The 57,370-nt window shown below is 55.4% G+C and carries 53 protein-coding genes, 1 other RNA gene and 1 pseudogene (2 of these 55 cut by a window edge); 20 read left to right on the top strand and 35 right to left on the bottom strand.

Features of this window, described 5'->3' with window-relative positions:
* The 5 genes from acrB to V6944_RS11510 form a co-directional block, all read left to right on the top strand.
* A protein-coding gene (gene acrB, locus V6944_RS11530; protein WP_333499040.1) for a multidrug efflux RND transporter permease subunit AcrB crosses the window boundary here: on the top strand, positions 1-3,097 show its 3' portion. 50 nt of this gene lie to the left of the window's left edge; only the last 3,097 of its 3,147 coding nucleotides appear in the window; its start codon lies beyond the left edge, outside the window; the stop codon is at positions 3,095-3,097.
* Between the two features lie 520 nt (positions 3,098-3,617).
* The gene (tomB, locus tag V6944_RS11525; RefSeq protein ID WP_333499039.1) at positions 3,618-3,992 is read left to right on the top strand and encodes an Hha toxicity modulator TomB; all 375 of its coding nucleotides are present in this window, start codon (positions 3,618-3,620) and stop codon (positions 3,990-3,992) included.
* A gap of 25 nt (positions 3,993-4,017) precedes the next feature.
* Positions 4,018-4,236, top strand: coding sequence for an HHA domain-containing protein (locus V6944_RS11520; RefSeq protein ID WP_333499038.1), 219 nt, complete (start codon positions 4,018-4,020; stop codon positions 4,234-4,236).
* Positions 4,237-4,375: 139 nt separating this feature from the next.
* On the top strand, positions 4,376-4,930 hold the full coding sequence (gene maa / locus V6944_RS11515) for a maltose O-acetyltransferase (RefSeq protein ID WP_333499037.1): 555 nt from the start codon (positions 4,376-4,378) through the stop codon (positions 4,928-4,930).
* A gap of 105 nt (positions 4,931-5,035) precedes the next feature.
* On the top strand, positions 5,036-5,506 hold the full coding sequence (locus V6944_RS11510) for a YlaC family protein (RefSeq protein WP_333499036.1): 471 nt from the start codon (positions 5,036-5,038) through the stop codon (positions 5,504-5,506).
* Here V6944_RS11510 and pdxR read toward each other — a convergent pair.
* Positions 5,481-6,932, bottom strand: coding sequence for a MocR-like pyridoxine biosynthesis transcription factor PdxR (gene pdxR, locus V6944_RS11505; RefSeq protein ID WP_333499035.1), 1,452 nt, complete (start codon positions 6,930-6,932; stop codon positions 5,481-5,483). The genes V6944_RS11510 and pdxR overlap by 26 nt on opposite strands.
* 104 nt (positions 6,933-7,036) lie before the next feature.
* On the opposite strand from pdxR, the gene V6944_RS11500 reads away from it, so the two are divergent.
* Positions 7,037-7,747 carry a GNAT family N-acetyltransferase gene (locus V6944_RS11500; RefSeq protein ID WP_333499034.1) on the top strand — a complete coding sequence of 237 codons (711 nt, stop codon included), beginning with the start codon at positions 7,037-7,039 and terminating at the stop codon, positions 7,745-7,747.
* Here V6944_RS11500 and ykgO read toward each other — a convergent pair.
* The 3 genes from ykgO to V6944_RS11485 all read right to left on the bottom strand — a co-directional run bounded on the left by ykgO (position 7,744) and on the right by V6944_RS11485 (position 9,341).
* Entirely contained in the window at positions 7,744-7,884 is a 141-nt protein-coding gene (ykgO, locus tag V6944_RS11495; RefSeq protein ID WP_003859006.1) for a type B 50S ribosomal protein L36, read from the bottom strand. The two genes, V6944_RS11500 and ykgO, sit on opposite strands and share 4 nt — an antisense overlap.
* Positions 7,884-8,147 carry a type B 50S ribosomal protein L31 gene (locus tag V6944_RS11490; protein ID WP_333499033.1) on the bottom strand — a complete coding sequence of 88 codons (264 nt, stop codon included), beginning with the start codon at positions 8,145-8,147 and terminating at the stop codon, positions 7,884-7,886. The genes ykgO and V6944_RS11490 overlap by 1 nt, the downstream gene beginning before the upstream one ends.
* 120 nt (positions 8,148-8,267) lie before the next feature.
* Complete coding sequence (locus V6944_RS11485) at positions 8,268-9,341, bottom strand: LacI family DNA-binding transcriptional regulator (protein WP_333499032.1); 1,074 nt, start codon at positions 9,339-9,341, stop codon at positions 8,268-8,270.
* 270 nt (positions 9,342-9,611) lie between these two features.
* On the opposite strand from V6944_RS11485, the gene V6944_RS11480 reads away from it, so the two are divergent.
* The gene (locus tag V6944_RS11480; RefSeq protein ID WP_333499031.1) at positions 9,612-10,877 is read left to right on the top strand and encodes a maltoporin; all 1,266 of its coding nucleotides are present in this window, start codon (positions 9,612-9,614) and stop codon (positions 10,875-10,877) included.
* A gap of 204 nt (positions 10,878-11,081) precedes the next feature.
* On the opposite strand, the gene V6944_RS11475 is transcribed toward V6944_RS11480, so the two are convergent.
* From V6944_RS11475 to V6944_RS11450, 6 genes are all read right to left on the bottom strand, one after another.
* Positions 11,082-11,396 (bottom strand): glucose PTS transporter subunit EIIB, encoded by a 315-nt coding sequence (locus V6944_RS11475; protein WP_333499056.1) that lies wholly within the window; start codon positions 11,394-11,396, stop codon positions 11,082-11,084.
* Positions 11,397-11,468: 72 nt separating this feature from the next.
* Positions 11,469-13,526 carry a beta-galactosidase gene (locus V6944_RS11470; protein WP_333499030.1) on the bottom strand — a complete coding sequence of 686 codons (2,058 nt, stop codon included), beginning with the start codon at positions 13,524-13,526 and terminating at the stop codon, positions 11,469-11,471.
* A 29-nt stretch (positions 13,527-13,555) separates the two neighbouring features.
* Positions 13,556-14,758, bottom strand: a complete 1,203-nt coding sequence (locus tag V6944_RS11465) for a glycoside hydrolase family 53 protein (protein WP_333499029.1) — start codon at positions 14,756-14,758, stop codon at positions 13,556-13,558.
* A gap of 4 nt (positions 14,759-14,762) precedes the next feature.
* Positions 14,763-15,614, bottom strand: a complete 852-nt coding sequence (locus V6944_RS11460; RefSeq protein ID WP_035891868.1) for a sugar ABC transporter permease — start codon at positions 15,612-15,614, stop codon at positions 14,763-14,765.
* Positions 15,615-15,623: 9 nt separating this feature from the next.
* Positions 15,624-16,931 carry a carbohydrate ABC transporter permease gene (locus tag V6944_RS11455; RefSeq protein WP_185667118.1) on the bottom strand — a complete coding sequence of 436 codons (1,308 nt, stop codon included), beginning with the start codon at positions 16,929-16,931 and terminating at the stop codon, positions 15,624-15,626.
* A gap of 53 nt (positions 16,932-16,984) precedes the next feature.
* A complete protein-coding gene (locus tag V6944_RS11450; protein WP_185667119.1) occupies positions 16,985-18,217 on the bottom strand; it encodes an extracellular solute-binding protein in 1,233 nt (410 codons plus the stop codon).
* Between the two features lie 347 nt (positions 18,218-18,564).
* Here V6944_RS11450 and V6944_RS11445 point away from each other — a divergent pair, with 347 nt between their 5' ends.
* Entirely contained in the window at positions 18,565-19,674 is a 1,110-nt protein-coding gene (locus tag V6944_RS11445; protein WP_333499028.1) for an ABC transporter ATP-binding protein, read from the top strand.
* A gap of 81 nt (positions 19,675-19,755) precedes the next feature.
* Here the strand turns inward: V6944_RS11445 and V6944_RS11440 are convergent, their stop codons facing one another.
* Positions 19,756-19,902: a hypothetical protein gene (locus tag V6944_RS11440; RefSeq protein WP_333499027.1), complete on the bottom strand. Its 147-nt coding sequence runs from the start codon at positions 19,900-19,902 to the stop codon at positions 19,756-19,758.
* 3 nt (positions 19,903-19,905) lie between these two features.
* Between V6944_RS11440 and V6944_RS11435 the strand changes: the two genes are divergently transcribed.
* The 5 genes and pseudogenes from V6944_RS11435 (at position 19,906) to V6944_RS11415 (ending at position 24,886) form a co-directional block, all read left to right on the top strand.
* The gene (locus V6944_RS11435) at positions 19,906-20,937 is read left to right on the top strand and encodes an isopenicillin N synthase family dioxygenase (protein WP_185667121.1); all 1,032 of its coding nucleotides are present in this window, start codon (positions 19,906-19,908) and stop codon (positions 20,935-20,937) included.
* Between the two features lie 25 nt (positions 20,938-20,962).
* On the top strand, positions 20,963-21,769 hold the full coding sequence (locus tag V6944_RS11430; RefSeq protein WP_333499026.1) for a MetQ/NlpA family ABC transporter substrate-binding protein: 807 nt from the start codon (positions 20,963-20,965) through the stop codon (positions 21,767-21,769).
* The gene (locus V6944_RS11425) at positions 21,766-22,557 is read left to right on the top strand and encodes a methionine ABC transporter ATP-binding protein (protein WP_333499025.1); all 792 of its coding nucleotides are present in this window, start codon (positions 21,766-21,768) and stop codon (positions 22,555-22,557) included. The genes V6944_RS11430 and V6944_RS11425 overlap by 4 nt, the downstream gene beginning before the upstream one ends.
* The gene (locus V6944_RS11420; RefSeq protein ID WP_333495321.1) at positions 22,554-23,213 is read left to right on the top strand and encodes a methionine ABC transporter permease; all 660 of its coding nucleotides are present in this window, start codon (positions 22,554-22,556) and stop codon (positions 23,211-23,213) included. The genes V6944_RS11425 and V6944_RS11420 overlap by 4 nt, the downstream gene beginning before the upstream one ends.
* A gap of 95 nt (positions 23,214-23,308) precedes the next feature.
* A pseudogene (locus tag V6944_RS11415) lies at positions 23,309-24,886 on the top strand (EAL domain-containing protein).
* On the opposite strand, the gene V6944_RS11410 reads toward V6944_RS11415, so the two are convergent.
* On the bottom strand, positions 24,867-25,139 hold the full coding sequence (locus V6944_RS11410; protein WP_185667125.1) for a metal-sensing transcriptional repressor: 273 nt from the start codon (positions 25,137-25,139) through the stop codon (positions 24,867-24,869). The pseudogene V6944_RS11415 and the gene V6944_RS11410 overlap by 20 nt on opposite strands.
* 135 nt (positions 25,140-25,274) lie before the next feature.
* Between V6944_RS11410 and V6944_RS11405 the strand changes: the two genes are divergently transcribed.
* Positions 25,275-26,099: a nickel/cobalt efflux protein RcnA gene (locus V6944_RS11405; protein WP_333499024.1), complete on the top strand. Its 825-nt coding sequence runs from the start codon at positions 25,275-25,277 to the stop codon at positions 26,097-26,099.
* 15 nt (positions 26,100-26,114) lie between these two features.
* Here V6944_RS11405 and V6944_RS11400 read toward each other — a convergent pair whose 3' ends face one another.
* The 3 genes from V6944_RS11400 to yczE form a co-directional block, all read right to left on the bottom strand.
* Positions 26,115-29,198: a beta-galactosidase gene (locus V6944_RS11400; RefSeq protein WP_333499023.1), complete on the bottom strand. Its 3,084-nt coding sequence runs from the start codon at positions 29,196-29,198 to the stop codon at positions 26,115-26,117.
* A gap of 93 nt (positions 29,199-29,291) precedes the next feature.
* Positions 29,292-30,371: a LacI family DNA-binding transcriptional regulator gene (locus tag V6944_RS11395; RefSeq protein WP_333499022.1), complete on the bottom strand. Its 1,080-nt coding sequence runs from the start codon at positions 30,369-30,371 to the stop codon at positions 29,292-29,294.
* Positions 30,372-30,446: 75 nt separating this feature from the next.
* Entirely contained in the window at positions 30,447-31,061 is a 615-nt protein-coding gene (gene yczE, locus V6944_RS11390) for a membrane protein YczE (RefSeq protein WP_333495145.1), read from the bottom strand.
* An 89-nt stretch (positions 31,062-31,150) separates the two neighbouring features.
* On the opposite strand from yczE, the gene yczR reads away from it, so the two are divergent.
* Positions 31,151-32,575 (top strand): MocR-like transcription factor YczR, encoded by a 1,425-nt coding sequence (gene yczR / locus V6944_RS11385; protein ID WP_333499021.1) that lies wholly within the window; start codon positions 31,151-31,153, stop codon positions 32,573-32,575.
* Between the two features lie 88 nt (positions 32,576-32,663).
* On the opposite strand, the gene V6944_RS11380 is transcribed toward yczR, so the two are convergent.
* From V6944_RS11380 to ffs, 3 genes are all read right to left on the bottom strand, one after another.
* Entirely contained in the window at positions 32,664-32,879 is a 216-nt protein-coding gene (locus V6944_RS11380; protein ID WP_035895186.1) for a hypothetical protein, read from the bottom strand.
* Entirely contained in the window at positions 32,876-33,124 is a 249-nt protein-coding gene (locus tag V6944_RS11375; protein ID WP_333499020.1) for a hypothetical protein, read from the bottom strand. Before V6944_RS11375 ends, V6944_RS11380 begins: the two co-directional genes overlap by 4 nt.
* Before the next feature lie 337 nt (positions 33,125-33,461).
* An RNA gene (ffs, locus tag V6944_RS11370) (signal recognition particle sRNA small type) lies at positions 33,462-33,558 on the bottom strand.
* Positions 33,559-33,723: 165 nt separating this feature from the next.
* Between ffs and V6944_RS11365 the strand changes: the two genes are divergently transcribed.
* On the top strand, positions 33,724-34,035 hold the full coding sequence (locus V6944_RS11365; protein ID WP_185667132.1) for an MGMT family protein: 312 nt from the start codon (positions 33,724-33,726) through the stop codon (positions 34,033-34,035).
* 122 nt (positions 34,036-34,157) lie between these two features.
* Here the strand turns inward: V6944_RS11365 and V6944_RS11360 are convergent, their stop codons facing one another.
* Positions 34,158-34,658: a YbaY family lipoprotein gene (locus tag V6944_RS11360; protein WP_333499019.1), complete on the bottom strand. Its 501-nt coding sequence runs from the start codon at positions 34,656-34,658 to the stop codon at positions 34,158-34,160.
* Positions 34,659-34,877: 219 nt separating this feature from the next.
* Between V6944_RS11360 and tesB the strand changes: the two genes are divergently transcribed.
* Positions 34,878-35,738, top strand: coding sequence for an acyl-CoA thioesterase II (gene tesB / locus V6944_RS11355; protein ID WP_333499018.1), 861 nt, complete (start codon positions 34,878-34,880; stop codon positions 35,736-35,738).
* Between the two features lie 54 nt (positions 35,739-35,792).
* Here the strand turns inward: tesB and V6944_RS11350 are convergent, their stop codons facing one another.
* The 6 genes from V6944_RS11350 to V6944_RS11325 form a co-directional block, all read right to left on the bottom strand.
* Positions 35,793-36,053, bottom strand: a complete 261-nt coding sequence (locus V6944_RS11350) for a type II toxin-antitoxin system HicB family antitoxin (RefSeq protein ID WP_333499017.1) — start codon at positions 36,051-36,053, stop codon at positions 35,793-35,795.
* 358 nt (positions 36,054-36,411) lie between these two features.
* Entirely contained in the window at positions 36,412-37,698 is a 1,287-nt protein-coding gene (gene amtB, locus V6944_RS11345) for an ammonium transporter AmtB (RefSeq protein WP_035895173.1), read from the bottom strand.
* 33 nt (positions 37,699-37,731) lie between these two features.
* Positions 37,732-38,070, bottom strand: coding sequence for a P-II family nitrogen regulator (glnK, locus tag V6944_RS11340; protein ID WP_004858743.1), 339 nt, complete (start codon positions 38,068-38,070; stop codon positions 37,732-37,734).
* Positions 38,071-38,279: 209 nt separating this feature from the next.
* Positions 38,280-40,058, bottom strand: a complete 1,779-nt coding sequence (locus V6944_RS11335) for a SmdB family multidrug efflux ABC transporter permease/ATP-binding protein (protein WP_333499016.1) — start codon at positions 40,056-40,058, stop codon at positions 38,280-38,282.
* Positions 40,051-41,826, bottom strand: a complete 1,776-nt coding sequence (locus V6944_RS11330; protein ID WP_333499015.1) for a SmdA family multidrug ABC transporter permease/ATP-binding protein — start codon at positions 41,824-41,826, stop codon at positions 40,051-40,053. Before V6944_RS11330 ends, V6944_RS11335 begins: the two co-directional genes overlap by 8 nt.
* 87 nt (positions 41,827-41,913) lie before the next feature.
* A complete protein-coding gene (locus V6944_RS11325; RefSeq protein ID WP_185667138.1) occupies positions 41,914-42,372 on the bottom strand; it encodes an Lrp/AsnC family transcriptional regulator in 459 nt (152 codons plus the stop codon).
* A 115-nt stretch (positions 42,373-42,487) separates the two neighbouring features.
* Between V6944_RS11325 and V6944_RS11320 the strand changes: the two genes are divergently transcribed.
* A complete protein-coding gene (locus tag V6944_RS11320) occupies positions 42,488-43,537 on the top strand; it encodes a PLP-dependent cysteine synthase family protein (RefSeq protein ID WP_333499055.1) in 1,050 nt (349 codons plus the stop codon).
* 44 nt (positions 43,538-43,581) lie between these two features.
* Here the strand turns inward: V6944_RS11320 and cof are convergent, their stop codons facing one another.
* A complete protein-coding gene (cof, locus tag V6944_RS11315) occupies positions 43,582-44,400 on the bottom strand; it encodes an HMP-PP phosphatase (protein ID WP_333499014.1) in 819 nt (272 codons plus the stop codon).
* Positions 44,401-44,499: 99 nt separating this feature from the next.
* On the opposite strand from cof, the gene V6944_RS11310 reads away from it, so the two are divergent.
* Both V6944_RS11310 and queC read left to right on the top strand, forming a co-directional pair.
* The gene (locus tag V6944_RS11310; protein WP_333499013.1) at positions 44,500-46,200 is read left to right on the top strand and encodes an SgrR family transcriptional regulator; all 1,701 of its coding nucleotides are present in this window, start codon (positions 44,500-44,502) and stop codon (positions 46,198-46,200) included.
* A gap of 67 nt (positions 46,201-46,267) precedes the next feature.
* Positions 46,268-46,963, top strand: coding sequence for a 7-cyano-7-deazaguanine synthase QueC (gene queC / locus V6944_RS11305; RefSeq protein ID WP_333499012.1), 696 nt, complete (start codon positions 46,268-46,270; stop codon positions 46,961-46,963).
* Positions 46,964-47,060: 97 nt separating this feature from the next.
* Here queC and V6944_RS11300 read toward each other — a convergent pair whose 3' ends face one another.
* The 9 genes from V6944_RS11300 to bolA all read right to left on the bottom strand — a co-directional run.
* Complete coding sequence (locus V6944_RS11300) at positions 47,061-47,459, bottom strand: YbgC/FadM family acyl-CoA thioesterase (RefSeq protein WP_333499011.1); 399 nt, start codon at positions 47,457-47,459, stop codon at positions 47,061-47,063.
* Between the two features lie 109 nt (positions 47,460-47,568).
* Positions 47,569-47,946, bottom strand: coding sequence for a helix-hairpin-helix domain-containing protein (locus V6944_RS11295; RefSeq protein ID WP_333499010.1), 378 nt, complete (start codon positions 47,944-47,946; stop codon positions 47,569-47,571).
* Between the two features lie 148 nt (positions 47,947-48,094).
* Positions 48,095-49,969, bottom strand: a complete 1,875-nt coding sequence (gene ppiD / locus V6944_RS11290; protein WP_333499009.1) for a peptidylprolyl isomerase — start codon at positions 49,967-49,969, stop codon at positions 48,095-48,097.
* A gap of 198 nt (positions 49,970-50,167) precedes the next feature.
* Positions 50,168-50,440: a nucleoid-associated protein HU-beta gene (hupB, locus tag V6944_RS11285; RefSeq protein WP_035895161.1), complete on the bottom strand. Its 273-nt coding sequence runs from the start codon at positions 50,438-50,440 to the stop codon at positions 50,168-50,170.
* Between the two features lie 209 nt (positions 50,441-50,649).
* Entirely contained in the window at positions 50,650-53,004 is a 2,355-nt protein-coding gene (gene lon, locus V6944_RS11280; RefSeq protein ID WP_185667145.1) for an endopeptidase La, read from the bottom strand.
* 183 nt (positions 53,005-53,187) lie between these two features.
* Positions 53,188-54,462 (bottom strand): ATP-dependent protease ATP-binding subunit ClpX, encoded by a 1,275-nt coding sequence (gene clpX, locus V6944_RS11275; protein WP_220439719.1) that lies wholly within the window; start codon positions 54,460-54,462, stop codon positions 53,188-53,190.
* A 134-nt stretch (positions 54,463-54,596) separates the two neighbouring features.
* A complete protein-coding gene (gene clpP, locus V6944_RS11270; protein ID WP_185667147.1) occupies positions 54,597-55,220 on the bottom strand; it encodes an ATP-dependent Clp endopeptidase proteolytic subunit ClpP in 624 nt (207 codons plus the stop codon).
* Between the two features lie 240 nt (positions 55,221-55,460).
* Complete coding sequence (gene tig, locus V6944_RS11265; protein ID WP_185667148.1) at positions 55,461-56,759, bottom strand: trigger factor; 1,299 nt, start codon at positions 56,757-56,759, stop codon at positions 55,461-55,463.
* A 346-nt stretch (positions 56,760-57,105) separates the two neighbouring features.
* On the bottom strand, positions 57,106-57,370 hold the 3' portion of the coding sequence (gene bolA / locus V6944_RS11260; RefSeq protein WP_035894301.1) for a transcriptional regulator BolA. Its footprint extends 53 nt past the window's final position; 265 of the gene's 318 nt are visible here — the last part of the coding sequence; the start codon falls outside the window, past its right edge; its stop codon occupies positions 57,106-57,108.

The following is a 57,370-nucleotide window of genomic DNA, read 5'->3' as shown; positions in this document are numbered from 1 at the left end:
TATTATCATGCTGGCTGGGGGGCTATCGATCCTCAAATTGCCGGTAGCGCAATATCCAACGATTGCGCCGCCTGCGATTTCGATCACGGCCATGTATCCCGGTGCTGACGCCGAAACGGTGCAGAACACTGTCACTCAGGTTATCGAACAGAACATGAACGGTATCGATCACCTGATGTACATGTCCTCCAACGGCGACTCCACCGGTACCGCAACCATTACCCTGACCTTCGAATCCGGTACCGATCCAGATATCGCCCAGGTACAGGTACAGAACAAGCTCGCTCTGGCGACACCGCTTCTGCCGCAGGAAGTTCAGCAGCAGGGTATCAGCGTTGAAAAAGCCTCCAGCAGCTTCCTGATGGTTGTTGGTGTTATCAACACCAACGGCACCATGAACCAGGACGATATCTCCGACTACGTTGCGGCCAACATGAAGGACGCCATCAGCCGTACTAGCGGCGTGGGCGACGTTCAGCTGTTCGGTTCCCAGTACGCGATGCGTATCTGGATGGACCCGAACAAACTGAACAACTTCCAGTTGACGCCAGTGGATGTTATTAGCGCACTGAAAGCGCAGAACGCCCAGGTGGCAGCAGGCCAATTAGGTGGTACGCCGCCTGTACCTGGCCAGCAACTGAACGCCTCTATCGTGGCGCAGACCCGTCTGACGAATACCGAAGAGTTTGGCAACATTCTGCTGAAGGTTAACCAGGACGGTTCGCAGGTTCGCCTGCGCGACGTGGCGAAAATTGAGCTCGGCGGCGAAAGCTATGACGTGGTAGCGAAGTTTAACGGCCAGCCGGCTTCCGGTCTGGGTATTAAACTGGCAACCGGCGCAAACGCCCTGGACACCGCGAACGCGATTCGCGCTGAACTGGCGAAAATGGAGCCGTTCTTCCCGTCAGGTCTGAAAATCGTTTACCCATACGACACCACCCCGTTCGTTAAGATCTCGATTCACGAAGTGGTGAAAACGCTGGTCGAAGCGATCATCCTGGTGTTCCTGGTCATGTACCTGTTCCTGCAGAACTTCCGCGCGACGCTGATTCCAACGATCGCGGTGCCGGTGGTACTGCTCGGGACCTTTGCGGTACTTGCCGCGTTTGGCTTCTCGATAAACACCCTAACGATGTTCGGGATGGTGCTCGCCATCGGCCTCCTGGTGGATGACGCCATCGTGGTGGTCGAGAACGTTGAGCGTGTAATGGCCGAAGAAGGGCTGCCGCCGAAAGAAGCCACGCGTAAGTCCATGGGCCAGATTCAGGGCGCACTGGTCGGTATCGCGATGGTGCTGTCAGCGGTATTTATCCCGATGGCCTTCTTCGGTGGTTCCACCGGGGCAATCTATCGCCAGTTCTCCATCACCATCGTTTCCGCGATGGCGCTGTCGGTACTGGTCGCGTTGATCCTGACGCCGGCACTGTGTGCCACCATGCTGAAGCCAATTGCCAAAGGCAGCCACGGTTCTACCAAAGGCTTCTTCGGTTGGTTCAACAACATGTTCGAGAAGAGCACGCACCATTACACCGATAGCGTAGGCAACATCCTGCGCAGCACCGGTCGTTACCTGCTGCTGTATCTGATCATCGTGGTTGGCATGGCATTCCTGTTCGTGCGTCTGCCAAGCTCCTTCTTACCGGACGAAGACCAGGGCGTATTCCTGAGCATGGCGCAGCTGCCTGCCGGTGCGACCCAGGAACGTACGCAGAAAGTGCTGGATGAGATGACCAATTACTATCTCACCAAAGAGAAGAACAACGTTGAATCCGTCTTTGCCGTAAACGGCTTCGGCTTCGCGGGTCGCGGCCAGAACACCGGTATCGCCTTCGTGTCGCTGAAAGACTGGAGTGAACGTCCGGGCGCCGAAAACAAAGTTGAAGCGATTACCGGCCGTGCGATGGGCTACTTCTCGACGATTAAAGATGCGATGGTGTTCGCCTTTAACCTGCCAGCTATCGTGGAACTGGGTACCGCTACCGGCTTTGACTTCCAGCTGATCGACCAGGCGGGTCTGGGTCACGAAAAACTGACCCAGGCGCGTAACCAGCTGTTCGGGATGATTGCCCAGCACCCTGACGTGCTGACCGGCGTGCGTCCTAACGGCCTGGAAGATACGCCGCAGTTCAAAGTTGATATCGACCAGGAAAAAGCCCAGGCGCTGGGTGTCTCCATCAGCGACATCAACACCACGCTGGGTTCCGCCTGGGGTGGTAGCTACGTCAACGACTTCATCGACCGCGGTCGTGTGAAGAAGGTGTACCTGATGTCCGAAGCGAAATACCGTATGCTGCCGGAAGATATTGGCAAATGGTACGTTCGCGGTAGCGATGGTCAGATGGTGCCGTTCTCCGCATTCTCTACCTCACGTTGGGAATACGGTTCACCGCGTCTGGAACGTTACAACGGTCTGCCATCCATGGAAATCCTGGGTCAGGCGGCTGAAGGTAAGAGTACCGGTGAAGCCATGAACCTGATGGAAGAGCTGGCGGGCAAACTGCCTGCGGGTATCGGCTACGACTGGACGGGGATGTCCTACCAGGAACGTCTGTCCGGTAACCAGGCCCCTGCCCTGTACGCCATCTCGCTGATTGTCGTCTTCCTGTGTCTGGCAGCGCTGTATGAGAGCTGGTCTATTCCGTTCTCGGTTATGCTGGTTGTTCCACTGGGGGTGGTTGGTGCGCTGTTGGCGGCAACGCTTCGCGGGTTAACTAACGACGTTTACTTCCAGGTGGGCCTGTTGACCACCATTGGCCTGTCGGCGAAGAACGCGATATTAATCGTTGAATTCGCCAAAGACCTGATGGACAAAGAAGGTAAAGGGCTGATTGAAGCAACGCTGGAAGCGGTACGTATGCGTCTGCGTCCAATCCTGATGACCTCGCTGGCGTTTATCCTCGGTGTAATGCCTCTGGTTATCAGCTCCGGTGCAGGCTCCGGTGCACAGAACGCCGTTGGTACCGGTGTAATGGGTGGGATGGTGACAGCAACCGTTCTGGCTATCTTCTTCGTACCGGTGTTCTTCGTGGTTGTACGTCGTCGTTTCAGCCGTAAAAACGAAGACCTTGAGCACAGCCATAAGGTAGAGCATCACTAAAGTATGCTATCAAAAGGGCCGCTATTGCGGCCCTTTTTTATTCCTTTCGTCAGCCAACTGGCTCGTCTATTTTTTAATCAACCATTAAAATAGACATTGTGGTTTCCCTATATATTAAAATATAGTCCCCTCTCCTATACCGCTTAATTGAGATTTGTCTTTAATTCATTTTTAATAATCTGCAGCGACACCTGACGCAGAAGAAAACTAAGAATAATCCTATAATATTTAACTGAACGACATCGCCGCGCCTGTGGTCTAAGTCTATGAATGTTATCTTTATCATACAAAAGTATGATGCGGTGGGTTTATGCCTACCCTTCTCAAGCATTGTTTATAAAAAAACTAACCATTTGAGAATTAATTGTAATTTTTCGTAATAGCTCGGTGAAATCTTTTGCGGAGTAGATTATAGTTAGTGCAGATCGGGAACACGTGCATGTTTCAGGTTAACCAGTAGTACCCATCCCACACCGGTATTTGTTACTCGTTGTTTGAACTGCAATCAGGGGGATGCGTTATGGACGAATACTCACCAAAAAGACACGATATCGCACAGCTTAAGTTTCTTTGCGAAACCCTGTATCATGACTGTCTTGCCACGCTTGAAGAGAGCAATCATGGCTGGGTAAATGACCCAACCTCGGCGGTTAACCTGCAGCTTAATGAGCTGATAGAACATATTGCAACGTTTGCACTTAATTATAAAATTAAGTACGACGAAGATAATAAACTGATTGCGCAGATCGACGAATATCTGGATGATACTTTCATGTTGTTCGGGAACTACGGCATTAATAGCAGCGACTTGCAAAAATGGCGTAAGTCAGGGAACAAACTTTTCCGCTGTTTCGTCAACGCTAGCCGAGCGAACCCTGTTAGCCTCTCTTGTTAAAATTATTACAATCAATGGGTGAATTATGTCTGATAAACCATTAACTAAAACTGATTATTTGATGCGTCTACGACGCTGTCAGTCAATTGATACGCTTGAACGTGTCATTGAAAAAAATAAATATGAACTGTCCGATAATGAATTGGTGGTATTTTACTCAGCGGCCGATCATCGTCTGGCTGAATTGACCATGAATAAACTGTACGACAAAATTCCTTCAACCGTCTGGAAGTATATTCGTTAATTTTTATTCATTTACAGGCACGTACCCCACTCCCCGTGTTTTGACGAATCTCTGTGATTCTCATCACACCAACGAATAGGGAACGTTCCCAAAACCGCATTCGCCTTTTATGGTGATGGCTTCCCGTACAGGAGGCCCCATGAGTGAAGAAAAACGTAAGATGATTGCGGGTGAATATTATCGCCCGGCTGATGACACGCTGAGAAAGGACCGGCTACGCGCCCGGCACCTGATTCATCGGTATAACCATACCGAGCCGGACGAGAAATCCGAACGGGCAGCGTTGTTGACAGAGCTATTAGGCAAAGCCCACGATGCCTATATTGAACCGACATTCCGCTGCGACTACGGCTACAATATCCATCTCGGTACCAACTTCTACGCGAATTTCGACTGCGTGATGCTCGATGTCTGCCCGATTTATATTGGCGATAATTGCATGCTGGCACCCGGCGTCCATATCTACACCGCTACCCATCCGCTTGATGCGGACGAACGCAACAGCGGCATTGAATATGGGAAACCGGTGACAATTGGCCATAACGTGTGGATTGGCGGACGAGCGGTGATTAATCCCGGCGTGACCATTGGTGATAACGCGGTTATCGCTTCTGGTGCTGTTGTGGTTAAAGATGTCCCGGCAAACGCCGTCGTCGGCGGTAATCCCGCTAACGTCATCAAAATGCTGGCCTGATAACAGACGCGGACTGTTATGCTTTTTTGCAACCGATCTGTTACTTTCTGTATGGATTGGTGCAACATACAATAGGCTATTCCGCCCTTCGTTGCCGAGCAAAAGATGTCAGAGATCCAGCGATTACTCACGCAAACCATTGATGAACTGAACGTGACTGAAAAGCGCGACAACCGGCCGCGCTTTAGCATCAGCTTTATCCGCAATCACCCCGGCCTGTTCATCGCTATGTACCTTGCGTTCTTCGCGACGCTCGTGGTGATGATGCGTTCTGAAACCCTGGCTGATACCGTCTGGCTGCTATGGTTGCTGTTTGCGTTGCTGAACGGCTTCTTCTTTTTCGACGTCTATCCACGCTACCGCTATGAAGATATCGACGTCCTGGATTTCCGAGTCTGTTACAACGGCGAGTGGTACAACACCCGTTTTGTGCCCAAACAGCTTATCGAGCGGATCCTGAACTCCGCCCGCGTGGACGGCCAGGCGAAGGCCCAACTACAGAAAATGGTCTCCACCAAGGGCGAACTGTCTTTCTACGATGTCTTCACTCTTACCCGCACCGAAGCGGCACAATAAGCCGCTGCAGCGTCCGCATCGCCGTCGTAAACTGCGATGCGGACGTATTGCCATAGCCCAATACCAACCCCGTTCGCGCCTGTTGGCGGTTAAGGTAAAAGCTGCTGAGTGCGCCGGGCGCCATCTGATGCAGCCGCGCCTGACGCACCAGCGCTACATCATCAATCCCGTCGATAGCCACCGTCATATGCAGTCCCCCTTCCCCTGCCATCAGCTGATGAGGAACGGTGAGCTCCTGTTCCAGCGCATCATGTAGCTGCGCCTGGCGTTTGCGATAAAGACGACGCATCGACGCCAGATGGCGCGCATAGTGGCCCTCTTCAATAAAACAAGCCAGCGCACGCTGCTCAGCACGGTGCCCGCCGCGTAATAGCGCACGTATGGCAGGCTGCACCGCCTCAACCAGCATCGATGGCAGCACCATAAATCCAATGCGCAGCGACGGGAACAGCGTCTTACTGAAAGTCCCCAGGTAGACCACCGGCGCGTTATCAACCATTCCGCGCATGGCCGGAATCGGCTCGCCGCTGAAGCGAAATTCACTGTCGTAGTCATCCTCAACGATCCACGTCCCATGCTGTCGGGCATAGTCCAGCAACGCAAGGCGCCGCGTCGCACTCAGCACACTGCCGGTAGGATACTGGTGAGAGGGGGAGGTAAAGATCATCGTCGGTGGCGGTAGATTGACGGCAATCCGCATGCCCTCTTCATCTACCGGTACCGTTTCCAGCGCTAACCCCGCCGCGAGGAATGCACTTTTGGCACCAAAGTAGCCCGGCTCTTCTACCCAGGCGGTTTGCCCCGGTTCGCTGAGCAAATGCGTGCATAGGGTTACCCCTTCCAACGCCCCTTCGGTGATAACAATTTGCCGCGCATCACAATCGATGCCACGCGACAAGGCAAGATGACGGGCTATCGCCACCCGTAGCGGCCACTCGCCGGCCGCATCGCCATAGCCGAGCAGCGAACTTCCCTCTTCGCGTAAAACACGGTCGAGCAATCGTCGCCAGAGCGGCAAGGGAAAATAGTTAATGGCTGGCGTGCCGGGGGTGAACAACAATGGCGGCGTATCGCGCGGCAAGACCTGCGGCAGCTGTTGTAACCGTGACGGAAGCTTGACGGACGCGCGTACCGGCACCTCGCGGCTTTCCGGCTGCGGCAAAGCAGTCACCCGCGAACCCCGACGGTCTCTCCGCAGGTATCCTTCCATCGTCAGCTGTTCCAGAGCAGCATTGACCGTATTACGCGATATCCGCAGCCGCTCAGCGATAACCCGCGAGCCCGGCAGCCAGCTCTGTGCCTGGAGTTGCCCCTGCATAATGGCCTCTCGCAGCGCAGCATACAGGTTGCGTTGCAGCGTCTCTGATCCGCGCGCCTGTAGCGAGCGGGAAAGCAGGGCAAAAAAGGGATCGTCAGGAATATTCATCTCAGCTCCTCGTGGTACCATCAAAAGATAACCTGGTGGCACTTCTTATGGAACCAGTAAACCCCTACGCTCAGCGTATTGTTTATTTCCCCCAAGGAGAGGTTATGAGTCAGCTTAATCAGTTCGGTCAGTTAATTGGCGATGCCCTGCCGGATTGGCAGCCACGCCCGCACCCTGAGCGCGTGGTGCTGGATGGGAAGTTTTGCCGCCTTGAACCACTGAGCCTTCAGCATGCGGATGCGCTGTTCGCCGCCCACCAGTTGGCAACCGATAGCCGTAACTGGACGTGGCTACTGCGCGAGCCAGAAAGTTCAGTAGAAGGCTATCGTCAGTGGGTGGCAAGCGTGGAAAACCTGCAGGACCCCATTCATTTCGCGGTCATCGACAGGCAAACCAATCTGCCGGTCGGTTCGCTGGCATTGATGCGAATCGACCCGAATCACGGGGTGATGGAAGTCGGCCACGTCCACTTCTCGCCGCTGCTGAGCAGAACGCCCGCATCAACGGAAGCCCAGTGGCTGCTGATGCGCTATGCGTTCGATACCCTGGGCTATCGTCGCTATGAGTGGAAGTGCAACAGCTTCAATGAACCCTCACGCAAGGCCGCGCTGCGCTTAGGTTTCCAGTTTGAAGGCCATTTTCGCCAGGCGCTGGTGATTAAAGGCCATAATCGCGATACCGACTGGTTTTCAATTATCGACGGTGAGTGGTCAGCGCTGAACGCCGCCTTCCAGAAATGGCTTGCCGCCGACAATTTTACCGCCGACAGCAAGCAACGCCACTCCCTGGAGTCGCTGCGACAGCTGCCCGCTTAACGGCGCTTCTTGCGCCCCTGAACGGCCTTAAAGCGAGGGTTTGACTTGCAGATAACGTACAGTCGCCCTTTGCGTTTCACAATCTGGCAATCCGGGTGACGCTGTTTGGCGCTGCGCAATGAGTTAAGTACCTGCATCATGAACCTCTTTTCACATCAATAAAGCGACCAAAACGCTGGCTAAAGCGCGCCACGCTACCCTCGGTAGAGGCCGTTCTCTGTTTCCCGGTGTAGTACGGGTGCGATTTGGACGACACATCAATCGTGACATACGGATATGTCACCCCTTCCAGATCAATCATCCGGTCGGTTTTAATGGTCGAACCCACTTTGAAATACTCGTTGGCACTGGTGTCATGAAACACCACGGTACGGTAATGGGGATGGATATTGGCTTTCATCTGACCCTCGACATCATATGTTATAACATAACAATTACGATACGCCGCGAAACCGGCCTTTGCAACCCTACAAATTAAAGGGGGATAGCCGGAGCGCAGAGCACGCTCCGGACAGAGAGGTTAGCGGCTAAGCTGATGCGCGATGGCGCGCAGCTGCTCAGCAATCGCCTGCATATCTTTGCCTTGCTCCACTTTTGCGCCGGTAGAGTGGCGAACGACAAGGCGAGCCGGAAGGATGGATGAGGTGCGCGACGGAGCGCTATCGTCACTCTCCAGAATACGACGTACTGCTTCTTTACCTTGTAAATCAAGGTCAAGCGAGACGGTGGTCAATGCCGGATAGAAGAACGAGCTTTCATAGGTGTCATCGTAACCGATCACCGACTTTTCACCGGGGATCGCCACTTGATGCTGATGAAACGCACTCAAGACCCCCAGCGCCATCTGATCATTGCCCACCAGCAATGCCGAAAAATCCGGTGTCTCGCGCAGCATTTGCAGTGCGCAAGCATAGCCGCTTTGCGCATCCCAGTTTCCGTGCAGTACGGTGACAGGCTTCAGACCGTAGCTGTTGAGGGTATCCAGCCAGCTCCTCAGACGCAGATTAGCCGAAACGGAGCTCACCGGCCCGGCCAGGATAGCCATCTCACGATGCCCGGACTCATACAAATATTTCACGCTAGCACGCGTGCCATCTGCTGGGTTAAACGAAACGTTATACACGGAGCTGTAGGGGTCTACATCGAGGAAAAGGCAGACGATATCATCATTATCATCCGCGATTTTCTGCGCCGTTTCTGTCTCTAAAGGCACGTTGATAATGACTTTGCTGACCAGCTGTGATTTCAGCTCATTGATTGAATCCTGAATGCTATGATTGACGTTCTCATCAATCATCGAAATCAGTACCTGATACCCCTCCAGATTTGCATAGCGTTTCACCGCCGCTGCGACCTGAGAAGGCGCGTGTAGCGCCAGAGAAGTGGTGACCAGTCCAAGCGTCTGACTGGTTTTGCCAACCAGCTGTTGTGCCAGTCTATTTGGGACATAGCGGAGGACCTCGATGGATTTCTCCACCTTGTGGCGTGTGGCTTCGGATACATTGGCAGATTTATTGAGTACCCTGGACACAGTCTGGTAGGAGACGCCCGCATGGCGAGCAACATCTTCCAAAGTTGCACTTTTAGACTTCATCGTCCGGTTCCTTATGTTGTTATCGCTAGATTGTAACAGGGGTCACCCCAAAAAACGTCTACCGACCTGACTCATGGCATACGATAACACAAAAAAGATACACGCTCACACACCAACGCAATAAGAACCCTCTTACACAACCAGTCAAAAATGGCTAATTTATTTGCAGTTAATCACACATCGCGAATCAAATGTTTGCCTGTTTTTACATTTAGGCATTTTATTACACACGTTATGTGAACGTACTACAAAACAAAAATGAGGATAACAATGAAAACTACCCTACGCACGCTTTCTATTGCGTTGGCTACTGCGCTGACTTCACCTTCACTGCTGGCGGCATCGTCAGTACCGATTGATTTCCATGGCTACCTCCGCTCCGGCGTGGGGGTTTCTAGCGATGGTGGAATGCAGGAATGGCAAAAAAACAAACTAGGCCGTCTGGGGAACGAAGCCGACACTTATGGTGAGCTGGAACTGGGCTCTGAGGTATATAAGAAAAATGATGTCAGCTTCTACCTCGATTCGATGGTCAGCATGGTCTCCGATGGGTCCAACGATAACGAAACCACTTTCGGCGACGATGCGCAGTTTGGCCTGCGTCAGCTGAACCTACAGATCAAAGGGCTTATCCCCGGCGATCCGAACGCGGTAATCTGGGGCGGGAAACGCTACTACCAGCGTCACGATCTGCACATCATTGATACCAAATACTGGAATATCTCCGGTTCCGGCGCCGGGATCGAAAACTACACTGTCGGCCCTGGTGCAGTTTCATTGGCCTGGATCCGCGGCGACGCCAACGACGTCGACTATCGCGTAGATGGCGATAACGATGTCAACATCAACTATATCGACCTTCGCTATGCGGGCTGGAAGCCATGGAGCGGTGCCTGGACCGAATTCGGTATCGACTACGCCATGCCAAATCCAACCAACAAGCAGAAGGATTACGGCGGCCTGTATGATGCCGACAACGGCGTGATGCTGACCGGCGAAATCAGCCAGGATATGTTCGGTGGCTACAACAAACTGGTACTGCAGTATGCGAATAAGGGCCTGGCGCAGAACATGGTCTCCCAGGGCGGTGGTTGGTACGACATGTGGAACAACGTCAACGATGCCACCGGCTACCGCGTTATCAACACCGGCCTGATTCCGATTACCGACAAGTTCTCACTCAACCACGTGCTGACCTATGGTTCAGCGGATGACACCACCGAATACACCGATAAATCACGTCTGGTGTCGCTGGTCGGTCGTGCGCAGTATCAGTTCACCGAGTACGTGCGCTTAATCGGTGAAGTCGGCGGTTTCTACCAGAAAGATTCTTACACCAACGGCACCAGCTACAAGCAGAGCGGCGAGAAATACACCATCGCGTTAGGTCTGGCGGACGGCCCAGACTTTATGTCTCGCCCGGAACTGCGCGTATTTGCCTCTTACCTGAATGATTCTGAGCAAGGCAATGCCTTTAACGACGGCACCGCCAGCGATACCTGGAACTTCGGCGTGCAGGTGGAAGCCTGGTGGTAATACGTTTATCTGACTGAGTCATTATTTTTGCATTAATTCTATCTTTTGTTATTTTCGCCAATTTTACTATTTGCCACTCCATCATTGTTTCTATCATCTGGCCTTTGGGATAACGCTATTATTGGGTTATCCCTTTTTTTTTATATTTCAGACAATAAAAACCCCGGCATCAAACCGGGGTTTTTAATACAACAAACTGTACCGTTAATTATTTTCAGCGAAATGCTCATCTAATAGCTGGCGTAACGTATCAGACTGTTTGCCAAATATCGCGTGCACCTGCTGCCCCAGAATAATCACCCCCAGCGCACCTTCATTCTGTAACGCCTGAGAATCAACCACCGCTAAATCTTTTACCGTGACACGCAGGCGGGTAATACAGGCATCGACATTCTCAATATTACTCTGACCGCCAAAGGCGCTAATCAGACGCTGAATTTGCTGCTGCTCACCCTCGCTTAACGGCACCGACGGCTTGGGTTGGGAGAAGTAGTGCAGGAAAGACTTAAGGCTAACCATCATCGACGCTCCTTGGTTATCTACAGAGGTAAAAAAGCCTGCTCGGTTGAGCAGGCTATGGATTACAGCGGATTATGCCTTACGGCGAACGATACGACAGTCCCAGGGCTGAAGCACCTGCGTACCGCTGGCATCGGCCCCCGTAGCGGCAAGTTCATAACCTTCCGGCAGCGAGATAGTCTGCGTCTGCGCGGTAAAGTTCTGCACAAAGACAAAGGCGCTTTCACCGTCGGTTCGCGCCGTCGCGACCACCCCCGGCGGGAAATCGCTTGCCACCGCACGCGGCAGCGCCAGGTCATCCATCAGTGAAGTGAAGAAATCACGCTGGAAGGCCAGATCGTTGCGAGACGCAATATGCCACGCTTTCCCCTTACCTACGCTATTCACCGTCACCGCCGGGCGACCTGCGTAGAAATCATCACGATAGGAGGCCAGCGCCTGCGCCGTCTCGGTGTGAATCAGCTCGCACAGGTGTCGCACCTGGTATGGCCCCTGCAGCCCGGCCATATTGCCCGCCAGCCCCTGAATCTGATTACGTTCGCCGTCGTCGAGGCAATCAATCTCTTCCGCCCATATCCCCAGCAGCTTACGTAACGGGCCAGGGAAACCGCCGAGGTGGCACAGATCGCTCTCATTCACGATCCCCGTCCAGTAGGTGGTCACCAGATGGCCGCCATTCGCTACAAAGGCTTCGGCACGCTCGGCAAAACCTTCGCGCACCATATACAGCATCGGTGCAATCACCAGTTGATAGGCGCTCAGGTCACCATCGGCATCAATAACATCGACCGCGACCCCTTGCTCCCAGAACGGGCGGTAGTGCTCATTCACCGTCTGCTCATACTCCATGCCCTTGTTGCGCGGCCCCTGCGCGTCATCCATAGCCCAGCGGCTCTGCTGGTCAAAGATAATGGCAACCTTCGCATCAGTGCGACAGCCGACAACGCCCGGCAACTGGCTCAGAATACTCCCCAGCTTGCTGACCTCGCGGCCCACGCGGGTATCAAGATGCCCCACGTGGTCAATAATCGCGCCGTGGAATTTCTCCACCGAACCGCGGCTCTTACGCCACTGGAAGTACTGCACCGAATCCGCACCGTGGGCCACCGCCTGCAGCGAAGAGAGGATGTGCATGCCCGGTTTTTTCAGCTTGCTGGTCGGCTGCCAGTTAGTCACACTCGGCGTCGACTCCATCAGCACGAACGGCTTGCCGCCCTTCAGGGTACGCATCATGTCGTGGTACATCGCGGTATAGCAGGCCAGCGTGGTCTCGTCTTTATCGCGATGCCACATCGGGTAGCTATCCCAGGAGATAAAGTCCAGCGGTTCGGCGAGCTGCGAATAATCGTAGTCGTAGAAATACTCCATAAAGTTGGTGGTCACCGGCAGATCCGGATTTACCGCCTTTAACGGCGCGATTTCATGACGACAGAATTCGGTCACCTGCGCGGTGTTAAAGCGCCGCCAGTCGAGATTCAGACCATGAATAGAGACTTCACCCTGCGGTGACGGCGACTCAATCTGCTGCCAGTCGGTGTAGGTGTGGCTCCAGAAGGTGCTCCACCAGGCATGGTTCAGGTTATCCAGCGTGTTGTAGCGCGCCTTCAGCCAGTCGCGGAACTTCACCTGGCAGCGTGGGCAATGACATTCGCCGCCGTATTCGTTAGAGATATGCCAGCCCAGCACCGCCGGGTGCTGTGAATAACGCTCCGCCAACAGCGTGTTGATTTTCAGCGTTTTTTCACGGTAAACCGGCGAAGTCATGCAGTGGTTATGTCGGCCACCATGCAGCGCAGGCACCCGATCGCGCCCTACGCGCAGCACTTCCGGGTAGGCTTTTGACATCCATGCAGGCCGCGCGCCGCTCGGCGTCGCTAAAAAGACGTGGATCCCCGCGGCATACAGTTTATCGATAACGTCGTCCAGCCAGCCAAACTCAAATACGCCCTCTTGCGGTTCAAGTTTGGCCCAGCTAAATATCCCCACCGACATGACATTACAATTTGCCTGCTGCATCATCGTAATATCCTGGTCGATAATACCGGGATAATTCTCCCACTGCTCCGGGTTATAATCTGCGCCATGCAATAACGCATTAACCTTTGGGCTCAAAGGCGGAAATTTTTGCATAATAAAATCCTGAAAAAGAGTGTTGCTAATTAATTAAATACTTTTACCGACGGCAGGACTTTTCCTTTGCAGTCAAATAAGGCCTGATTCTCGCGGGCATTACCTTCTTTCCATTCGTCATGGATATATTTCATGCCTGCTTTAGTCGCCCAGGTATTTCCCGGAACAGCAATCCAGGTCGGTTCCCAATAAAATATCCCTTTGCCACGATGGTCCGGAACATCAATAACGGCCTGCATTAAGTCATGAATATAGTTATATTGCCCCTGAACCGTGCCCGGATAGCCGCCGTCTTTCTCTTCTTTCGCCTGGAAGCTGTTTTCCGCGTTATCGCAGTTTTCCAGCGTGTAGCCGTAAGCGGCTTCGACCACAATGACATCTTTGTTGTAGCGTTTGCTGATGTCATCCATGTTGGCCTTCAGCGCGCTGATAGGGCCATTCCAGTAGGTGTACATCGACAGGCCAATCACGTCATACGGCACGTTGCGTTTGCTGATTTCATCAAACCACCAGCGGAAGGTGTCATTTTTGGTGCCTTCGGCCAGATGGAGCATAATTTTCACCTGCTCACCGCCCTTCAGATTCTCTTTCAGCCCGGAAATCGCCGCATTCAGCAGGCCGGCTAAACGGTCGAACTCACCGCCGCCCTGCCCCCAGCTTTTGCCTTCCGGCCAGAGAATCCCGCCGTTGATTTCGTTACCAATCTGCACCATATCCGGCAGCACACCCTCCTGTTTGAAGCGGGCGATGGTGTCACGGGTATAGTCGTGAATCACGGTTTTCAGCTGCGGGTAATCCATCTTCTCCCAGGCTTTGGGTTTGTACTGTTTGCCTGGGTCGGTCCAGAAATCGCTGTAGTGGAAGTCCAGCAGCAGCTTCATGCCCTGCGCTTTTGCCCGCTTCGCCAACGCCAGCGTGCTGACAAGATCGTTATCACCGCCGCCGTACGCCTTACCGTCGGCATCTTTCGGGTCAACCCACAGGCGCAGACGAACATAGTTCACGCCGTTGGCTTTAAGGATAGCTAGCGCGTCCTGCTGCTGGTTTTGTTCGTTGTAGAAACGGGCGCCGTGCTTCTCAGCATCCAGCAGAGTCGAGATATCGGCCCCTTTAATAAAATCCGCTGGCATGGCGTTAAACGGCTTCGTTTGCAGCGTCTCGGCCGCCAGCGAAGAGGCGGAAAAACTACAGGAGAGACAAACAGCAAGCAGAGCGGGTGCAAATCTTTTCATGTGGTTATCCTTTGGTGCTGCCGGAGGTCAGGCCGGACACGAAGTATTTCTGTAATGCCAGATAGAGAATCGCCACCGGTACGGCAATCAGCACGGCTCCTGCCGCGTAGGTGGTGTAGCTGGCGCCCATTTTTTGCGCCACCAGGTTGTACAACCCGATAGGCAGCGTGTATTTATCCGGCGTACGCAGGATGGTGCTGGAGAGGATGAAATCTCCCAGCGGGCCGGTGAAGGAGAACAGCGCCACCACCGCCACAATCGGCTTCGACAGCGGCATGATGATTTCAATGAAGATGCGGAAGTTGCTGGCCCCGTCCATACGGGCGGACTCATCGAGATCTTTAGGGATCGCGTCGAGATAGCCCTTCATCAGATAGGTATTCATCGGGATCATCCCTGCCACGTAGATCAGCACCAGCGCGAAGTGGCTATTGATCAATCCCAGCAGTTGGGAGAGCACGAAAATGGCAATCAGCGCGGAAAACTGCGGGATCATCTGCAGCAGTAAAAACAGCATCAGCCCGTTCTGACGCCCTTTAAAACGGAAGCGTGAAAACGCATAGGCGGTAAAGCTGACGCTAATCAGCGTTAGCACCATGGTCAGGAAGCTGATTTTCATCGAGTTCCAGTACCAGGTCATGTAGTTCACCTGGCCGTTAAACAGGTCGGCGTAGTGCTGGAACGACAGGTTTTCCGGAATAATCGACGTACTCAGCAGGCTGTTCCCGGCGTTGAGCGACGCGCCAATGGTCCAGATCAGCGGGTAAATAATGATGGTGGAAACCAGCACAATAACCAGCCAGGAGAGCGACAGCCGCACCCATTTTTCACGTTTAATACTTTGTGATTTAGCCATGTGATTCCCTTACGCCATATCGTCGTTTTTGAAAGATTTCGTGGCGCGGAACTGCCACAGCGCCAGACCGACGACAAAAATCGACAGCAGGATGGTAATGGTCGCCGCAATGGCGTACTGGGAAGAGGACATGGTCAGCTTATAGATCCACGACACCAGAATATCCGTACCGCCCGCGTTCGACCCGGCCACCGCCGGCCCACCGTTGTTAAACAGGTAGATGATGTTGAAGTTGTTAAAGTTGAAGGTGTATTGCGTGATGATGATTGGCGCAATCGAGTAGAGCACCAGCGGCAGCGTAATCGTGCGCAGCTTGGTCGTCGTGCTGGCACCGTCCATCGTTGCCGCCTCGTAGAGATCGTCAGGTATCGCCTGCAATACCCCCGTGGTCATCGCAAACACAAACGGGAAACCAAGCCAGGTCTGCATCATAATCAGCGCGGTTTTGGTCCAGAATGGGTCGGTCATCCACGCTTTTGGGCTGATCCCAAAGAACGACAGAATGGCATTGTTAATGACGCCAAACGAGTCGTTGAACATTCCGGCAAATACCAGAATGGTGACAAAGCCCGGCACCGCCCACGGCAGAATGAAGATAGTGCGGATAAGCGGTTTAAAGCGCAGATCTTTCTGGTTCACCAGAATCGCCAGCAGCACGCCCACGGTGCATTGCAGCGTGGTGGCCAGCAGCGTCCAGACCACCGTCCACTGCAGCACGTCGAAGAAGGTCGAGCGCCAGATGGAGAGCGTGAAAATATTGACGAAGTTCTTCAGCCCAACCCAGTCCACCAGCTTCGCCGGAGGGGTGTGGTAAAGGTTGTAGTTAGTAAAGGCGATAGAGAACCCAAACAGAATCGGGAAAATCACCACGAACACCAGCAGAATGAATCCTGGGGTGATCATTAAATAGGGAAAGCCATCGCTCAGCAGCATCTGATACTGTTTACGCACGCTGTTCAGCTGCTGGCCCTCATCGCGCTTCTTACCGTTCGCCCACGCATCGCGCAGGGAGAGGTAATAAATCGTGACGCCAAAGCCGATAATCAGCACGCTGATGATCCCTTCGGCTAACAGGAAGATAGAGTTATCGCGAGGGACCTCTTCTCCCAACGTGTACAGCCCCCACAGTCCTTCGCTCAGGAAGTCGTAAAACACGCCCATAAAGCTGCTAAGCAGCACCAGGAAGATAAGTCCCTTCAGCCACTGGCGGTGATAAAACTGGCCAAAGCCAGGCACAATGGCCAACAGCAGGCCGCACCACGCATGGCGTCCGGCCCCCTGTGCTCTGTTTACATTTTCGCTGGGATTGATAATCACACACGGCTCCTTCTGAAAACGGGAGGTCCCCCTCCCGTCCGTGACGTCAGTGCTTACTGGTTACTCGCCTGCATGGCTTCGATCTGCATTTTGATCTGTTTTTCGGCGTTATCGAGCGCGGCCTTCGGCTCTTGCTTACCGGTCAGGCTCAGTTCAAGCGCTGCGTTGGCAGGGCCCCACACTTCGCCCATCTCTGGGATCCCCGGCATCGCCGTGGCGCGGGCGGCCTGCACCGCAACGGCGCTGGCTTTCTCATCGTTCTTGATAATCGGATCGTCAATCATCGCCTTCTGCGGCGGGATTTCACGCGTCGCGATATAGCGCGTTTTCACGTACTGCGGTTGATTGATAAATTCGATGAACTTCTGCGCCATCGCTTTATCTTTGCTCCAGGTCGACACCACGTAGCCCTTCACGCCAAGGAAGGAGCTCATCGGTTTGCCGTCCGGCAGGTTTGGCAACGGCGCTACGCCGTAGTTGATGCCCGCCGCTTCATACGGCTGGAAGGCCCATGGCCCGTTGATCACCGCCGCGGCTTTCTTCTCGGTGAACAGCGAGTCGATAGCATTCAGCCCGTTGTCACCGATAATCCCCGCCGGGAAGATCTTATCGGCATAGAATTTCTTCAGATAAGTGACTGCTTCTACCGCACCCGGCTTGTTCAGGCCAACGTCCTGGGCGTTGTAACCACCTTTGCCGTTATCGCCAAAGATGTAGCCGCCCATCGGGCCAATTGCCCCCCAGCTGTAGTAAATCTGGTCGAACTTGGCGAGCAACCCGTACTTGTTCTGCGCGCGCTGAGCTTTGGAGAAGTCATACCATTCCGGCAGGCTGGCTAACGGCTTGTCGATTAACTCTTTGTTGTAAATCAGCACCAGCGTTTCGACCGCCTTCGGCACGCCATACAGAGCGTTGTCCATACGAAAAGCGTTAATTGACGCAGGCGTAAACTCATCAATCTGCTTCTGGTCGAGCTTAATCGGCGTCAGCAGCCCCTGAACCACCGCCCCACCGAGCTGATCGTTTGGAATGACCAGTACGTCCGGGCCAATCCCCGCCGGGCCATCAAGACGCAGCTTTTCCAGCTGCTGCGCATAAGGCATCTCCTGCACGTTGACCTTAACGTCGTACTGTTTTTCGAAATCGGCGATGGCATCCTTAATTCCGGCGGATTTCTTTATGTCTTCCCAGACGTTAAGCTGCGTAGCCGCATGAGCCTGCAGGCTAATCAACTGCCCCGCGGCCAGAGTGGTAAGGATAAGTGCGGCAATGGTGTTCTTTTTCATTATCAACCTCATGTGAAGGTGTAACAATTTATCGTTTTTGACTACAGGGTACAGCATGATTTAACGCTTATAATGCTTGTTTTGTACCGGATTACTCAGTTTATTACGCTTTGTTATACGCTACGCTTTGAGTGATGATAAAACCACTGACAACTGCGAGTTGTGTGATCGTCATTGCAGAAATGAAACATCGATATAGGGCGCGTAAATAGCGGAAGTTATAGTCGCACCATGATTTTTACGCTGTTGAGCATCGCTTAGCCAGATTGTCATACGTAATACACAAATGACATTCAGCGGCCCTCATCCCAACGGCAGGCAAAGGTTAATAACTTCGGGGAACGTCGATGTCTAATATCCGACTGAGGAATGTCACGAAACGCTTTGGCAGCACCGTCACGCTGCATAATGTCAATCTCGATATTGAAGACGGCGAGTTTGCCGTGTTTGTTGGCCCATCCGGCTGCGGTAAGTCGACGCTGCTACGCATGATTGCCGGGCTGGAAGAAGTCAGCGACGGCGAAGTGCTGATCGGTGACGAGGTCATGAATGATGTTGCGCCGTCTCATCGCGGCGTGGCCATGGTGTTCCAGTCGTACGCACTCTATCCCCATATGACCGTCGCGGAGAACATGGGTTACGGCCTGAAGGTCAACAAAGTGCCGAAAGAGGAGATTCGCCGACAGGTAGAGATGGTGGCCAAAACGCTGCAGCTTTCACACCTGCTGGACCGCAAGCCAAAGCAGCTTTCCGGCGGCCAGCGTCAGCGTGTGGCTATTGGCCGTGCCATCGTGCGTAATCCGCGCGTCTTTATGTTCGATGAACCGCTGTCGAACCTCGATGCCGAACTGCGCGTGGATATGCGCCTGCACATTGCGCGCCTGCACCAGGAGCTGAAAACCACCATGGTGTATGTTACCCACGATCAGGTCGAAGCGATGACGCTGGCCGATAAAATCGTGGTGATGAACTACGGTAAGGTGGAGCAAATGGGCTCACCGATGGATCTCTACTACAACCCGATCAACAAATTCGTCGCCGGGTTTATCGGCTCACCGAAGATGAACTTCCTGCCGGCCACCGTCGCCGAGTGGCAGCCAGGTTCCTTGACCGTGAACCTGGCCCAGCAGCATACGCTGACCCTGGCGATAGAGACCGCCCCGCTCACCCCGGGCGCCACCGTGACCCTGGGTATTCGCCCGGAACACCTCTCTACCGATACCCGCCGCGGTACGGTACTGGCCTTTAACTGTGAAGTGGTTGAGCGTCTTGGCAACAACACCTATCTCTTCGGTCAGTGCTACGGCCACGACAACATGAAAATCCTGCTGCCAGGGGATGTCCATTTCCGCCCGTGGCAGCAAATTGACCTCGCCTTCGACCCGCAGCACTGCATGATCTTCGATGAAGACGGCCTGCGCATCAGCGCCGATATTGCCGCCCCTAACCAGCATTAATCCCCCGCCCTCCGCGCACGGCCTGCTGCCGTGCGCTTTAGCTAATTTTCGCAAAAGCTCAGACCCCCACTCCGTCATAAATTAGAAAATAACGTTATTGGTCGCGCCCTTCGCCATCAGGCAGGCTGTCGTTATCAACCCGACGGAGATATCCCATGCAGCGCTGTTGTTGTCACCCCGCATTTGCACCACCCCAACATTACGGTATTCATCTGCAAAACGGAGCATTCAATGAGTCTGACCACCCTGCCCATTCTCAGCCTGGCGCGCTACCACCAGCCGTCTGAACGCGCTGAGTTTCTGCTGGCGCTTCGCCACGCCGCCCGCGACGTCGGCTTTTTCTACCTGACCGATCACGGTATCAACGATGCCCTGCAACAGTCGCTGCAGTCGGAATCACGCCGCTTCTTCGCCCTGTCCGACGAACAAAAACAGCAGGTGGCGATGATCCACTCCCCGCACTTTCGCGGCTACAACCGCAGCGCCGCCGAGCTAACGCGCGGCCAGCCGGACTGGCGGGAACAGTTTGATATCGGTGCCGAACGTCAGGCCGTTTCGCTGCGAGAGCACGACCCGCGCTGGCTTCAGCTACAGGGCCCTAACCTGTGGCCTGAGGCGCTGCCCTCTTTACGCCCGGTCCTGTTGCAGTGGCAGCGGTCAATGACCGAGATGGCGATGACGCTGCTGCGCGCCTTTGCTGAGGCGCTCCAGCTACCGCCCGAGGCGTTTGACACCCTGTACGGCCAAAAGCCCAACGAACATATCAAGCTGATCCGCTATCCCGGCCAGCAGGAGACGCAAAATAGCACCCAGGGCGTGGGGGCGCATAAAGATTCCGGCTTCCTGAGCTTCCTGCTGCAGGACGACCAGCAAGGGCTACAGGTGGAAGTCAGCGACGGCCAGTGGATTGACGCCAAACCGCTGCCCGGCAGCTTTGTGGTCAATATTGGCGAGCTGCTTGAGCTGGCAACCAACGGCTACCTGCGCGCCACCGTTCACCGCGTGATCTCACCGCCAGCCAACAAGCAGCGCCTCTCCATCGCCTTCTTCCTGGGCGCACAGCTGGACGCCGTGGTGCCGGTGTACTCCCTGCCCGAATCACTGGCGCGAGAAGCCAACGGCCCGCAAAGCGACCCGCAAAACCCGCTGTTGCGCGACGTAGGCTGGAACTATCTGAAAGGCCGCCTGCGCTCCCATCCGGACGTAGCGGAACGCTATTACCGCGATGTACTGCGCGCGCGCAGTGAACAGCTGATTGCCTGATAACCATTAAAATAAGGAACACACCATGAAACATGCCGCATTCAAACTGGCAGGGGTAGCACTGTCTCTTTCTCTGGCCTGGAGCGCGTCTGCCGCGCCGCTGCGTATCGCCGCTGACCCGGTACCGCACGCGGAAATTCTCAACTTTATTAAAAAGCAGGACCCGAAGCTGGATCTGAAAATCGTCGAACTGATCAGCGGCGTTAACGCCAACGAACTGCTGGCCAACGGCGATGTGGATGCCAACTACTTTCAGCACGTGCCGTACCTGAAAGATCAGGAAAAGGCGCTGGGGAAAACCTTTGCCGTTGCTGCCACGGTGCACATCGAGCCGCTGGGGATCTATTCGCATAAACATAAAGATCTGCAATCGCTGCCGGAAGGGGCCACCGTGGCGGTGCCGAATAACACCACCAACCTGAGCCGCGCGCTATTCCTGCTGCAAAGCAAAGGGCTGATTAAGCTGGCGGCGAAGTTTACCGACCCGGCGACGACGCTTGCCACGCCGAAAGATATCGCCGAAAACCCACATAAACTGAAGATCCTCGAAGTGGAATCACCGCAGATCCCACGCTCGCTGGACGACGTCGACCTGGCGGTGATCAACGGCAACTACGCACTGGAGGCAGGGCTGAACCCGGCCAAAGATTCGCTGGGGCTGGAGAGCGCCACGCATAACCCATACGCCAATATTCTGGTCACGACCCCGCAACTAGCCAACGATCCGCGCATCAAACAACTCGCTAAAGACCTGACGTCGCCGCAGGTGGCGGAATTTATTCGCCAGCACTACAACGGCTCGGTGATCCCGGTTAGCGCGCCGCAATCATGATCGTCATAGAAGGGCTGAGCAAGCAGTATGCCGGAAGCGGCCACCCGGCACTCAACGACGTTTCGTTTACCGTCCCCAAAGGCGCCATTTACGGCATTCTTGGGCGGAGCGGTGCGGGTAAAAGCACCCTGATTCGCTGTCTGAACTTACTGGAGCGGCCCAGCGCGGGCCGCATCCTGTTTAACGGGGAAAATATCGTGCAGTACGATAAGGCGCAGCTTCGCGCCCATCGTCTGCGCACCGGCATGATTTTTCAGCACTTCAATCTGCTGCACGCCCGAAGTGTAGCCGACAACGTTGCCGTGCCGCTGGAGATAGCCGGCATCCCGAAAGCGCAACGTCAACAGCGCGTAACGGAACTGCTCGCACTGGTCGGGCTTGGCGACAAAGCCGACGCCTTCCCCTCCCAGCTTTCCGGTGGACAAAAGCAGCGCGTCGGCATTGCCCGCGCGCTGGCCGCTGAACCCGATGTGTTGCTGTGCGATGAAGCCACCAGCGCGCTGGATGCCGAAACCACTGCCAGCGTACTGGCGCTGCTGGAGACGATTAACCGCCAGCTGGGGCTGACCATTGTGCTGATCACCCATCAGCTTGAAGTGGTCAAAAACCTTTGCGATCACGCGGCGCTGCTGGAAGGTGGGGCATTGCAGGAGAGCGGGAAAATCGCCGACCTGCTGGCTTCCCCCTGGTCACGCCTGCGGGACATTTTACTGGGAGACGGCGATGAAGAACGCCGCTTCCTCGCCCGCCACGGCATTGAAGGGAGACACTTATGCATAGTCGCATGAGCTGGGAAGATTTATGGCCGCTGCTGGTCGACGGTACGCTGGATACGCTGTACATGGTGGGGTTCGCCACTCTGTTTACTGTCTTAATCGGCCTGCCGCTGGGCGTACTGCTGTTTCTCTCCCGTCGTCAGGGAATTGTCCCCATGCCACGCCTGAACGCGGTGCTGGGGGCGATTATCAACACCGGGCGATCGCTGCCGTTTATCGTGCTGCTGATTGCCCTTATCCCCTTCACCCGTCTGCTGGTCGGCACCACGCTCGGCAGCACGGCAGCCATTGTGCCGATTACCATCGGGGCGTTTCCTTTCTTTGCTCGCCTGACTGAAAGCGCACTGGATGAGGTGGACTACGGGCGCATTGAAGCGGTGCTGTCGATGGGCGGTAACGCCTGGCACGTGGTAAGCAAAGCGCTGCTGCCCGAAGCGCTCCCGGCGCTGCTGGCGGGCACCACGCTGACTATCGTCATGCTGATTGGCTTTTCGTCGATGGCGGGCGTCATCGGCGGTGGCGGGCTGGGTGATTTAGCCATTCGCTACGGCTATCAACGGTTTAACGACCAGATAATGATCGGCACGGTGCTCATTCTGGTGCTGATGGTGCAGGGCGTGCAGATGGGAGGTGACAGGTTAGTCCGCGCGTTAGCACACCGCCGTTAATTCAAGATAATTCTGATGGAGCGAGAGAATTCGCGTAATAAGCGTAGGAAATGTCGGGTATACTTGTACTACTTTGCCCCGGAAAAGGACTGGCAGTGACAACTCGACACCTGATCGGTCTGATAACCGGTGTGCTGATTATGGCGATTCTCCTGCCTATCCTGTTGAGCATCTAGCTTGCCCAACGGGAAGCGCATCGGCAGTTTATCACTGAGCAGGAAACCTACGCATCGCGGGTTCTCGTGCGCACCGAGCAGGTCATGGACCAGGCCAAAGGGGCGCTGCAACAGATGGATGCTCTGAAGGAAGCGGGCTGCAGCCCTACGCATCTCCAGGAGATGCGCCGTCTCTCCTACTCGTGGCGCTATATTCAGGAAGTGCTCTACCTCGATGGGGTCACGGCCAAATGTTCCTCGCTTGAGAACAGCGGTAAGCCGTTCACCTTCCCGGAGCCGGATCGCATCATCCCATCCGGCTATCGCGCCTGGTACACCGAACGTAACGATCTCGGCATCCGTCGCTATATGGCCGCTTTCGCCTCCGAACACCATATGGTGATTATCGACCCCGTCTCGTTTATCGACGTTATTCCGTTCAGCAACTCGAAAACTCAGGTGGCGCTTATCAGCACCCATAACAACCGGGTACTCGCCAGCAGCGCGCCGCTGGACCAACAGGCCTGGCAGCAGATTCAGCTGCAGCATCTGGAGACGCTGACCAAAGACAACGTCGTTTATACGGTCCGCCAGTATCCCGACCTGCAGGTGTCGATCATGACCTGGTCTTCAACCCTGCCGCTGTCGGATCGCCTGCGCCACCAACTGATGTTATGGGTTCCGGCAGGTATGCTGCTGAGCCTGCTGGCAAGCTGGCTGATTTTCCTGGTGCTGCGCCGTCTGCAGTCGCCGCGACAACGTATGCTCGATGCGCTGAACAATGCCGGGATTACGGTCTACTACCAGCCGATTGTGTCGCTAGCCGATGGCAAAGTGGTAGGGTGTGAAGCGCTGGCGCGCTGGAAGCAGCCGGACGGCAGCTATCTGTCGCCGGAGATTTTTATTCCGCTTGCCGAACAGACCGGGCTGATTACACACCTGACCGAAAACGTGGTGAAATCGGTGTTCCGCGATCTCGGCAAATGGCTCAGCCTGCACCCGGATCAACACGTCTCCATCAACCTCTCCGTCGCCGACTTTCACTCCGTGATGCTCCAGGCGTTGCTGCACCAGCAGATGCGAATCTGGAACGTGCAGCCGCAGCAAATCGCCCTTGAATTAACCGAGCGCGGCTTTGCCGACCCGAAAACCACGCTGCCGGCGATGACCGCCTACCGCAAGGCCGGGCACGCCATCTATATCGATGACTTCGGCACCGGCTACTCCAGCCTGCGCTACTTGCAGGACCTTGAGGTCGATACCTTAAAACTCGATAAATCCTTCGTTGATGCGCTGGAATACGCGCAGGTGACGCCCTACATCATTGAGATGGCGAAAACCTTACAGCTTAACGTCGTGGCGGAAGGGATTGAGAGCCCCTGCCAGGAGAAGTGGCTGCGCGAGCACGGCGTGCAGTTTGGACAGGGCTGGCTTTACAGCAAGGCCCTGCCGAAAGAGGCGTTTATTATCTGGGCGGAAAGCAACCTGCGGGCGCACGCTACTTCAGATAGGACTTAATCACCTGCATCACCACCTCGAGGTCGGCTTCGCGCTGACCCTCTTCGGGCTCTTTGACCACGTGATCGGTCAGATGACCCTGAATCACCTGCAGCATCATGCCGTTGACCGCTCCGCGAATCGCCGCCAGCTGCTGTAGCACCTCCGCACACTCGTGCTCACGATTGAGCATTTTCTCAAGCGCAACGCTCTGCCCCTGAATTTTCTTCAGACGCGTCAATAACATCTTCTTGTGACGAACGGTATGTGACATGGCCGGGATCCTGTTCTTAACTCCTGCGCAAGCATACCACGCGCGGCTCTGACTGCGCATTTTTATACTAGGGGGTAGTATTATAATACTGGGTGGGAGTATAGTGATTTCACTTTTTTGCAAGGATCCTTCGCGATGAACGACTTCACGACACTCTTACAACAGGGCAATGCCTGGTTCTTTATCCCCGGCGCCATTCTGCTTGGGGCGCTGCACGGCCTGGAGCCTGGCCATTCCAAAACCATGATGGCGGCGTTTATCGTGGCGATCCGCGGTACGCTAAAACAGGCGATATTACTGGGGTTGGCGGCGACGCTGTCGCACACGGTGGTGGTGTGGGTCATCGCCATGGCCGGGATGTGGTTTGGTCGCGGGTGGGATGCACAAACCGCCGAGCCGTGGTTTCAGCTGCTTTCCGGGATAATCATTATTGTTATCGCACTGTGGATGCTATGGCGCACCTGGCGTGAGTCGCGCGGGGCGCACGATCATCATCACGACCATGATCACCACCACGATCATGAACATGAACATGAACATCATCATGGCCACGATCATCACCACGATCGGGTGGAAGCCGACTGGCAGGATGCCCACCAGCGCGCCCATGCCGAAGAGATCAACCGCCGTTTCAAAGGCCAGGAGGTCACCACCGGGCAAATTGTGGTGTTCGGCCTGACCGGCGGGCTCATCCCCTGCCCGGCCTCGATCACCATTCTGCTTATCTGCCTGCAGCTTAAACACGTGGCGCTGGGGGCGACGCTGGTGCTGAGCTTTAGCGTCGGGCTGGCGCTCACGCTGGTTGCCTCCGGGGCTATTGCCGCCATTGGCCTGAAGCAGGTAAGCAAACGCTGGAGCGGGTTTGGGGAGCTATCGCGAAAAGCACCGTGGTTCTCCGGCGCGCTGATTATTCTGGTGGGGCTTTACATGATGGGACACGGCATCAGCGCACTGATCTGATGCCGTGTGCCGGACTTAGCTTAACTGCCAGCTAAACTGGTAGCGAACCCGGCGGGCGGGCAGTAAAAACTCTGGCCCCACGCTCGGGCTCCAGGAGTCGTCGCCGCCCACACCCATATGGAAGGCATCGAGGTTCAGCCAGCAGCCCGGCTCCTCGTGCAGCAGATGGTGATGGGTGGTTTCATGTAACTGACGCTGGCTGTAGCGGCTGAGGCCAAAGTGGAACTCACCGCGCCAGCAGTGCGCGCCATATTCAAGCTGTCGGGTATCGCAGCGCAGCCCATTTTCCGTCGGGTAGATATACGGCGTATGCAGCGCCGACAGCGGCAGAGTCCACAATCCCTGGCGCGCCGCCAGACGACGGTCTGGATAGTTTTCATGCGGCCCTAACCCCAGCCAGCTCACCTGTTCTTCCACGACGGCCAACTGGCAATGCAGACCAATTCGCGCCGGGTGCGGAATATCTTCCGCCACCTGCACCATCACATCGCCATGCAACACGCCGCAATCGTCAATGCGCCAGCGTTTGTGGCTGATAAACAGAATTTTCCCCTGATATTCCCAGCTCTGCTGCGTCTCGACCTCAACGCCCTGTTCCTGCGACGCTGCCCGGCACTGTAACAACCGCGGCGTCATGGCATACATCCCCGCCGCCTTCCAACGCTCTACCCATGCGTTCGGGTCGATGCGGGTCACTTCACTCACGCCAATATCGTTATCCAGCGGCGCGCGGGTGAAATTATCGCGCAGCGGCGACAGCAGTTCGGGTTTGTCGTTGCGCCACCACTGCGTCAAATCGCCACTCTCACGGCTAAACTGCCAACGCTGGCTGCCGTGGGTGATAACAAACGCCTGCGCCTCAACGTGCAGCTGCGGGGCGGTGCCTGTCTCTTGCCGTACCGGCAGCGACAGCGCGGCGGGCAACGGCCACTGATCCCAGGCGCACAGATGATTAGCCGCCGACCACTCGGTCGCCTGCGGCTGATATACCTCAACGTTAAGCCAGCTATTTTCGCTGAGCGCAGCGCTATCGGTGAACGGCAGCACTATTCGTTGCTGCCCCTGCGGGGCGATATCAAGCGCTTCCTCGCCCTGGGTCAGCGTTTTGCCATCAACGGTAATCGACCAGCGCAGACGCTCGTTATCCGTATGGCGGAACAGGAATTCACTGCTCACTTCTATTTCCAGCGGCGCGCGCCCCACCAGCCTGAACTGGAAGAACTGCTGCGCCCTTTGCGCCTCAAACAGCGCCGGATGCGGCGTACGATCCGGGAATACCAGGCCATTCATACAGAACTGACGATCGTTTGGCGTATCGCCAAAATCGCCGCCGTAGGCCCAAAAACGCTCGCCCTGCTCATTGGTTTTGCTCAACGCCTGGTCAACCCAGTCCCAGACAAAGCCGCCCTGCAGGCGTGGGTTGTCGCGAAACGCCTGCCAGTATTTCGCAAAACCGCCAAAGCTGTTGCCCATCGCGTGAGCGTACTCGCAGAGGATCAGCGGACGACTCTCTTCCGGCAGCGCAATCCACTTTTTGATGCTCCACTTCGGCACCGTCGGGTGCGGCTGATCGGCATCGACGCGAGCGTACATCGGGCAGACGATATCCGTCGCCGCCGTATTAGCGCCGCCGCCCTCATACTGCACCGGGCGTGACGGATCGGCGGTTTTTATCCAGCGGTAGAGCGCGTCATGGTTCGCGCCGTGCCCGGATTCATTGCCCAGCGACCAGATGATAATGGAGGGATGGTTGCGGTCACGCGCAACCATTCGGGTCACGCGCTCGCTCATCGCCGGTAGCCAACGCGGATCATCCGCCAGGCGCCTCATCGGCACCATGCCATGGGTTTCAATATTGGCTTCATCCACTACGTACAGCCCGTAGCGGTCGCACAGACGGTACCACAGCGGATGGTTCGGATAGTGGGAGCAGCGCACGGCGTTAAAGTTGTGCTGCTTCATCAGTTCAATATCGCGGCGCATGGTGGCTTCATCCACCGCCTGCCCGGTTTCCGGGTGATGTTCATGACGGTTAACGCCGCGGATCAGCAGCGGTTTACCGTTCAGTTTCAGCAACCCGCCCTCTATCGCCACCTGGCGGAAACCAACATCGCAGGCTTCCGACTCCAGCGGCTTACCGTCGGCATCACGCAGCGTGAGCACCAGCCGATAAAGGTTTGGCGTTTCGGCGCTCCATAACGCGGGCTGCTCCAGCGGCAGCGTCACCTTCAGGCGCTCTGCCCAGCCGCCGCGTTCATCCACAAACGGAATGCCCACGGCCTGTTGCAGGCTGGCAACGGCGTTGTCACCCCACCACAGCACGGCTTCCACGTCGGTTGTGGCAGCAGCAGAACCTTCGACGGTCACCTGAATATCCAGTTCGCCGAAGGTAAAGCGCTCAGACAGCCGAGGCGTAACCTGATAGTCAGCAATGCGGGTTGCCGGTTTATGCAGCAACGTCACATCGCGGAAAATACCGCTCATGCGCCACATATCCTGATCTTCCAGGTAGCTGCCATCGCACCAGCGCAGCACCATCACCGCCAGCCGGTTCTCACCAGGTTTCAGCACCGCACTCAGGTCAAACTCGGCGGGCAGGCGGCTATCCTGGGAGTAGCCCACCCACTGACCATTGCACCACAGATGAAATGCCGAGTTTACGCCGTCAAAAATAATCCGCGTTTGTCCCTGCGTCAGCCATTCATCTTCTACGGTAAAGGTGTACGAGTAGCAGCCTGTCGGGTTCTCAACGGGCACCTGCGGGGGCGTCACCGGGATCGGGTAGGTCACGTTGGTGTAGATAGGCGTATCAAAACCGTGCATTTGCCAGTTAGACGGCACTGGCATCGCGACAGCATCGTGAAGATCCTGCTCAACCCACCCCTCCGGTACGGCTCCAGGGGCGGAAAAGAAGTTGAAGCGCCAGTTGCCGTTTAACGACAGGCGCGAGGTCGATGCGCTATCCAGCCGCGCTGCGCTCACTTCACGCCAACTGTTAAACGGTGCGTGGGCGGGCAGTCGGTGCCACTGGGTAAGCTGGGGATTTTCCCAGTCACGGCGGGAGAGTAAAGCAGACAGCGTCAGAGAAGAATGCAGCATGGAAACCTCGTTGCGAAGCGCTCACAATTTCCATTGAGAGTGCACGGATCTCACCACGAGGTAAAGGATCGGATCGAGAGTAAGCGAGTCAGATCACAAATCGCGCGATCGTCTGGCTATTCGGGTTGCCAGCGCCTGTAAGCAATGCGCCAGATCGTCATCCTGTAGGCTTTCCGGCTGCCGTTCGGCACTAGAACTGCGGGCAATCAGCTCAACGCTCAGGCAAGTCTGGCGCTGAGGTAATGCGCTACCCTCCTGCGCAATGAGCCAATCCACGCTCATTCGTCCGGCCTCTTTAAAGCGCTGGCGGATGGTGGTCAGCGGCGGCGTAAACCAAGCGCTGTCGGTGGTATCGTCATAACCCACTATCGATAGCTGCCCCGGCACGCGAATGCCTTTCTCCGCGCAGGCGCGCAGCGCGCCCAATGCCATCTGATCGTTGGCCACCAGCAGTGCATCAGGGTAGGGTTTTTCACTGAGTAAAAGGTGCGCTTTTTCATAACCGGAGGCCGCGCTCCAGTCGCCATAGGCCACGGAAACCGGCTGTACCGCTGCCTGTTGTAAGGCATGCTGCCAGCCCGCGAGTCGGGCACGGGCGGAGACAGAGCTTTGCGGGCCCGCGAGCAGCGCTATCTGCCGATGCCCCAGCGTCAGCAGATGTTCAACGCCAAGGCGAGCGCCCTGCTCGGCGTCAAACACGAGGCTATTCACCTCGGCATCACGCCCCACGTCGAGAAACAGTATCGGCACCGGCGAAGCGGCGGCCAGCGCCTGCGCATCCTCACGCTCCAGCGGCACATTCACCAGCAGACCTTCGACGCGCTGCGCCTGAAGCTCCTGCAAGGCGTTGAAGCAGGCTTCCCGGTCATGACTTTCCACCATCGAAATCAGCACGGAAAAACCCACTTCACCGGCACGGCGCTTCACCGCCGAGGCGATTTGCGAAGGCGCATGCAGCGCCAGGTCAGTAGTCAGCAAGCCCAGCGTCTGCGTGGCCTTTCCGGCCAACTGCTGCGCGCCGCGATTGGGAACATAGTGCAGTTCCTGCATCGCGGCCTGCACCTTTTCCCGCGTGCGCGGCGACACGTGCGCGGCCTGGTTTATCACCCGCGACACGGTCTGGTAGGAGACACCGGCGACGCGGGCCACATCATACAGCGTGATTGTTTTCATACTTTTCCGTTTAACTGGCGTACCAGGTGCAGTGTAACCGGAAAACGAACACCATGCTGTGAGCGCTTCGTAAAATCAGGAAGTTTGCTCCACCTCAGCCGTGCGACGCTGCGCTACACGAGGCAACTGGAACCACGGCAGGAAAATCTGAATCAACGGGCCAATCGCTAGCGCATACAGCACGGTGCCCACACCGAAGGTGCCACCCAGCAGCATGCCGATAACCAGTACCGAGAGTTCGATGGTGGTACGAATGCGGCGGATTGGCCAGCCGGTACGAGCGTGAATGCCGGTCATCAGGCCATCGCGTGGCCCGGCGCCAAAACCGGCGCCGATATACATACCGGTCGCCATCCCATTCAGCACCACCGCCAACAGCAGCAGCACGGCGCGAAGCCAGAGCGATTCCAGCGGCGGCATCAGCGAGAGCGTGGCATCGGCCGCCAGTCCCAGCACGATAACGTTGCTGATGGTGCCCAGCCCCGGACGCTGGCGCAATGGGATCCATAACAGCAGTACGGCTGCGCCGGTGAGGATCATCACCATCCCAATATCGAGGGAGGTTAACCCGGATACGCCAAGGTGGAATACGTTCCACGGGTCAGCCCCGAGATTGGCACGAACATAGACGGCGGTCGATACTCCGTAGAGTATTAACCCAATGTAGAGCTGAATCAGTCGGCGTAGCATAGAGACCTCGGCCTGTAGAATGAGGCTTCCATCATCGGTAAAAATGGCATTATGATTAATGACCAGTTTTTAAAAAGTGGACTGCCCCCATGATTCGACGCTCCGCCACCCAATCATTAGTTCGCCTGCTGGGCCACTGGCAGGACGGCCCCTCCCCGACGCCGCTGTGGCGACAGCTCACCGATGCGCTGCGGCTGCTGATTCTCGATGGCCGTCTGCCGCTCGGCACCCGCCTGCCGGGAGAACGGGAGTTTGCCAGTGCGTTAGGGGTCAGCCGCACCACCATTGCCAGCGCGCTGGCCCAGCTGCGTGACGAAGGCTACGTGCAGAGCAAGCAGGGTAGCGGCTCAACGGTCACGCTCAGCGCCGAAGGCTACCAGCGCGCGCCGCGCATGCCGGCCTCGCCGACGTTGGACATGTCCACCGCCGCGCTGGCAGCCGGCGCGGAAATCCATCAGGCCTACAGCCATGCGCTGGCGGCGCTGCCCGGCTACCTCAGCAATACCGGCTACGATCAGCAGGGACTACCCGCCCTGCGCGAAGCCATTGCCCAGCGCTATAGCGCGCGCGGGCTGCCAACACGGGCCGACGAGATTATGCTGGTAAACGGCGCGGTCAGCGGGCTGGCGCTGATCCTGCGCAACCTCACCGGGCCGGGCGACCGGGTGGTGGTTGAAACGCCGACTTATCCACTGGCGATTTCCGCTATTGAGGGCGCATCCTGCCGCCCGGTGGCGCTGCCATTGCCCGATAAAGGCTGGGACACCGACGGCCTGGCGGCGGTTATCGCTCAGACCGCACCGCGGCTGGCGTATCTGATGCCCGATTTTCAAAACCCTACCGGCCAGTGCATGGACAGCGCCACCCGGCAGATAGTAGCGGACCTGGCGGCACGGACCTGCACGACGCTGGTCGTCGACGAAACGATGGTAGATTTATGGTACAACGCCCCACCACCACCACCGCTGGCCGCGTTTAATCACGATGCGCCGATCATCACCGTAGGTTCAACCGGGAAAAGCTTCTGGGGTGGGCTGCGTCTGGGTTGGATCCGCGCTTCATCGCGCACCATTGCAGCACTGGTCCAGACCCGCGATACCCTTGATTTAGGCTCGCCGCTGCTGGAACAGTTGGCCACCTGCTGGCTACTGGACAATGAGCATCAGCTACTACCCGAACGACGTCGACTGCTGAAGGCGCGGCGAGATATGTGCGCGGCGTTAATGCATGAATACTTTCCGCAGTGGAAATTTGTGCTGCCGGAGGGAGGACTGTCGTTCTGGGTTGAACTGCCGGAGATGATGGCAACGCGGTTTGCTGCGCGAGCGGAAGCCAGCGCGATTCATCTTGGCGTAGGAACACGATTTGGTCTGGCGGGCAGCGGAGAGCGCAATTTACGCATTCCATTTACACTGGACGATGAAACGCTGCGTCGCGCCTTTTCGACATTACAGCCGATTTGGGCAACGTTAGCAGGCCAGCATGGCGCAAACAAAGTGCGGAAAATAATTTAACCGCGCGCAAGGAGAGAACGCCTCCAATAACATAACCGGCCTGAAACATTATATTCTTTAACGTAATAAAGTACGGCTAAAGAATATATTAGTGCTGTGGAGGGATCGGAAAGCCTTTCAGGGAAATAACGAAAGATTCTCCCTCTTTTTTAATCTTAGCACCGGTATCGCACCAGTCTGAGGCAATACGAAAGAATTCATCGCTGCCAACATTCCAGTTGAGAAGAACATGCTTCACGTAGCCTGAACGTAACAGGTCGCAGGCTTCGCTATAGTTACACGCTATCGACGTTTGCTGTTTCATTTTCTCTTCTTCAGGATTTTACGTAATGCTTTGATTTCTTTAGATGTGAATGGAGCAACATCTTCTTCCGTATGCTGGCTGTCGATGTCATCTTCACACACACCCGCCTCTTCTTCAGCTACAAACCCCAGCAGCAGCAGCTTTTCTGCCGCAGCGCCTAAAGTCAGGCCATGGACTTCGGCAAAGTGGCGAAGTCTCTCTTTTACCGCTTCATCAATTTTTACGTTAAGCACTGCGACTGTCATATAAACCCCTTCCCGTAAAGACGCGCCGTCTGGTAGGCAAGTTTGTGTTAACAAAACCCGCAAAGCGACGCGGCCAAAATGGTTTCTGTATTATTTCTGTAATAACTAATACATGAAACCAACAGCACATTCCAGAAATATATTTATAACACAAAGGGTAATATAAATACCCAATGTTAATCTAAAGGCAATTTATGACACATAAATGACAATAATATTACAAACAGATGAATGTTATTTGAATGCAAAAGGTTACTGACGATAAATAGCCACAATTAATACAGGGATTAGATTGGTCTTAGCGGGGGGATTTTACGGCGGTAGAAATGGGTGGGGGCCCTGCCAGCTACATCCCGGCACACGCGTCATCTGCCCTGGCTGCTTCCTTCCGGACCTGACCTGGTGAACAGAGTAGCGTTGCGGGAGAACCAACAGGGCCCCCATTGAGAGCGTTGTTATCCAACGCGCTGGCGCATTATCACTGCTGGGACGGGCAATTGCAAGCTATCCGCTACTGCCTGCTGGATTCTTGCGCAATCTGCCCTTCACAGCGGACATCAGGCTGATTATGCTGAAGGTTCTGCTTTAAGGAACTCACTATGGACGATTTTGGCTCTTTTCCACAGCGCGTTTGGCAAATCATCGCGTCCATCCCGGAAGGTTACGTTACCACCTACGGCGATATTGCCCGGCTGGCCGGTTCCCCGCGCGCTGCGCGTCAGGTCGGCGGCGTATTGAAACGGCTGCCGGAGGGTTCCACGCTGCCGTGGCATCGGGTGGTGAATCGGCACGGCGTGATATCCCTGACCGGCCCGGATCTACAGCGTCAACGCCAGGCATTGCTTTCTGAAGGGGTGCAGGTGTCGGGAAGTGGGCAGATTGATATGCAGAAGTATCGCTGGAACTACTAGCAGCTGTAGTCCGGCCGAGCAAAGCGACGCCGGGGAAATCCCGGGGTCAGCGCTAAAGCGCTTCGCCCGGGCTACCCTGAATTCATGGCAAAAAAATGCCCTCACGTAGAGGGCATTCGCGTTTATGGAACCTGAACCGGCGAGGCATCCTGAACCGGCACTGGCGTTTGCTGCACGGGAACCAGCGTCAGGTCGACTTTAGTGCCGCCGTGGTTAATCACTTCCTGCACGGTGTCGGTAATAAAGACCAGCTTATCGTTAATGGTCACCGCCGCGCTCAGCAGGATACGGGCGTTGGGCTGAATATCTGCCGGGTTGTACGGCAAGGCAAAGCTAAACGGCGCCTGTTTCCCTTCGGTACGCGTCACTTTCTGCGACAGCACTTTCGATGGCGCATCGGCCAACGACGCGTCGGACAGCGTTACGGTCAGTACGGCATCCGGCGGCAGCGCCACTTTCTGGCGGATCCACACGCTACCAGAGACGTTTGGTCCTGACACGGCCTGGTTGGCCGCCGCTGCTTCTGGCGCAGGTGTCTGATTCTGACTTTGCTGGTGCGTCTTCGCACAGCCCGCCAGGGCCAGTGCAATCGCCAAACCGCTTAAGATCGGCACGAGTTTCATTAGCATTCTCCTTATTGCTCACCCAGTTCTGAGGCTATTTTCTCATTTGAGTGACAATGCTTTAACAAACGTAACCGCTTTAGTGTGGCATATAATTCACATGATTGCCTGCAAACGCCCCATTATTCAGATAATTGAACCCATCGGACCACTCGCAAAACTGCGTTATAATGAAAGCATTCACCTGCTGTTGTGACCGTAAAATTATAGAGGGTATCAATGAGCCAAGCGCTTTCTAATCTGCTGACATTATTAAATCTGGAAAGAATTGAAGAAGGGCTGTTCCGTGGCCAGAGCGAAGATCTGGGTCTGCGTCAGGTCTTTGGCGGCCAGGTTGTCGGCCAGGCGCTGTATGCGGCAAAAGAGACCGTCCCTGCCGACCGTCTGGTGCACTCCTTCCATAGCTATTTCCTGCGCCCGGGCGACAGCCAGAAACCTATCGTTTATGACGTTGAAGTACTGCGCGATGGCAATAGTTTCAGCGCGCGTCGCGTGGCGGCTATCCAGAACGGGAAGCCTATTTTCTATATGACCGCCTCTTTCCAGGCCCCTGAATCCGGCTACGAACATCAAAAAACGATGCCAGCTGCACCGTCGCCGGACGGCCTGCCATCGGAAACCGATATCGCCCGTTCGCTGGCACACCTGCTGCCGCCGCAGGCCAAAGAGAAGTTTCTTTGCGATAAGCCGCTGGAAATTCGCCCGGTGGAGTTCCACAACCCGCTGAAGGGCCATGTGGCGGAACCGCGCCGTCAGGTGTGGATGCGTGCCAACGGCACGGTACCGGATTCACTGCATATTCATCAGTACCTGCTCGGCTATGCCTCTGATTTCAACTTCCTGCCGGTTGCCCTCCAGCCGCACGGTGTGGGCTTCCTCGAACCCGGAATGCAGGTTGCCACCATCGACCACTCAATGTGGTTCCACCGTCCGTTCGATATGAACGAATGGCTGCTGTACAGCGTCGAGAGCACCTCTGCCTCCAGCGCCCGTGGTTTTGTACGCGGCGAGTTTTACACTCAGGATGGTGTTCTGGTGGCATCGACAGTGCAGGAAGGGGTTATGCGTAACCGCAACTAGGTGATATCAACCACGCCCGCGATATCACGCGGGCGTACAGTTGCAGCTGGGTAATTAATGGATGATACGGCTCAGCAGGGTGCTAATACGAGGCAGGCGCTTCTTCTTGTCGAACGGTTTGACGCCGGTCGCACGACAATTATTACAGTAGCAATCAAACGCATCACGGGCAGCAATCGTCAGCTCTTTTGCGTCCCCGGCGATAAATGTCGCTCTGCGTTCGGTGTTCAAAAACTCCCCGCGAAACATTTCAATAATAGGGTCGTATTTAACGCGGGCTTTGTGACCATCGATAAATAATGTGCTGGTATGCATTTGAAACGTTCCTTGAATTGTTGTGCCATCCTGGCGCGGGTAAGACTGGCTTTGCCCGCAAATCTTTGCCGATGAAATCGACGGGGTGGGAGAATACTCCCCAGCGTAAAAGATAAAAAGCCGTTTTAAGTAAAAGACTTTTACGCAAACGTATTTAATTACTTACGGTTCGTAAGGTTTTACAGACACCATACCAGCATCCATTGTGATAACGATCACAAAAATCATTGACACCACCGTATAAACAAGAAACCCGCACCAGGGCGGGTTAAATAACGTTCAAAATAAATCTTTTGTTTTTCAACGTCTGAAGCATTCCCCCGGGGTCGGCGTAAACACCTCACCCGGGTTGCCGGTATCAAGCGTTGTAGGCATTCTCGCCGTGGCTGTTCACGTCCAGACCTTCGCGCTCCTGGTCTTCCGGTACGCGCAGACCGACGGTTAAATCTGCCACTTTATAGCCGATGAAGGCCACGACGCCGGACCAGACAATGGTGATGGCGATACTTTCGAGCTGTACCAGCACCTGGTGGCTCATGGTCACGCCTTCCGCATAGCCCACGCCGCCCAGCGCCGTAGAAGCGAAGATACCGGTCAGAATACAGCCGATGATGCCGCACACGCCGTGAACACCGAACACGTCGCATGGGTCATCCACGCGCAGCCAGCGTTTCAGAGAGGTCACGCCCCACAGACCCGCCAGACCGACCACGATACCCAGAATCAACGCACCGCCGACACCGATATAGCCACAGGCTGGGGTGATACCGACCAGGCCCGCAATCGCACCAGAACACGCGCCCAGTAGAGAAGGCTTACCGCGCAGCGCCCACTCACCGAATACCCAGCCGAGGATCGCCGCAGCGGTTGCCACCACGGTATTCACAAAGGCCAGACCGGCAATTTCGTTCGCCGCACTGGCAGAACCGGCGTTGAAGCCAAACCAGCCAAAGTAGAGGATCGCGGTACCGATAAACACCATCGGCAGGTTGTGCGGTTTGAACGCTTCTTTGCCAAAGCCCACGCGCTTGCCAATCAGGTAAGCACCCACCAGGCCTGCCACCGCGGCGTTAATGTGCACCACTGTACCGCCCGCAAAGTCGAGCGCACCGTGGCTCGCCAGCAGACCGCCGCCCCAGACCATGTGTGCAATCGGCACGTAGGAGAGGGTCAGCCAAATCACCACAAAAATCAGCACCGCAGAGAAGCGAATACGCTCCGCCAGCGCGCCAACGATAAGGCCCACGGTGATACAGGCGAAGGAGCCCTGGAACGCGACGTGGATATACTGATAGAACGAGCCCATCAGGTCAGTAATCTTGATATTTTTCAGCATCACCCAGTCGAAGCTGCCAAAGAAGCTGCCGCCGGTGCCGAAGGCCAGCGAGTAGCCGTAAACCACCCACAATACGCAGACCACCGCAAAAGTCACCGCAACCTGCGTCAGCATGGAGAGCACGTTCTTGCCGCGGATCAGGCCGCCGTAAAACAGCGCAATCCCCGGGATGGTCATAAACAGCACCAGTGCGGTACACAGCATCATAAAGGCGTTATCAGCTTTATCGACCACCGCCGGTGCCGCCATCGCCAGACCCGGCAACAGCGCCAGTGCGCTCAACCCCGTTTTTACCATTGTTTTTTTCATCATCTCGATCCCTATCACTGTGCTGGCTGGGAATTACAGCGCTGCTTCGTCGGCTTCGCCGGTACGAATACGGATTACGCGCTGCAGTTCGGCGACAAAAATCTTACCGTCGCCAATTTTTCCGGTGTAAGCGGCTTTGCTAATCACATCGACAACCTCATCGAGCTGATCGTCGGCGATAGCCACATCAATTTTTACTTTCGGCAGGAAGTTGACGCTGTATTCCGCGCCGCGATAAAGCTCTGCATGACCCTTCTGACGACCGAAGCCTTTCACTTCCGTCACCGTTAAGCCCTGAATGCCAATGGAAGACAGCGCTTCGCGAACGTCTTCGAGTTTGAATGGTTTAATTACCACGGTAACCAGCTTCATAGATCCCCTCCAGTCAGAATTCGGTAATGGCTACGAACACGTAAGAGGTAAAGCAAGGGGCATGCCAAAAATGAAAATAGCCCTGACCAGCGGTAAAAATCAGGGTTTATGGCGGCAAGATGGCGGGCGTTAAAAGAAAAACGCACCATGCGGGTGCATGATGCGTGTCACAACAGCAATCTGTTAGAAAAATGCCTGACGGTGGTGCATTACGCGGTCAGCGTATCCTCCTGGGCGCTGGCCGCTAGCTCTTCACCGGCCAGCTGTAGCTGATACATCTGCCAGTAACGCCCTTTGGCTTCAAGCAGTTGCTGGTGAGTCCCCTGCTCGACGGCCTGTCCACGGTGAAGCACCATAATGGTATCCGCTTCTACGATGGTCGACAGACGGTGAGCGATCACCACCAGCGTCGTGCGCTGACGTACGGCGGCCAACGCATGTTGAATCGCACGCTCGGTGCCGGAGTCAATATTCGCGGTGGCTTCGTCCAGAATCAGCACCTGCGGAGTCTCAACCAGCACGCGGGCCAGCGCCAGCAGCTGCTTCTGCCCGACCGACAGGTTGTTACCCTGCTCGCCCAGATGAGTATAGATACCCTCACTCATTCCTCGCGCCAGCTCGGCCAGCTGTACGGTTTCCAGCACCTGCCAGACCTGTGCTTCGCTGATATCGCGCCCCAGCGTGACGTTGGCAAAGAAGGAGTCGGCCAGCACCACCGGATCCTGTTGCACCACGGCGATGCCCTGTCGCAGCACCTGATGACTCAGGCTTTGTAACGGGCGGCCACCGAGGCGAATTTCACCGGAGTTAGGCGGGTAATAACCCATCAGCAGACTGGCAAGCGTACTCTTGCCGCTGCCGGTGTGCCCCACCAGCGCCACAAAGCTGCGTGCTGGAATCGACAGCGAAATGTTTTGCAGCACCAGCTTGTCATCGCGATAGGCAAATGAAACATCGTCGATATCGATATCACCGCGCGCCAGCGGCGCCATATCGGTTCCATACTGCTGGCGCGGGCGATCCATCAGTTCAAACACGCGCTCACCGGCCACCACCGCCTGCTGTAACATCGACTGCTGAGTGGTGAGTTCAATCAACGGCTCGTTCAGACGCCCCAGATAGCTGATAAACGCGTACAGTACGCCGACCTCAATGGAGCCCTGCGCGCTAAAGCCGAATAGCATCAGCAGGCCGCACAGCACCAGCGAAGAGAACAGGCTCAGCAGCGGGCGCAGCAGGAAGCCGTCCAGACGCAGCGTTTGCATGCGCGCCAGATAGTGTGAGCGGCTCACGTCGCCGATACGTTCGCCAAATCGTATCTGCTGGCGGAACTGCTGAATCACGCTCATGCCGTTGATGACTTCGTTGAAGCCATCGTTAATATCCGCCAGATAGGCGCGAACGCGGCGCACGATAGGCGTGCTGTAGCGCTGATAAATCACCATCACGATCATCACCGCCGGGAAGATAGCGATCGCCACCAGCGCCATGCGCCAGTCGAGACTGAACATCGCCACCAGCATCGCGCCGATCAGCGCCGCACTGCGCAGCACCGTCGCCACCACCGTCACGTACAGATCGCGGATCACTTCCGTATCGTTGGTGACGCGGGAGATAAGCTGGCCTACCGGCTGCGTGTCAAATTCGCTCAGCGGCTGGCGCAGCGCAGCGTCCATCACGTCACTACGCAGCTGTTGCACCACGCCGACCGCCGCGCGGTTAAACAGCAGCGACTGGCTGTAGTGCAGCGAAGCAGCCAGCAGTTGCAGCCCGATATAGGCAGCCGCCAGCCCGGCGACCGTCCCCAGCGGCAGACTATTTTTTGCCACCATGTTGTCGATAAAATAGCTAATCAGTAGCGGCCCACTCACTTCGGCGGCAGCGGCCACCCACAGCATGACCACCGCAATCGACAGCGGTTTACGCCACGGTGAGCCATAGGCCAGCAGCCGCTTCAGGGTTGGCCACAGTTGCCCAAAACTACGCATCGGCCACCTCCGATTTCTCTTCTTCCGGCACGTCGTTCAGCGCGGCCTCCAGCTGTTGATAACGGTGCATATCGCGGTACCAGCCCTGCTCTGCTGCCAGTTGCTCATGCTGACCGCGCTGGGCGATATGCCCGTGCTGCATCACGATGATTTCGCTGGCGTCCGACAGCGCCGAAAGACGGTGCGCGCTGATAATCACCGTGCGGCCTTCGCCCCACTGACGCAGGTTGTGCAGAATCTGATGTTCGGTGCGGCCATCAACCGCCGATAGCGCGTCGTCAAGGATCAGAATTTCCGCCTCCAGCAGCAGCGCGCGCGCAATGGAAATACGCTGCTTCTGCCCGCCGGAGAGCATCACGCCGCGCTCGCCGACTTCGGTATCGTAACCCTGCGGCAGACGCAGAATGTCCTCGTGCACGCAGGCCAGTCGCGCCGCGTGCTCGATCTCTTCCTGCGTCGCACTCGGATGGCCCAGCGCAATGTTGCTGGCCACCGTGTCGGAGAAGAGGAACGGCGTCTGGCTGACCACTGCCAGACGGCTGCGCCAGGCATCCAGCTGCAATTGACGCAGGGGAATATCGTGGAAGCGGATCTCACCCTCATCAACGTCAAAATGGCGCTGGATAAGCGACAGAATGGTGGATTTCCCCGACCCTGTCGGCCCGCAAATGCCGAGCATATGGCCCGGTTTTAGGGTCACGTTGACGTCGCAGAGCGTTGGCTTGTCGGTTTGCGGGTAGCTGAAACGCCCAATCGCCAGTTCCAGCGTACCGCGCCCTTCGGGTACCGGTTGCGTGCCGTCGTCCACCACCGGCGCTTCCGCCAGCAGGGTGCGAATGCGGCTGTAGGCAGCACTGCCGCGCTCGACGATGTTGAACATCCAGGCCAGCGCTAGCATAGGCCAGATCATCAACCCGAGGTACATCATAAAGCTGGTGAGCTGGCCGAGGGTCAGTTCGCCCTGCATCACCATCCAGCTGCCGCCGGCAATCGCCAGCAGGTTTGCCATCCCAATGGCGATGTAAATCGTCGGGTCAAAACGGGCGTCGATGCGCGCCACGCGCATGTTTTTCACCCCGGTGTCAGCCGCATCGGCGGCAAACTGGGCGGACTGCCTGTCCTCAAGGCCAAAGGCTTTGATCATGCGGATGCTGGTCAGGCTCTCCTGAGTCCGGTCGTTAAGACTGGAGAAGGCCGCCTGCGCCACTTTGAAACGTTCATGCAGCAGGTTACCGTAGCGATGGATAACCAGCGCCATGATGGGCATCGGCACCAGCGCCAACAGGGTCAGTTGCCAGCTCAGTTGCGTGGACATCACAATCAGCACCGCGCAGCCCATGACCAGCGAGTCCACCAGCGTCAACACCCCTTCCCCTGCGGCAAATACCACGCGGTCTACGTCGTTGGTGGCGCGGGCCATCAGGTCGCCAGTACGGTGACGCAGGTAGAATTCCGGATGCTGGCGGCTTAGCTGACGGTAGAAATCTTCACGCAGTTCGACCGCCAACTGATAGGAGGCACCGAACAGCAATACGCGCCAGACGTAGCGCAGCAGGTAGACCACCACGGCAATCAGTACCATGGTGCCAAGCCACATCATCACCTTCCCGGTGGTGAAGTGGTGTTGTGTCACGCCATCCACCACAATTCCCACCACTTTAGGCGGGATAAGCTGGAGTATGGCGATGATAATCAGCAAGGCGACAGCGCCGAGATAGCGCCGCCATTCCCGGCGGAAGTACCAACTTAGTTGAGCAAATAATCGCACGCGGTAAAATCCTGAACGTCGATTCTCTTCGTCCTGCGCTGCCGCCCTGGCAGCTCGAAGGGCAAAGAGAAAATCCCAGAAAAAGTATTATTCGATGGGGAGAGCAGTGGTGTATTTAATCTGTTCCATCGCAAAGCTTGAGGTGACATCCGACAGTCCGGGGACGCGGTTCACCAGGCTTTTATAAAAATCATCGTAGCGTTTCATGTCCGCCACCTGGACGCGCATCAGGTAGTCATACTCCCCGGCCATGCGCCAGAAGCCCAACACTTCGGGCATTTGCGTCACTTCGCTCACAAAAAGGCTGTACCAATCGCTGCTGTGGTGCTGGGTCTTTATCAGCACAAACGCCGTTAACCCAAGCCCAAGCTTTTCCGCATCCAGTAAGGCGACGCGGCCAAGCAGTATACCGTCATCTTCCAGACGTTTTAGTCGTTTCCAGCACGGTGTGGTGGTCAGATTAACGGCATCTGCTAACGCCTGCAAAGAGAGCGTGCAGTCATTTTGTAGTAGGGCCAGAAGCTTTCGGTCAATTTTATCTAACATGTCGGTCACCGGGAGAAAATTTTTCTCTCTTAATTCTATTTTAAAGGTCAGATGGCAACAAATTTTTCTGCACTTTTCGCTAAGCTGGGCACAAAATGACAAACGGAAAATAATGATGAATAGCACCTGGGTCAAACACGCCATCAGCGAAATTAACGCCGACTACCAACGCAGCGCCGACACGCATTTAATCCGCCTGGCGCTACCGGCTTTTCCCGGCATTCAGCTCTACCTGAAAGATGAAAGCACGCACCCGACCGGTAGCCTCAAACACCGTCTGGCACGTTCGCTGTTCCTTTACGGCCTGTGCAATGGCTGGATCAAAGAAGGCACCACCATTATTGAATCGTCGTCCGGATCAACGGCGGTTTCCGAAGCCTATTTCGCCCGCCTGCTTGGCCTGCCGTTTATCGCCGTGATGCCCTCCTGCACGGCGAAACGTAAGGTTGAGCAGATTGAGTTTTACGGCGGACGCTGCCACTTCGTCGAGAGCGCGTGTGAAATCTACGCCGCCTCGGAAACCCTGGCCCGCGAGCTGAACGGCCACTATATGGATCAGTTCACCTACGCCGAACGCGCCACCGACTGGCGCGGCAACAACAACATTGCCGACAGCATTTTCCGTCAGATGTCGCACGAACCCAACCCGGTACCAACATGGGTGGTGATGAGCGCGGGCACCGGCGGCACTTCTGCCACCATCGGCCGCTACATTCGCTGTCAGGGCTATGAAACCCAACTGATGGTGGTCGACCCGGAGAACTCCGTGTTTATGGACTACTGGCAGCACCGTGATGTGAATCTTCGCGGCAGCGTCGGCAGCAAAATTGAAGGTATTGGCCGTCCGCGCGTCGAGCCGTCGTTTATTCCTGACGTGGTTGATAACATGCTGCGCGTGCCTGATGCCGCAAGCGTCGCTACCGCTCAGTGGCTGGAAACGCAGCTTGGCCGTAAGGTCGGCGCGTCTACCGGGACCAATATGTGGGGCGCGTTACAGTTAGCCGCGCAGATGCGCGATGAAGGGAAAACCGGCTCGATCGTGACGCTACTGTGCGACAGCGGTGAGCGCTACCTCGACACCTACTACAACCCAGAGTGGGTGGCGAATAACATCGGCGACACGGCACCGTGGCGACAGGCTATCAACGCTCTGGTAGAGAAATAAAAAAAGCCAGGCATCAACGGAGCCTGGCTTGCTGGAAGGTCTCTCTATTCGGGGGAATAAGGAAGATTAGGTGTGTCCAGCCAATGAGCTAAATAGTGAGAAACCGCCTGATTTTTGCAGTTTCCGATAATCGGTAGATGGGGTAGCGCCGCTTTAAGCTGCCCCATCGCATTTCCCATGATAACGCCGCGCCCCACGAGCCCCAGCATTTCACGGTCATTCATCGCATCGCCAAAGGCCATGCACTCGTCCATACCCACGCCCAGATGGCGACTCAGCACCGACAGCGCCGCGCCTTTATTGCTGCCGAGCGGCAATACTTCCAGGCAGTCGACGGCGGAGAAACAGATATCTGCGCGCTTATCGAACGCCTCGACTAATTGCACCCGCAGACGGCAGAGATCGTCGTGATCGCCGCAAAAGCAGATCTTTGTCACCTGATGCGCCGGCATCATGCGCAGGTCGCGAAGCTGATAGCGGAAACCGCTATACACGTGCGCCTTTAACATTTCCGGTATTTCGCGTCCGGTAAACCAGCCGCCATCGTTAAAGACATGGACGCTGGCCTGCGTATCCCAACGAGTGTGCAGCACCTCTTCCGCTACGTCCGGGGAGAGATCGCTACGGTGCAGCACTTCCCCCTGCTGGGTATGAATACGCGTACCGTTGCCGGTTATCAGGAAGGCATTCAGCGACAGTTTTTCCACCAGCGGGCGCATTTCCAGCACGTGACGACCAGTGGCAAAGGTCAGCGTGATGTTCCGTTCACGCAGGCGCTTCAGCACCGCCACGGTTCTCTCGCCTAAACGATGGTCTGGCATCAAAAGGGTGCCATCCATATCAAATGCTGCCAGTCTTGCCATCTTTTATCCCGCCTGTGATCGCTCTCTCTTGCCACTCAGTATCTGCTGGGATATACGGAAGTAATACTGAATAGTTGATATTTATTGTTCCGGGTTTCTATGCGCCAGTTAAACCGTTTAAATCAGTTCCAGCGCCTGTGGCTGCCGTCGCAGGGAGAAGATCAGCAGGTCACCATCGCCGAGCTGGCCGCCCGTTGTTTTTGCAGCGAGCGGCACGTGCGTACTCTGCTGCGCCAGGCACAAGAGGCGGGCTGGCTGAGCTGGCAAGCGCAGTCCGGGCGTGGCAAGCGCGGGCGGTTACGGTTCCACACCGCGCCAGAAACGCTGCGCAATGAGATGATGGAAACCGCACTGAACCGCGGCGAGCAGCATAATGCGCTGGAGCTGGCGCAGATTGCACCGGTTGAGCTGAGGGCGTTGCTGCACCCGTTTCTCGGCGGCCAGTGGCAAAACAATACGCCGACGCTGCGTATTCCTTACTACCGTCCGCTGGAGCCACTGCATCCTGGCTTCCTGGCCGGTCGCGCCGAGCAGCACCTTGCCGGGCAGATTTACTCTGGCCTGACCCGCTTTAACCATGAAGCCTCACAGCCGCAGGGCGACCTGGCGCACCACTGGTCGGTTTCCGACGATGGGTTGTGCTGGCAGTTTTATATTCGTTCGACCCTGCACTGGCACAACGGCGATGCCGTTGAGACCGAGCAGCTTCGCCGACGATTGCTGATGCTGCTGGAACTGCCCGAACTGGCGAAGCTCTTTTCCAGCGTGAAAGCCATTACGCAGACGCATCCGCAGTGTCTGACCTTCACGCTGCATCATCCGGATTATTGGCTACCGCATCGACTGGCGAGCTACTGTAGCGTGCTGGCACATCCGGACGAACCATCGCAGGGCACCGGTCCATTTATGCTGAAAATTTTTGAGCCGGAGCTGGTGCGCATTGAGAGCCATCATCGCTATCACCAGAGCCACCCGCTGCTGCAGGCCATTGAATACTGGATCACCCCGCAGCTTTTCGAGCAGGGGCTGGGAACCAGCTGTCAGCATCCGGTGCAGATTGCCATTGGCAAACCAGAGGAGCTTGGCGAACTGCGGCTCGTCAGCCACAGCATCAGCCTTGGATTCTGCTATCTGGCACTGCGCCAGAGCCCGCGTCTGAGCAGCGCACAGGCGCAGAGGGTCATCGGGCTGATTCATCGCTCCGGCCTGCTGCAAAGCCTACCGTTGGGGGAAAACCTGATTACCCCCAGCGAAGAGATGCTGCCCGGCTGGGATATCCCGCTGCCGAAAGACGCCCCCGATGTTGCCCTACCGCCCCACCTGACGCTTATCTACCATTTGCCGGTAGAACTGCACACCATGGCCGAAGAGTTAAAAACAGCCCTGGCGAAACTGGGCTGCGAGCTGACGGTGATTTTTTATGATGCTAAAAGCTGGACCGGCTGTCCGGACCTGCCAAAAGCCGACCTGTTTATGGGTGACCGCCTGATTGGCGAGATGCCGGAGTACGCGTTGGAGCAGTGGCTACGCTGCGATGCGCTATGGCCCGCGCTCTTTACCGAACAGCAGGCCAGCCGCGTTCGCCAGGCATTAGACGACGCTCAGGCGTTGCCAAACGATAGTCAGCGAATCGCCGCGCTGAAGCACATCTTTACCCGTCTGATGAGTGAAGCAATGCTGACGCCGCTATTTAATTATCAGTATCAGGTCAGCGCGCCGCCGGGAGTCAACGGCATTCGCCTGAACGCCCGCGGCTGGTTTGACTTTTCCGCCGCCTGGCTGCCGCCAACAACGCGGTGAAGAAGCTGGTCGCCACGGCGCGCAGGCGTTACCATAGCGGCTTTTAGAGTTACTGACAGGAAAAGCCATGAAACGTGCCGTTGTCGTCTTTAGCGGTGGACAAGATTCCACAACATGCCTGGTGCAGGCGCTGCATCAATATGATGAAGTTCACTGCGTCACGTTTGATTATGGCCAGCGCCATCGCGCTGAAATTGACGTCGCCCGTGAACTGGCCTTAACGCTGGGCGCGCGCGCGCACAAGGTGCTGGACGTTACCCTGCTCAATGAACTGGCGGTCAGCAGCCTGACCCGCGACAGCATTCCCGTGCCGGACTACGAACCGGATGCCAACGGTATTCCGAATACTTTCGTGCCGGGGCGCAACATTCTGTTCCTGACGCTGGCGGCTATTTATGCTTATCAGGTGAAGGCAGAAGCCGTCATCACCGGTGTCTGCGAGACTGACTTCTCCGGGTATCCAGACTGTCGTGACGAATTCGTGAAGGCCCTGAACCATGCGGTTAGCCTGGGCATGGCAAAAGACATTCGCTTTGAAACGCCGCTGATGTGGCTCGATAAAGCGCAGACCTGGGCGCTGGCGGACTACTGGGACAAGCTGGACCTGGTCCGTACCGAAACGCTCACCTGCTACAACGGCATCAAAGGCAATGGCTGCGGCCACTGCGCGGCCTGTAATCTGCGAGCAAATGGGCTGAATCATTATCTGGCGGATAAGCCAGGGGTGATGGCGGCAATGAAGCAGAAGACGGGGCTGAAATAGGTCTGGAGACGTTCCCGGGGTCGCTTGCGCTCGTCCGGGCTACCGTTATGTCATGTAGCCCGGGCAAGGCGTTTACGCCGCCCCCGGGACAGGCACATTACTCAACCATTGCTTCCAGATGCTCCAGCAACTCCCCTTCCAGCGCCAGCGCCTTCTGCGTTTTTAAGTCGATACAGACGAAGGTAATCAGCGCGTCGGCAACTATCTGCCCTTCAGGCTCCAGCGTGACCACCTGACTTAATACGCCGCTTTTACCGTTCAATTGCTGCACCTTGCTGGTCACCGTCAGCAGGTCACCCAGCACCGCCGGGCGACGGTAATTAATATTGATGTTCACCACCACAAAAGCGATGTGGTTCGCACTCATCCACTGGAACCCCGCGCTGCTCTCCAACCCATCCCAGCGGGCCTCTTCGAGAAACTCCAGATAGCGAGCGTTGTTTACGTGCTGATAGACATCCAGGTGATAACCGCGAACTTTGATTTGTGTCTGCATAGCGCCATAGCCTTATTATTTTGTTTTTACATAGAGTCAGAGGTCACACCACTGGTATGACCTCTTTAGTCTGGCAAATTTTCAGACGAGTGCAAACACCTGATGCAAATTAAAGCGTGAGGTGCGCCAGATTACGCTCAACGAGCGAACTGCCCATTCCCGGCACCTGCTTGAGATCGTCCACCGTTTTGAACGGGCCGTACTCTTCACGATAGCTAACGATGGCCTGCGCCTTTTTCAACCCTACACCGTTCATCGCCTGCGCTAACGCCTCTGCCGACGCGGTATTGATGCTGACCCTGGTCCCTTCATCTTCCGCCATTTTAGCGGCAGGCGCGGCTTTCACCTGCTCTCCGGTATCCGTACTGGCTTTTGTCTGCGCCGCCTGCGTTTTCGCCGCAGCAGGCGCTGCCGCCTGAACGCTAAAGCTCATCCCCGCACACGCTAGTACCGCAGCCATAACAGACATTTTGATTCCACGTTTCATCTTGATTTCTCCTTGTTGATTGATAGCGAAAGCACCATAACGGTTAGCGCGCAACGGTTCAAAAGGCAGATTTCAAATGTGGAAAAGGCCGCGAAAGCGGCCTTTGATATGTACATCGCATTACAAAATTATGCGAAGCGAATTCCGATTATTGCTGCTGGTCGATGATGTCGCCGAGCTTAATCTTCGCGGATTTACGCAGGTTGTTCATCATCGCTTCGAAGGCGATTTGCGCGTTGTTCTGGGTAATACCCTGAACCATCGCTTTCTTCTGCGCTTCCGGCATTTCGCCCGCTTTCACTTCGTCCAGCGCTAGCAGAACCACGTTGCCCTGCATATCGTTGCCGATACCGTAGCTTGGTTTGTCTTTCTGCGGCAGCGGCAGTGCGAAGGCAGCCTGGCTCAGCGGATCCTGACCAGCGCGGCTCAGGGTTTTGCTGGCGCTAAAGGTCAGGCCTGCCGCTTTCATCGCGTCGTCGCCTTTACCGTCTTTCAGCGCGACCAGCAGTTTTTCAGCATCCAGTTTAGCCTGCTGCTCTGCTTTGTTGTGCTTAACGATATCGGTCACCTGCGCTTTCACTTCCGCCAGCGGTTTCACCGCTTCGGCTTTGTGCTCGCTCACGCGAATGACGAAGGCACGATCGCCGTCAACGGTGATGATGTCTGAGTTGCTGCCCGGCATGCCGTTCTCGCCAACCAGACCACCGTTGAAGATAGCCTCAGATACCGGCTTGAAGTTCAGCTCGGCCGGCAGGCTGTTACGGTCAAACCAACCGGTCTCAACCGCTTTCACGCCAGCCGCCTGCTCTGCACCCGCCAGAGAGTCGTTGTCGTTACTCGCCGCGTCGCTCACTTTCTGCTGCAGTGCATAGTAAGCGTCGAGCGATTTTTCCTGCTTCACTTTGTCCGCAATCTCTTTGCGCACGTCAGCCAGCGGTTTCACCTGTGCTGCCTGTACGTCGTCAAGACGCGCGACCAGGAAGCCCACGGAGGATTTGATCACGCCAGACAGTTGGCCTTTTTCTTTCAGACCGGCATTTTTCAGCTCGTCAGGCGTGGTAGAAGCTTCCAGCCAACCCATATCGCCGCCGTTACGTGCAGAGATGATGTCAGCTGATTTCTCTTTTGCCAGTGCAGCGAAGTCAGCGCCTTTGTTCAGGGCGTCCAGTACCGCTTTCGCATCCGCTTCAGTTTTGGTCTGAATCACGCTGTAGCGATCGCGCTGCGGCTGAGTGAACTGATCCTGATGCTGGTCGTAGTAGGACTGAATTTCGTCGTCAGAAACGGACTCGCTCATGGAGGCAGCGTCCAGCTTGATGTAGCTTACGCGGAACTGTTCCGGCGCGACAAACTGACTCTTGTTCTGCTCGTAGTAGCTAGAGACTTCCTGATCGGAAACCTGCTGCTTCGCCGCCAGCGCATTCACGTCGATCGTCGCTTCGCGAACCAAACGCTGCTGCGCAACCAGTTCGGCCAGCTGGTCGGTTTCGTCCGGCAGCATAAAGTCGGTACCGGCAACGGCGTTAATCAGCTGTTGGGTCGTCAGTTGGTTACGCAGCGCCTGCGCGTACTGATCCGCCGTCATGCCCATCTGATTCACCAGCGCGTTGTAGCGGGTGTTATCAAATTTGCCGTCGGTCTGGAAAGCTGGGGTGGCGAAAATCGCTTTACGCACCTGCTCATCGCTGATGCTAAGACCTAAAGTCTTCGCGTACTGATCCAGCAGCGATTCGTCGATCAGGCGGTTCAGCACCTGCTGACGCATCGTTTTGATGTAGTTTTCGTTGGCCGCCAGTTCTGAGTACTGGTCGCCAAGCTGCTGCTGCATGCGGTTACGCTCGCTAGCAACGGCATTTTCAAACTGGCCGCGGCCAATTTCCTGGCCATTCACTTTTGCGGCAAAATTATTGTTACCGCCGATCAGGTAACCACTCACGCCGGTCAAAATGAACGACACGATAATGAGCCCGAAAATGACTTTGATCACGACGCTGTTGGCTGCCGTGCGTAAATTGTCCATCATGGTGTAACAACACTCCGCTGTAGGTGACAAATACCTCGTGCAGCATAGCACGTGTGGCCGCTATTTTGACAAGAAACCGGGGCGCTTGTCAGCATGACACCGAATATAAACGCTTAAAAGTACACAATAAGCCATAAAAAAAGGCACATCAGATGATGCGCCCTTGTACTGTGCCACATTCCCTACGCGGGAAAGCGATCAGTTTACCGCGTCTTTCAGTGCTTTACCTGCACGGAACGCTGGCACTTTAGCAGCGGCGATAGTGATCTCTTTACCGGTCTGAGGGTTACGGCCAGTACGGGCAGCACGCTCTTTAACAGCAAAGGTACCAAAACCTACCAGTGCAACATCATCCCCGGCCTGCAGAGATTCAGTAACAGAAGCAATTAAAGCATCTAACGCACGTCCAGCTGCAGCTTTGGAGATATCCGCGCCAGCAGCAATTTTGTCAATCAGTTGAGATTTATTCACTGTTCTCTTCCTCTCTTTATTATTTATATCGCACCTGAATCCTTCACGGTGCAATCGCGGAGCAGTTATATCAGGACTCCCATGCCCTTACAACACCCGTCGTCATCGACACACCTGCCAGCCGTCTAAATTAGCGAGACAAAAAAAGGCTGGCAAGTCAGTTTACGCTTGCCAGCCTTGTTTTTATTAACGCTCTTTGCGCGAGGTCACTATTTTGCGCTTACAACCTGCATGCCAGACGGCTCATTTTGCAGCGCCAGCGCCAGAACTTCCTCGATGCGCTTAACCGGATGAATCTCCAGATCGGCCAGAACGTTGTCCGGAATCTCTTCCAGATCGCGTTTGTTCTCATCAGGAATCAGAACAGTCTTAATGCCGCCACGGTGTGCCGCGAGCAGTTTTTCCTTCAGACCACCGATTGGCAGCACCAGACCACGCAGGGTAATTTCCCCTGTCATCGCCACGTCTGCACGCACCGGGTTACCGGTCAGGCAGGAAACCAGCGCGGTACACATCGCGATACCCGCACTTGGACCGTCTTTCGGCGTAGCCCCTTCCGGTACGTGAACGTGGATGTCGCGTTTTTCGTAGAAATCTGGGTTGATGCCCAGTTTTTCTGCACGCGCGCGCACCACGGTCAGCGCTGCCTGAATGGACTCCTGCATCACTTCACCTAAAGAGCCGGTGTAGGTCAGTTTGCCTTTACCCGGTACACAGGCGGTTTCGATGGTCAGCAGATCGCCACCCACTTCCGTCCACGCCAGGCCGGTAACCTGACCAACGCGGTTTTCTTCATCCGCGCGACCATAGTCGAAGCGCTGAATGCCGAGATAGTCGTGCAGATTGTCGCCGTTAATATCGATGTGCTTCAGCTCTTTATCCAGCAACAGCTGTTTAACCGCTTTACGGCACAGTTTCGAGATTTCACGTTCCAGGCTACGAACGCCCGCTTCACGGGTGTAGTAACGGATGATGCCAACAATCGCGCTATCGTCTACCGTCAGCTCGCCTTTTTTCAGGGCGTTACGTTCGATCTGCTTCGGCAGCAGGTGACGTTTAGCAATATTCAGCTTCTCGTCTTCGGTATAACCGGACAGACGGATCACTTCCATACGGTCCAGCAGCGGCGCTGGAATATTCATGGAGTTCGAGGTCGCCACGAACATCACGTCGCTGAGATCGTAATCCACTTCCAGGTAGTGATCGCTGAACGCTACGTTCTGTTCTGGATCAAGTACTTCCAGCAGAGCGGAGGCCGGGTCACCGCGCATGTCCGAAGACATTTTGTCGATTTCATCGAGCAAGAACAGCGGGTTTTTAACGCCCACTTTGGCCATTTTCTGGATCAGTTTACCCGGCATAGAGCCGATGTAGGTGCGACGGTGACCGCGGATTTCCGCTTCGTCACGCACGCCGCCCAGCGCCATACGAACGTATTTACGTCCGGTCGCCTGAGCAATGGACTGCCCCAGAGAGGTTTTACCCACGCCAGGAGGCCCTACCAGGCACAGAATTGGCCCTTTCAGCTTGTTCACACGGCTTTGAACCGCAAGATACTCAAGAATACGGTCTTTGACGCGCTCGAGGCCGTAATGGTCGGTATCGAGGATTTCCTGCGCCTGGCGAAGATCTTTTTTGACCTTGCTGCGCGTATTCCACGGCACCTGCACCATCCAGTCGATATAACCGCGAACCACGGTCGCTTCTGCTGACATCGGCGACATCATTTTCAGCTTTTGCAGTTCGGCTTCGGTTTTCTCTTTCGCCTCTTTCGGCATCTTCGCCGCGTCGATCTTACGCTTCAGCGCTTCGTTTTCGTCAGGAACTTCGTCCATCTCGCCGAGTTCTTTCTGAATGGCTTTCATTTGCTCATTCAGATAGTACTCACGCTGAGATTTTTCCATCTGCTTTTTCACGCGGTTGCGAATACGCTTCTCAACCTGCAGCAGATCGATTTCTGACTCCATCATCGCCATCAGATATTCCAGGCGCTCGTTGATGTCGGACATCTCGAGAACGGACTGCTTATCTGCCAGCTTCAGCGGCATGTGGGCCGCGATGGTATCCGCCAGGCGTGCAGGATCGTCGATGCTGTTCAGCGACGTCAGCACTTCTGGTGGGATTTTTTTGTTCAGCTTGATATAGCCTTCAAACTGACCGATTGCGGTGCGTACCAGCACTTCCTGCTCGCGCTCTTCAATCGCCGGCGATTCCAGGTACTCTGCTTTCGCGGAGAAGTGTTCGCCGTTATCAGAGAGCGTAGAGATACGCGCACGCTGCAGCCCTTCGACCAGCACTTTGACCGTACCGTCAGGCAGCTTCAGCATTTGTAAAATAGAGGCCACGGTCCCGACGGTGAAAAGATCGTTTACACCCGGCTCATCCGTTGAAGCATCTTTCTGCGCGACCAGCATGATTTTTTTATCATGATCCATGGCCGCTTCCAGACAACGGATAGATTTTTCCCGCCCTACAAATAAGGGGATGACCATGTGCGGATAAACCACCACATCGCGCAACGGCAATACGGGGATTTCAATGCGTTCAGAACGCTCAGGATTCATAGAGCTCTCTCTTAGTTTAGTGTCCGCCAGGTAAGCTGGTTATGCGACTGTGCTTCACACAACCATTAACATGTAACCAGTATATGGGGATGTATTCCACACATTCAACGCCATGAATACGGAAAAATAAAAGGGGAGATAAAATCCCCCCTTTTTGATTAACTGATTGTATGAACTGGTGAATTATTCGCCAGATGCCTGCTGCGCTTCCGGCTTGCCGTAAATCAGCAGCGGTTCGCTTTGACCGGCAATCACCGACTCGTCGATAACCACTTTTTCGACGTCTTCCATAGAAGGCAGATCGTACATGGTTTCGAGCAGCGCGGCTTCTACGATGGAACGCAGACCACGAGCACCGGTTTTACGCGCCATCGCTTTCTTGGCGATAGCGTCCAGCGCTTCGTCACGGAATTCCAGATCAACACCTTCGAGGTTAAACAGCGCCTGATACTGCTTGGTCAGGGCGTTTTTCGGCTCTTTCAGGATCTGAATCAGCGCTTCTTCGCTCAGCTCAGTCAGGGTTGCAACCACCGGCAGACGGCCGATGAACTCAGGGATCAGACCAAATTTGATCAGATCTTCTGGCTCAACCTGGGTCAGCAGTTCGCCTTCGCTGGCTTTATCCGTTTTGGATTTCACCGTTGCGCCAAAGCCAATACCCGAACCGGTTTCAACGCGGTTACCGATCACTTTATCCAGACCAGCAAATGCACCACCGCAGATAAACAGGATCTTCGAGGTATCTACCTGCAGGAACTCCTGCTGCGGATGTTTACGGCCACCCTGCGGCGGAACGGCTGCCACGGTGCCTTCAATCAGCTTCAGCAGCGCCTGCTGTACGCCTTCGCCGGACACGTCGCGAGTAATCGACGGGTTATCAGACTTACGAGAAATCTTGTCGATTTCATCGATGTAAACAATACCGCGCTGGGCTTTCTGCACGTCGTAATCGCACTTCTGCAGCAGCTTTTGAATAATGTTTTCAACGTCTTCACCCACGTAACCTGCTTCGGTCAGGGTGGTTGCATCGGCCATGGTGAACGGAACGTCCAGCAGGCGCGCCAGCGTTTCGGCCAGCAGGGTTTTACCGGAACCGGTTGGGCCAATCAGCAGAATGTTACTTTTGCCAAGCTCAACGCCGTTGTTGGTATCACCGTTACGCAGACGTTTGTAGTGGTTGTAGACCGCAACGGCCAGCACCTTTTTCGCCTGTTCCTGACCGATAACGTAGTCATCTAAATGGTGGCGAATTTCGTGTGGCGTCGGCAGAGCACTGCGTTCACGATGCGGCGCCACTTCTTTAATCTCTTCGCGAATGATGTCGTTACATAAGTCGACGCATTCGTCGCAGATATACACGGATGGGCCGGCGATGAGCTTACGCACTTCGTGCTGGCTTTTGCCGCAAAAAGAGCAGTACAACAGTTTGCCCGAGCCATCTTTGCGTTTATCTGTCATGAGTCAAAACCTCTTTTTAAGTTCTTTGTGCCGCATATGACGACGCAAATGCCATTCTTAAGCGCAAGCTGCTACGCAAGCGTTGTGCCGCCCTTAGTATTATATACCGTGCAGCGGCACGTGCCGTCATGACATTAGTTACGTTTGCTCAAAATTGAGTCAACCAGGCCATACTCGACGGCTTCAGAAGCGGACAGGAAGCGGTCACGTTCAGTGTCGCTCTCAATCTGCTCCAGAGATTTGCCAGTATGGTGCGCCATAAGCTCATTCATGCGTCCTTTCACCTTCAGGATCTCACGGGCGTGGATTTCGATATCCGTCGCCTGGCCCTGATAACCGCCCAGCGGCTGGTGAATCATTACGCGGGAGTTTGGTAAGCAGAAGCGCTTACCTTTTGCGCCTGCCGTCAGCAGGAACGCGCCCATCGATGCCGCTTGCCCCATACAGATGGTGCTGACATCCGGCTTGATAAACTGCATGGTGTCATAAATAGACATCCCTGCTGTGATCACGCCGCCTGGGGAGTTGATGTACAGATAAATGTCTTTTTCCGGGTTTTCCGCTTCCAGAAACAGCATTTGCGCCACAATCAGGTTTGCCATGTGGTCTTCGACCTGACCGGTCAGAAAGATTACGCGCTCTTTAAGTAGACGGGAGTAGATATCAAAAGAACGTTCGCCACGTGAGGTCTGTTCAATGACCATCGGCACCAGGGCCATGTGGGGTGCAAAATTATCTCGTTCGCCACTGTATGACATTTCCGTCTCCTGGATAATAAATAAAATAGCCACAGCCTGCTAATTATAGAGATGCGGCGAGTGATTCGTTCCCTCAGTAATGGGTACGATCTTACCCTATTTCAAGCATAACAATATTTTGTTGATACGCTAACACCGAAAAGCCGTTTTATCACGCAAGCTTTGGTTATTGCTGCAATAAAAAAACCCGTCACCAAAAGGCAACGGGTTTTTCTCAAAACCGTAAACCGGTAAGCGAAATTACGCCTGCTGGTTCATCAGTTCATTGAAGGAAGTTGCTTTTTCAGTCACTTTCGCTTTTTCCAGAACCGCTTCAACAGCCTGTTCTTCCAGAGCGACACTGCGCATGTTTTCCATCAGCTCTTTGTTTTTGCTGTAGAATTCAATAACTTCTTTCGGATCTTCGTAGGCGGAAGCCATTTCTTCGATCAGGGTAGCAACGCGTGCTTCGTCAGCTTTCAGCTCGTGGGTACGAATAACTTCGCCCAGCAGCAGGCCAACAACGACGCGGCGTTTCGCCTGCTCTTCGAACAGTTCGCGAGGCAGTTCCATCGCTTGCTGCTGGTTGCCACCGAAACGCTGTGCAGCCTGACGGCGCAGAACGTCGATTTCGCTGTCGATCAGAGCAGCAGGAACGTCGATTTCGTTCGCTTTTACCAGACCTTCGATTGCCTGAGATTTAACGCGGTTACGTACCGCGCCTTTCAGTTCGCGTTCCATGTTTTTACGCACTTCAGCGCGCAGGCCTTCAACGGAACCATCTTCAACGCCGAAACGTTTGATGAATTCTGCAGTCAGTTCTGGCAGTTCACGCTCTTCAACTTTCTTCAGGGTAATCGCGAATTTAGCCGCTTTACCTTTCAGGTTTTCAGCGTGGTATTCTTCTGGGAAGGTAACGTCGATAACGAACTCTTCGCCTGCTTTGTGACCTTTGATACCGTCTTCAAAGCCTGGGATCATACGACCCTGGCCCATTGCCAGTACGAAATCAGTCGCTTTACCGCCTTCGAATTCTTCGCCGTCTACAGAGCCGGAGAAGTCAACGGTAACGCGGTCTTCAGCGTCAACAACGCCGTCTTTGTCTTTCCAGGTTGCCTGCTGCTTACGCAGAGTGTCCAGCATGCCGTCAACGTCAGCTTCGGTCACTTCAACAACTGGTTTTTCAACTTCGATAGCGTCCAGACCCTGCAGTTCAACTTCTGGGTACACTTCGAATTCTACTGCGTAGGTGAAGTCTTCACCCAGCTTATATTCACCTGGAACGTAGTTAGGCGCGCCAGCTGGATTGATCTTCTCTTTGATGATCGCGTCAACGAAGTTGCGGCTCATCAGGTCACCCAGAACGTCCTGACGCACGGAAGCGCCATAACGCTGAGCAACAACATTCATCGGTACTTTACCTTTACGGAAACCGTCAATGCGTACTTTTTTCGCTACGTTGACCAGCTCGCTTTTTACAGCGGTCTCGATGCTGTCAGCAGCGATAGTAATCGTTACACGGCGGCCAAGGCCCTGAGTGGTTTCAACTGAAACTTGCATCTTGTTACCTCAAAAAAATCACAGTGCTCGGTCAACTCTACTCCGCAAGCTCGAAAAGCTGGCGTTGCGGACCTGGGATGCTCTCGTAATCAATCACATTCCCTGTCGTCAGAATCATCCCGAAGACATTCCGAAAAATAAGACGCAGCATTATAGCGGCATCACTTTTATGAGTCGAGAACGGTTATCACGCGTTGCTGCGGCATTTTTCACAATTCCCGGCTAATTTTTGTCTGAACGCTGTCGAAATAGCTCAAAATTCAGACAAAACAAAACGGCCCGCAGGCCGTTTTCTCATAATCTGTACGCAACATACTGGAAAAGTTCCGTGTTGCAAATGCCTTTTCTACGCGATAGTACCCGCTCCGCGGCATGGCGGTGAGGTAATGACGGTATCTTGCAAACCTTCCCACTCTTTTCGCGTATAAGTATGCAATGCCAGCGCATGGACGGTGGACGCAAACTCCTCTGTTAACGTTCCGTAGATCATCCGATGACGATTCAGAAAACGTTCCCCGGTAAACTTATCGCTCACCAGCACAACTTTAAAGTGGCTCTCAGAGCCGGCCGGTACGTTGTGGCGGTAGCTTTCGTCTACGACTTCCAGGAAA

This window comes from Kluyvera sp. CHPC 1.2972, assembly GCF_036759925.1.
Lineage (GTDB): Bacteria > Pseudomonadota > Gammaproteobacteria > Enterobacterales > Enterobacteriaceae > Kluyvera.
The sequence above is the reverse complement of the archived record's forward strand: the minus strand, read 5'-3'. Positions and strand labels throughout refer to the sequence as shown.

Bases quoted from the DNA above. Each gene is read 5' to 3' on its own strand.
- V6944_RS11420 (WP_333495321.1), top strand. From the start codon at position 22,554: ATGAGCTGGGAAGATTTATGGCCGCTGCTGGTCGACGGTACGCTGGAT.
- V6944_RS11375 (WP_333499020.1), bottom strand. From the start codon at position 33,124: ATGACAGTCGCAGTGCTTAACGTAAAAATTGATGAAGCGGTAAAAGAG.
- V6944_RS11500 (WP_333499034.1), top strand. From the start codon at position 7,037: ATGAGTCAGCTTAATCAGTTCGGTCAGTTAATTGGCGATGCCCTGCCG.
- V6944_RS11350 (WP_333499017.1), bottom strand. From the start codon at position 36,053: ATGCATACCAGCACATTATTTATCGATGGTCACAAAGCCCGCGTTAAA.
- tomB (WP_333499039.1), top strand. From the start codon at position 3,618: ATGGACGAATACTCACCAAAAAGACACGATATCGCACAGCTTAAGTTT.
- V6944_RS11380 (WP_035895186.1), bottom strand. From the start codon at position 32,879: ATGAAACAGCAAACGTCGATAGCGTGTAACTATAGCGAAGCCTGCGAC.
- V6944_RS11295 (WP_333499010.1), bottom strand. From the start codon at position 47,946: ATGAAACGTGGAATCAAAATGTCTGTTATGGCTGCGGTACTAGCGTGT.
- V6944_RS11465 (WP_333499029.1), bottom strand. From the start codon at position 14,758: ATGAAAAGATTTGCACCCGCTCTGCTTGCTGTTTGTCTCTCCTGTAGT.
- V6944_RS11485 (WP_333499032.1), bottom strand. From the start codon at position 9,341: ATGAAGTCTAAAAGTGCAACTTTGGAAGATGTTGCTCGCCATGCGGGC.
- V6944_RS11320 (WP_333499055.1), top strand. From the start codon at position 42,488: ATGAATAGCACCTGGGTCAAACACGCCATCAGCGAAATTAACGCCGAC.
- V6944_RS11310 (WP_333499013.1), top strand. From the start codon at position 44,500: ATGCGCCAGTTAAACCGTTTAAATCAGTTCCAGCGCCTGTGGCTGCCG.
- ppiD (WP_333499009.1), bottom strand. From the start codon at position 49,969: ATGATGGACAATTTACGCACGGCAGCCAACAGCGTCGTGATCAAAGTC.
- V6944_RS11475 (WP_333499056.1), bottom strand. From the start codon at position 11,396: ATGGTTAGCCTTAAGTCTTTCCTGCACTACTTCTCCCAACCCAAGCCG.
- V6944_RS11450 (WP_185667119.1), bottom strand. From the start codon at position 18,217: ATGAAAAAGAACACCATTGCCGCACTTATCCTTACCACTCTGGCCGCG.
- V6944_RS11470 (WP_333499030.1), bottom strand. From the start codon at position 13,526: ATGCAAAAATTTCCGCCTTTGAGCCCAAAGGTTAATGCGTTATTGCAT.
- V6944_RS11325 (WP_185667138.1), bottom strand. From the start codon at position 42,372: ATGTTAGATAAAATTGACCGAAAGCTTCTGGCCCTACTACAAAATGAC.
- V6944_RS11395 (WP_333499022.1), bottom strand. From the start codon at position 30,371: ATGAAAACAATCACGCTGTATGATGTGGCCCGCGTCGCCGGTGTCTCC.
- V6944_RS11335 (WP_333499016.1), bottom strand. From the start codon at position 40,058: ATGCGTAGTTTTGGGCAACTGTGGCCAACCCTGAAGCGGCTGCTGGCC.
- ykgO (WP_003859006.1), bottom strand. From the start codon at position 7,884: ATGCAGGTACTTAACTCATTGCGCAGCGCCAAACAGCGTCACCCGGAT.
- V6944_RS11440 (WP_333499027.1), bottom strand. From the start codon at position 19,902: ATGCTCCGTTTTGCAGATGAATACCGTAATGTTGGGGTGGTGCAAATG.
- V6944_RS11360 (WP_333499019.1), bottom strand. From the start codon at position 34,658: ATGAAACTCGTGCCGATCTTAAGCGGTTTGGCGATTGCACTGGCCCTG.
- V6944_RS11520 (WP_333499038.1), top strand. From the start codon at position 4,018: ATGTCTGATAAACCATTAACTAAAACTGATTATTTGATGCGTCTACGA.
- V6944_RS11435 (WP_185667121.1), top strand. From the start codon at position 19,906: ATGAGTCTGACCACCCTGCCCATTCTCAGCCTGGCGCGCTACCACCAG.
- V6944_RS11430 (WP_333499026.1), top strand. From the start codon at position 20,963: ATGAAACATGCCGCATTCAAACTGGCAGGGGTAGCACTGTCTCTTTCT.
- yczR (WP_333499021.1), top strand. From the start codon at position 31,151: ATGATTCGACGCTCCGCCACCCAATCATTAGTTCGCCTGCTGGGCCAC.
- amtB (WP_035895173.1), bottom strand. From the start codon at position 37,698: ATGAAAAAAACAATGGTAAAAACGGGGTTGAGCGCACTGGCGCTGTTG.
- V6944_RS11400 (WP_333499023.1), bottom strand. From the start codon at position 29,198: ATGCTGCATTCTTCTCTGACGCTGTCTGCTTTACTCTCCCGCCGTGAC.
- V6944_RS11490 (WP_333499033.1), bottom strand. From the start codon at position 8,147: ATGAAAGCCAATATCCATCCCCATTACCGTACCGTGGTGTTTCATGAC.
- V6944_RS11445 (WP_333499028.1), top strand. From the start codon at position 18,565: ATGTCTAATATCCGACTGAGGAATGTCACGAAACGCTTTGGCAGCACC.
- queC (WP_333499012.1), top strand. From the start codon at position 46,268: ATGAAACGTGCCGTTGTCGTCTTTAGCGGTGGACAAGATTCCACAACA.
- cof (WP_333499014.1), bottom strand. From the start codon at position 44,400: ATGGCAAGACTGGCAGCATTTGATATGGATGGCACCCTTTTGATGCCA.
- V6944_RS11510 (WP_333499036.1), top strand. From the start codon at position 5,036: ATGTCAGAGATCCAGCGATTACTCACGCAAACCATTGATGAACTGAAC.
- V6944_RS11405 (WP_333499024.1), top strand. From the start codon at position 25,275: ATGAACGACTTCACGACACTCTTACAACAGGGCAATGCCTGGTTCTTT.
- lon (WP_185667145.1), bottom strand. From the start codon at position 53,004: ATGAATCCTGAGCGTTCTGAACGCATTGAAATCCCCGTATTGCCGTTG.
- V6944_RS11460 (WP_035891868.1), bottom strand. From the start codon at position 15,614: ATGGCTAAATCACAAAGTATTAAACGTGAAAAATGGGTGCGGCTGTCG.
- V6944_RS11365 (WP_185667132.1), top strand. From the start codon at position 33,724: ATGGACGATTTTGGCTCTTTTCCACAGCGCGTTTGGCAAATCATCGCG.
- pdxR (WP_333499035.1), bottom strand. From the start codon at position 6,932: ATGAATATTCCTGACGATCCCTTTTTTGCCCTGCTTTCCCGCTCGCTA.
- glnK (WP_004858743.1), bottom strand. From the start codon at position 38,070: ATGAAGCTGGTTACCGTGGTAATTAAACCATTCAAACTCGAAGACGTT.
- tesB (WP_333499018.1), top strand. From the start codon at position 34,878: ATGAGCCAAGCGCTTTCTAATCTGCTGACATTATTAAATCTGGAAAGA.
- tig (WP_185667148.1), bottom strand. From the start codon at position 56,759: ATGCAAGTTTCAGTTGAAACCACTCAGGGCCTTGGCCGCCGTGTAACG.
- maa (WP_333499037.1), top strand. From the start codon at position 4,376: ATGAGTGAAGAAAAACGTAAGATGATTGCGGGTGAATATTATCGCCCG.
- V6944_RS11410 (WP_185667125.1), bottom strand. From the start codon at position 25,139: ATGTCACATACCGTTCGTCACAAGAAGATGTTATTGACGCGTCTGAAG.
- V6944_RS11300 (WP_333499011.1), bottom strand. From the start codon at position 47,459: ATGCAGACACAAATCAAAGTTCGCGGTTATCACCTGGATGTCTATCAG.
- clpX (WP_220439719.1), bottom strand. From the start codon at position 54,462: ATGACAGATAAACGCAAAGATGGCTCGGGCAAACTGTTGTACTGCTCT.
- clpP (WP_185667147.1), bottom strand. From the start codon at position 55,220: ATGTCATACAGTGGCGAACGAGATAATTTTGCACCCCACATGGCCCTG.
- V6944_RS11480 (WP_333499031.1), top strand. From the start codon at position 9,612: ATGAAAACTACCCTACGCACGCTTTCTATTGCGTTGGCTACTGCGCTG.
- yczE (WP_333495145.1), bottom strand. From the start codon at position 31,061: ATGCTACGCCGACTGATTCAGCTCTACATTGGGTTAATACTCTACGGA.
- V6944_RS11425 (WP_333499025.1), top strand. From the start codon at position 21,766: ATGATCGTCATAGAAGGGCTGAGCAAGCAGTATGCCGGAAGCGGCCAC.